The organism is Pseudomonas reactans, from assembly GCF_013387025.1.
GTDB classification, from domain to species: domain Bacteria; phylum Pseudomonadota; class Gammaproteobacteria; order Pseudomonadales; family Pseudomonadaceae; genus Aquipseudomonas; species Aquipseudomonas reactans.
Genome location: NZ_JACAQP010000001.1, coordinates 190,371 through 248,041, shown reverse-complemented (window position 1 = coordinate 248,041; position 57,671 = coordinate 190,371). Strand labels below are relative to the sequence as shown.

The 57,671-nt window shown below is 61.5% G+C and carries 46 protein-coding genes (2 of these 46 cut by a window edge); 22 read left to right on the top strand and 24 right to left on the bottom strand.

Features of this window, described 5'->3' with window-relative positions; translation table 11 throughout:
* Positions 1–1,430, bottom strand: the 5' portion of a protein-coding gene (gene aceE, locus HX793_RS01115) for a pyruvate dehydrogenase (acetyl-transferring), homodimeric type (protein WP_177094231.1). 1,231 nt of this gene lie to the left of the window's left edge; only the first 1,430 of its 2,661 coding nucleotides appear in the window; its start codon is at positions 1,428–1,430; the stop codon falls past the left edge of the window.
* Positions 1,431–1,576: 146 nt separating this feature from the next.
* Between aceE and HX793_RS01110 the strand changes: the two genes are divergently transcribed.
* Entirely contained in the window at positions 1,577–2,047 is a 471-nt protein-coding gene (locus HX793_RS01110; protein WP_016978026.1) for a MarR family winged helix-turn-helix transcriptional regulator, read from the top strand.
* Positions 2,048–2,076: 29 nt separating this feature from the next.
* Here the strand turns inward: HX793_RS01110 and HX793_RS01105 are convergent, their stop codons facing one another.
* The 3 genes from HX793_RS01105 to HX793_RS01095 form a co-directional block, all read right to left on the bottom strand.
* Entirely contained in the window at positions 2,077–3,093 is a 1,017-nt protein-coding gene (locus HX793_RS01105) for a transketolase-like TK C-terminal-containing protein (protein WP_177060609.1), read from the bottom strand.
* Positions 3,094–3,426: 333 nt separating this feature from the next.
* The gene (locus HX793_RS01100) at positions 3,427–4,455 is read right to left on the bottom strand and encodes an AraC family transcriptional regulator (protein WP_177050748.1); all 1,029 of its coding nucleotides are present in this window, start codon (positions 4,453–4,455) and stop codon (positions 3,427–3,429) included.
* Positions 4,452–5,582 carry a carbon-nitrogen hydrolase family protein gene (locus tag HX793_RS01095; RefSeq protein WP_016978029.1) on the bottom strand — a complete coding sequence of 377 codons (1,131 nt, stop codon included), beginning with the start codon at positions 5,580–5,582 and terminating at the stop codon, positions 4,452–4,454. The genes HX793_RS01100 and HX793_RS01095 overlap by 4 nt, the downstream gene beginning before the upstream one ends.
* Positions 5,583–5,793: 211 nt before the next feature.
* On the opposite strand from HX793_RS01095, the gene HX793_RS01090 reads away from it, so the two are divergent.
* Entirely contained in the window at positions 5,794–7,833 is a 2,040-nt protein-coding gene (locus HX793_RS01090) for an NADPH-dependent 2,4-dienoyl-CoA reductase (RefSeq protein WP_177050746.1), read from the top strand.
* 57 nt (positions 7,834–7,890) lie between these two features.
* Positions 7,891–8,775, top strand: coding sequence for a 1-aminocyclopropane-1-carboxylate deaminase/D-cysteine desulfhydrase (locus HX793_RS01085; protein WP_177050744.1), 885 nt, complete (start codon positions 7,891–7,893; stop codon positions 8,773–8,775).
* Positions 8,776–8,819: 44 nt separating this feature from the next.
* Here the strand turns inward: HX793_RS01085 and HX793_RS01080 are convergent, their stop codons facing one another.
* The 3 genes from HX793_RS01080 to HX793_RS01070 all read right to left on the bottom strand — a co-directional run bounded on the left by HX793_RS01080 (position 8,820) and on the right by HX793_RS01070 (position 11,473).
* Positions 8,820–9,413 (bottom strand): cytochrome b, encoded by a 594-nt coding sequence (locus tag HX793_RS01080; RefSeq protein ID WP_177050743.1) that lies wholly within the window; start codon positions 9,411–9,413, stop codon positions 8,820–8,822.
* Positions 9,414–9,527: 114 nt separating this feature from the next.
* Complete coding sequence (phnX, locus tag HX793_RS01075) at positions 9,528–10,355, bottom strand: phosphonoacetaldehyde hydrolase (RefSeq protein WP_177060606.1); 828 nt, start codon at positions 10,353–10,355, stop codon at positions 9,528–9,530.
* Positions 10,352–11,473, bottom strand: coding sequence for a 2-aminoethylphosphonate--pyruvate transaminase (locus HX793_RS01070; RefSeq protein WP_177050741.1), 1,122 nt, complete (start codon positions 11,471–11,473; stop codon positions 10,352–10,354). Before HX793_RS01070 ends, phnX begins: the two co-directional genes overlap by 4 nt.
* A gap of 110 nt (positions 11,474–11,583) precedes the next feature.
* On the opposite strand from HX793_RS01070, the gene HX793_RS01065 reads away from it, so the two are divergent.
* Both HX793_RS01065 and HX793_RS01060 read left to right on the top strand, forming a co-directional pair.
* Positions 11,584–12,441 (top strand): LysR substrate-binding domain-containing protein, encoded by an 858-nt coding sequence (locus HX793_RS01065; protein ID WP_177004389.1) that lies wholly within the window; start codon positions 11,584–11,586, stop codon positions 12,439–12,441.
* 99 nt (positions 12,442–12,540) lie between these two features.
* A complete protein-coding gene (locus HX793_RS01060) occupies positions 12,541–13,248 on the top strand; it encodes a YebC/PmpR family DNA-binding transcriptional regulator (RefSeq protein ID WP_016976136.1) in 708 nt (235 codons plus the stop codon).
* Between the two features lie 115 nt (positions 13,249–13,363).
* Here the strand turns inward: HX793_RS01060 and HX793_RS01055 are convergent, their stop codons facing one another.
* Together HX793_RS01055 and zapE are read right to left on the bottom strand one after the other, a co-directional pair.
* Positions 13,364–14,653: a protein kinase gene (locus HX793_RS01055; RefSeq protein WP_177094263.1), complete on the bottom strand. Its 1,290-nt coding sequence runs from the start codon at positions 14,651–14,653 to the stop codon at positions 13,364–13,366.
* Positions 14,654–14,692: 39 nt separating this feature from the next.
* Complete coding sequence (gene zapE / locus HX793_RS01050) at positions 14,693–15,787, bottom strand: cell division protein ZapE (protein ID WP_177060603.1); 1,095 nt, start codon at positions 15,785–15,787, stop codon at positions 14,693–14,695.
* Positions 15,788–16,001: 214 nt separating this feature from the next.
* Here zapE and HX793_RS01045 point away from each other — a divergent pair, with 214 nt between their 5' ends.
* From HX793_RS01045 to HX793_RS01015, 7 genes are all read left to right on the top strand, one after another.
* Positions 16,002–16,499, top strand: a complete 498-nt coding sequence (locus tag HX793_RS01045) for a Csu type fimbrial protein (protein ID WP_438810831.1) — start codon at positions 16,002–16,004, stop codon at positions 16,497–16,499.
* Positions 16,493–17,035, top strand: coding sequence for a Csu type fimbrial protein (locus tag HX793_RS01040; RefSeq protein WP_016976140.1), 543 nt, complete (start codon positions 16,493–16,495; stop codon positions 17,033–17,035). Before HX793_RS01045 ends, HX793_RS01040 begins: the two co-directional genes overlap by 7 nt.
* Before the next feature lie 18 nt (positions 17,036–17,053).
* Positions 17,054–17,596, top strand: a complete 543-nt coding sequence (locus HX793_RS01035; RefSeq protein ID WP_025999725.1) for a Csu type fimbrial protein — start codon at positions 17,054–17,056, stop codon at positions 17,594–17,596.
* Between the two features lie 2 nt (positions 17,597–17,598).
* A complete protein-coding gene (locus HX793_RS01030; protein WP_177060598.1) occupies positions 17,599–18,087 on the top strand; it encodes a Csu type fimbrial protein in 489 nt (162 codons plus the stop codon).
* 25 nt (positions 18,088–18,112) lie between these two features.
* Positions 18,113–18,901 (top strand): fimbrial biogenesis chaperone, encoded by a 789-nt coding sequence (locus HX793_RS01025; protein ID WP_177050737.1) that lies wholly within the window; start codon positions 18,113–18,115, stop codon positions 18,899–18,901.
* Positions 18,902–19,040: 139 nt separating this feature from the next.
* The gene (locus HX793_RS01020) at positions 19,041–21,335 is read left to right on the top strand and encodes a fimbria/pilus outer membrane usher protein (protein ID WP_177094233.1); all 2,295 of its coding nucleotides are present in this window, start codon (positions 19,041–19,043) and stop codon (positions 21,333–21,335) included.
* Positions 21,332–22,309, top strand: coding sequence for a Csu type fimbrial protein (locus HX793_RS01015; protein WP_177050734.1), 978 nt, complete (start codon positions 21,332–21,334; stop codon positions 22,307–22,309). Before HX793_RS01020 ends, HX793_RS01015 begins: the two co-directional genes overlap by 4 nt.
* Here HX793_RS01015 and HX793_RS01010 read toward each other — a convergent pair.
* Both HX793_RS01010 and HX793_RS01005 read right to left on the bottom strand, forming a co-directional pair.
* The gene (locus HX793_RS01010; protein WP_177094235.1) at positions 22,306–23,043 is read right to left on the bottom strand and encodes an anti-sigma factor family protein; all 738 of its coding nucleotides are present in this window, start codon (positions 23,041–23,043) and stop codon (positions 22,306–22,308) included. The two genes, HX793_RS01015 and HX793_RS01010, sit on opposite strands and share 4 nt — an antisense overlap.
* On the bottom strand, positions 23,040–23,546 hold the full coding sequence (locus HX793_RS01005) for an RNA polymerase sigma factor (protein WP_122729159.1): 507 nt from the start codon (positions 23,544–23,546) through the stop codon (positions 23,040–23,042). Before HX793_RS01005 ends, HX793_RS01010 begins: the two co-directional genes overlap by 4 nt.
* A gap of 167 nt (positions 23,547–23,713) precedes the next feature.
* Here HX793_RS01005 and HX793_RS01000 point away from each other — a divergent pair, with 167 nt between their 5' ends.
* Both HX793_RS01000 and HX793_RS00995 read left to right on the top strand, forming a co-directional pair.
* Positions 23,714–24,796 carry a catalase family peroxidase gene (locus HX793_RS01000; RefSeq protein ID WP_177094237.1) on the top strand — a complete coding sequence of 361 codons (1,083 nt, stop codon included), beginning with the start codon at positions 23,714–23,716 and terminating at the stop codon, positions 24,794–24,796.
* Entirely contained in the window at positions 24,793–25,332 is a 540-nt protein-coding gene (locus HX793_RS00995) for a cytochrome b (protein ID WP_177050731.1), read from the top strand. The genes HX793_RS01000 and HX793_RS00995 overlap by 4 nt, the downstream gene beginning before the upstream one ends.
* Here the strand turns inward: HX793_RS00995 and HX793_RS00990 are convergent.
* Positions 25,234–26,505 (bottom strand): MFS transporter, encoded by a 1,272-nt coding sequence (locus tag HX793_RS00990; RefSeq protein ID WP_177094239.1) that lies wholly within the window; start codon positions 26,503–26,505, stop codon positions 25,234–25,236. The two genes, HX793_RS00995 and HX793_RS00990, sit on opposite strands and share 99 nt — an antisense overlap.
* A gap of 99 nt (positions 26,506–26,604) precedes the next feature.
* Between HX793_RS00990 and HX793_RS00985 the strand changes: the two genes are divergently transcribed.
* Positions 26,605–27,066 (top strand): winged helix-turn-helix transcriptional regulator, encoded by a 462-nt coding sequence (locus tag HX793_RS00985; protein WP_177050729.1) that lies wholly within the window; start codon positions 26,605–26,607, stop codon positions 27,064–27,066.
* Between the two features lie 50 nt (positions 27,067–27,116).
* Here the strand turns inward: HX793_RS00985 and HX793_RS00980 are convergent, their stop codons facing one another.
* Complete coding sequence (locus HX793_RS00980) at positions 27,117–28,268, bottom strand: M14 family metallopeptidase (protein WP_177050728.1); 1,152 nt, start codon at positions 28,266–28,268, stop codon at positions 27,117–27,119.
* 466 nt (positions 28,269–28,734) lie between these two features.
* Positions 28,735–29,076 (bottom strand): DUF6124 family protein, encoded by a 342-nt coding sequence (locus HX793_RS00975; protein ID WP_016976153.1) that lies wholly within the window; start codon positions 29,074–29,076, stop codon positions 28,735–28,737.
* 132 nt (positions 29,077–29,208) lie between these two features.
* On the opposite strand from HX793_RS00975, the gene HX793_RS00970 reads away from it, so the two are divergent.
* The gene (locus tag HX793_RS00970; RefSeq protein ID WP_177094241.1) at positions 29,209–29,841 is read left to right on the top strand and encodes a LexA family protein; all 633 of its coding nucleotides are present in this window, start codon (positions 29,209–29,211) and stop codon (positions 29,839–29,841) included.
* On the opposite strand, the gene HX793_RS00965 is transcribed toward HX793_RS00970, so the two are convergent.
* From HX793_RS00965 to HX793_RS00950, 4 genes are all read right to left on the bottom strand, one after another.
* Positions 29,838–31,763 carry an acetyl/propionyl/methylcrotonyl-CoA carboxylase subunit alpha gene (locus tag HX793_RS00965; protein ID WP_177060587.1) on the bottom strand — a complete coding sequence of 642 codons (1,926 nt, stop codon included), beginning with the start codon at positions 31,761–31,763 and terminating at the stop codon, positions 29,838–29,840. The two genes, HX793_RS00970 and HX793_RS00965, sit on opposite strands and share 4 nt — an antisense overlap.
* Positions 31,760–32,566: a gamma-carboxygeranoyl-CoA hydratase gene (locus HX793_RS00960; protein WP_016976156.1), complete on the bottom strand. Its 807-nt coding sequence runs from the start codon at positions 32,564–32,566 to the stop codon at positions 31,760–31,762. The genes HX793_RS00965 and HX793_RS00960 overlap by 4 nt, the downstream gene beginning before the upstream one ends.
* Before the next feature lie 133 nt (positions 32,567–32,699).
* On the bottom strand, positions 32,700–34,307 hold the full coding sequence (locus HX793_RS00955; protein ID WP_177094243.1) for a carboxyl transferase domain-containing protein: 1,608 nt from the start codon (positions 34,305–34,307) through the stop codon (positions 32,700–32,702).
* Between the two features lie 11 nt (positions 34,308–34,318).
* Complete coding sequence (locus HX793_RS00950) at positions 34,319–35,482, bottom strand: isovaleryl-CoA dehydrogenase (protein WP_038844098.1); 1,164 nt, start codon at positions 35,480–35,482, stop codon at positions 34,319–34,321.
* Positions 35,483–35,632: 150 nt separating this feature from the next.
* Between HX793_RS00950 and HX793_RS00945 the strand changes: the two genes are divergently transcribed.
* Positions 35,633–37,267: an AMP-binding protein gene (locus tag HX793_RS00945; RefSeq protein ID WP_177094245.1), complete on the top strand. Its 1,635-nt coding sequence runs from the start codon at positions 35,633–35,635 to the stop codon at positions 37,265–37,267.
* 80 nt (positions 37,268–37,347) lie between these two features.
* On the top strand, positions 37,348–42,519 hold the full coding sequence (locus tag HX793_RS00940; protein WP_177094247.1) for an NEL-type E3 ubiquitin ligase domain-containing protein: 5,172 nt from the start codon (positions 37,348–37,350) through the stop codon (positions 42,517–42,519).
* A gap of 548 nt (positions 42,520–43,067) precedes the next feature.
* On the opposite strand, the gene HX793_RS00935 is transcribed toward HX793_RS00940, so the two are convergent.
* From HX793_RS00935 to HX793_RS00925, 3 genes are read right to left on the bottom strand one after another with little or no spacing between them, the layout of a single operon-like run.
* Positions 43,068–43,967 carry a hydroxymethylglutaryl-CoA lyase gene (locus HX793_RS00935; protein ID WP_177060577.1) on the bottom strand — a complete coding sequence of 300 codons (900 nt, stop codon included), beginning with the start codon at positions 43,965–43,967 and terminating at the stop codon, positions 43,068–43,070.
* Between the two features lie 16 nt (positions 43,968–43,983).
* Positions 43,984–44,376, bottom strand: coding sequence for a MerR family transcriptional regulator (locus HX793_RS00930; RefSeq protein ID WP_016977418.1), 393 nt, complete (start codon positions 44,374–44,376; stop codon positions 43,984–43,986).
* Between the two features lie 54 nt (positions 44,377–44,430).
* A complete protein-coding gene (locus HX793_RS00925; RefSeq protein WP_177050715.1) occupies positions 44,431–45,366 on the bottom strand; it encodes a LysR family transcriptional regulator in 936 nt (311 codons plus the stop codon).
* A gap of 151 nt (positions 45,367–45,517) precedes the next feature.
* Here HX793_RS00925 and HX793_RS00920 point away from each other — a divergent pair, with 151 nt between their 5' ends.
* Complete coding sequence (locus tag HX793_RS00920; protein ID WP_028616890.1) at positions 45,518–46,747, top strand: acyl-CoA dehydrogenase; 1,230 nt, start codon at positions 45,518–45,520, stop codon at positions 46,745–46,747.
* Positions 46,748–46,877: 130 nt separating this feature from the next.
* Here HX793_RS00920 and HX793_RS00915 read toward each other — a convergent pair whose 3' ends face one another.
* Positions 46,878–48,209: a substrate-binding domain-containing protein gene (locus tag HX793_RS00915; protein ID WP_177060575.1), complete on the bottom strand. Its 1,332-nt coding sequence runs from the start codon at positions 48,207–48,209 to the stop codon at positions 46,878–46,880.
* A 187-nt stretch (positions 48,210–48,396) separates the two neighbouring features.
* Positions 48,397–49,209 carry an exodeoxyribonuclease III gene (gene xthA, locus HX793_RS00910; protein ID WP_016977422.1) on the bottom strand — a complete coding sequence of 271 codons (813 nt, stop codon included), beginning with the start codon at positions 49,207–49,209 and terminating at the stop codon, positions 48,397–48,399.
* Between the two features lie 169 nt (positions 49,210–49,378).
* On the opposite strand from xthA, the gene HX793_RS00905 reads away from it, so the two are divergent.
* From HX793_RS00905 to HX793_RS00895, 3 genes are all read left to right on the top strand, one after another.
* On the top strand, positions 49,379–50,029 hold the full coding sequence (locus HX793_RS00905; RefSeq protein ID WP_177094248.1) for a GNAT family N-acetyltransferase: 651 nt from the start codon (positions 49,379–49,381) through the stop codon (positions 50,027–50,029).
* Between the two features lie 64 nt (positions 50,030–50,093).
* Complete coding sequence (locus HX793_RS00900) at positions 50,094–51,821, top strand: autotransporter assembly complex protein TamA (RefSeq protein WP_177050709.1); 1,728 nt, start codon at positions 50,094–50,096, stop codon at positions 51,819–51,821.
* Positions 51,821–55,492, top strand: a complete 3,672-nt coding sequence (locus tag HX793_RS00895) for a translocation/assembly module TamB domain-containing protein (protein WP_177094250.1) — start codon at positions 51,821–51,823, stop codon at positions 55,490–55,492. The genes HX793_RS00900 and HX793_RS00895 overlap by 1 nt, the downstream gene beginning before the upstream one ends.
* A gap of 309 nt (positions 55,493–55,801) precedes the next feature.
* On the opposite strand, the gene HX793_RS00890 is transcribed toward HX793_RS00895, so the two are convergent.
* Positions 55,802–57,671, bottom strand: partial view of a fimbria/pilus outer membrane usher protein gene (locus HX793_RS00890; RefSeq protein WP_177060573.1) — the 3' portion only. It continues 611 nt past the right edge of the window; only the last 1,870 of its 2,481 coding nucleotides appear in the window; the start codon falls outside the window, past its right edge — the gene reads right to left on this strand; its stop codon occupies positions 55,802–55,804.

Genomic DNA, 57,671 nt, shown 5'->3' with positions numbered 1-57,671 from the left:
TCAGGGATTTGCAACGATTCGACCGCACTGTGTCGTGCCGGTACATAGCCGCCCAAGGCCTGGCGGCGTGCAGCGAAGTAGCGGGCTTCCTCGCTGTCAGCCGCGGGTTTGATGTACGGAATGTCGGCAAGCTGGTCGTCGGCCACTTTCAGGCCGAAGCGGTCGCGGAAAGCTCTTACAGCCTCTGCGCCCATCTTCTTGAGCTGGTGGTTGATGTTCTGGCCTTCACCGGCTTCACCCATGCCAAAACCCTTGACGGTTTTTGCCAGGATTACCGTGGGCTGGCCAGTGTGGCGTACGGCAGCGGCGTAGGCGTTGTAGACCTTGTCCGGGTCGTGCCCGCCTCGTGAGAGTTTCCATATTTCGTCGTCGGACATATCTGCAACCAACGCGAGTAATTCCGGGTATTTGCCAAAGAAATGTTCGCGTACGTAAGCGCCGTTCTGTGATTTGTAGTTCTGATAGTCGCCATCCACGCATTCCATCATGCGTTGGCGCAGCAGCCCGGTCGTGTCTTTGTCCAAGAGCGCATCCCAACCACCGCCCCAGATCACTTTGATCACGTTCCAGCCGGCGGCGCGGTACAGGCTTTCAAACTCTTGGATCACCTTGGCATTGCCGCGCACGGGGCCGTCCAGGCGTTGCAGGTTGCAGTTGACCACGAAGATCAGGTTGTCGAGTTTCTCGCGTCCGGCCAGGGAGATGGCCGCCAGTGATTCCGGTTGGTCCATTTCGCCATCACCGAGAAAGGCCCAGACCTTGCGCCCCTGGTGTTGCTTGAGGCCACGCAATTCCAGGTAGCGCATAAAACGCGCCTGGTAAGCGGCGGTGATGGGCCCGAGCCCCATGGACACGGTGGGAAATTGCCAGAAGTCCGGCATCAGTCGTGGGTGCGGGTAGGATGAGATGCCCTCGCCACCGGACTCGCGACGGAAGTTGTCGAGTTGCGTTTCGCTGATGCGGCCTTCCAGGTAGGCGCGGCCATAGATGCCGGGGGAGGAGTGGCCCTGGATGTACACCAGGTCGCCGTCAAAGGTATCGGTACGCCCACGGAAGAAGTGATCGAAGCCTACGTCATACAGCACCGCGGCTGACGCATAGGTCGCAATATGCCCGCCGACACCAGAGTGTTTACCTGCGCGGAGCACCATCGCCATGGCATTCCAGCGGATATAGGCGTTGATGCGACGTTCTATTGCCAGGTTGCCGGGGTAGGGCAGTTGCCGGTCCACCGGGAGGGTGTTGACGTAAGGGGTGGTCACCCGCCCGTAGAAGTCGCCATGCCGCGCCACGTCGAAATCCAGCAACTGATCGATCAGGTAGTGCGCGCGCGGGCGGCCTTCGGTGGACAGCACCGATTCGATGGACTCGAGCCATTCGCGGGTTTCCTGTGGATCATCGTCGCGTCTGACTGCGTTGTTCGGGGTCATATGAGGCTCCAGGGTAGGCGGATTTCAAGTGGCGGGCTCCTTGTGGGAGTACCGGCTAAAGTAATTGCAATTGCAACTACATGACCGAATCTAGCGCGAGATGAGCTACTATTGCAACCTTCTTGAAATGTCCCGGATGGTGTTGCATGTCGTCGAAAGAGCCTGATGTATGGTTCCGTTTTGTCAGGGCCCACAGGACAGTCATCCGTGAAATCGAGCGTCGCCTGGCCGAGGCGGACCTGCCGCCGTATGCCTGGTATGACGCTCTGTGGGGCTTGGAAAGCGGCCCCGACGGCACTCGCCGCATGCACGAATTGGCTGATGTGCTGGCCATCGAACGCTACAACCTCACGCGCCTGGTCGATCGTCTGGAAAAAGACGGCCTGGTGGTACGTTCGCGCTCCGACGGCGACGGCCGGGCGGCGTTCGCCTCAATCACCGAGGCCGGTCGGGTGCTGCGTAAAAAGATGTGGAAGATCTACGAGAGCACGGTGGATGAGTTGTTCCTGTCACAGATCGAGCCCGAGCAGCGCCAGTGCTTTGCCGACGCACTGGAGCGCACCGCCGGGCTGGCGATGGACGCGGGCGTCCAGACCCGCAGCCGCCGCAAAACTTAAGAACCTTGTAGGAGCCGGCTTGCCGGCTCCTACAGTCCAGCTCGGTCCATTGCATAGCGATTCATCGCGGCCTGCACCTGCCGTGCGTCGATCCGCCCTTCATCCGCTAATGCCCTGAGCGCCGATACTACGATCCAATACCGACTCGGCGCCGCCGCCTGCACCGACCCCGCGCCCAGCGCCACAAAGCGTGCATCCACGTGCGCCGCTAACTGATCGACAATCGCTTGCGGATAGCCGGTCACTGCAATCACTGGCGCTGCATTCCCGGCCAGGCAATCGCGCAGGTGGCAGCTGCGCTTGGGCCCCCCGGGGTGCAGGCGATTCCAGCGTTCAGCCACTGCAGCCTCACGCGCCAGTCGTGTGTAGCTGGGGCAGCTCCACAGTTGCGCGGTGATGTCCCAGTCCTGTTCCAACAGCTGTTTGGCCTGCAGCACCTCTTCAAGCGCCCGGCCTGCGCCGAGCAGTCGCACATCCGCAGGGGTGTCAGGATGGAGTCGGTACATGCCCTTGAGCGCGGCTTTTCGGTCCGGTTCACTCAGGGGCGCCGCGCTTTCATGATCATGCAGGGCCAGGTAATAGAACCCGGGTTTGCCGTCGACATACAGGCTACGCAACGCCGCCAGCACAATCGCTCGGGCTTCCTCGCCGGAGGCCGGGTCATACGGCGTGCAGCGCGGGTGGGTGGCGAGCCATAACGGCAGGGAAGGCTGCGCGCCCTTGGGCCACCGGGAGGGTTGGTTTTCAATGTCGTTGCACAGGATGCCGCGCTGTTGTGTGGCGTCCGACAACGCACTCAACTGCGCCGACGAGTGCGCGCTGTGCAGGTACAGCAAGGGTTTTTCGGCAGTGTTGCGTGCAAACCAACTGGGCCAGTTACCCACACGCCGGGAAAGTGACTGGCCGCGAATCACCCAGGCCTGTCGGCTGAATTCCAGGGTGTTGGCCATGCTCATCACGGTATACAGCGGTGAGCTGTCGACGGTGGCGGTGGTGTTCAATGCATCGATACAGAGTTGCGCGGCGTGAGCAGTAGTGGCGGACATCGGGAGAGTCACCTGGCGACGAATGCCATTACCCTAAAGGAAATTTGTATTTGATTGCAATTGCAATCATTTCAATAGTTCCTCATAGCCCCGGTGCTAAATCCCGGTAACGCTGCTACGTTTAATCCCTAAGTGCAGGAACGTCATGACTCCGACATTTTTTCGTCATGACGGCACTTTAGGCTGGTGATGCAGGTCATTTATCTGCAGCCACACTTAACTCAAGAAGGAGTCCACCATGGACGATTACCAGGAAGAACTGCTGGAGTACCACGCGATCGAGTTGGACCCGCTGGAACCGGCTGACGACGCTACAGAGCTGTAACACCGACTTCAGGCGGAATGCCGCTGACTGCGGCGAAATTCCCCTGGGGTCTGGTTGTTCCACCGCCTGAAGGCCCGTTGAAACGCCTGGGCCGAGGCAAAACCGAGCAAGTAGGCGATCTCGCCGAACGCCAGTTCCGTATCGCGGATGTAGGTCATGGCCAGGTCGCGGCGGGTGTCGTTGAGAATTGCGCGGAACTGAGTGCCTTCGTCGGCCAGTTTGCGGCGCAGCGTCCAGGTAGGCAGCTTCAAGCGTGCCGCCACTTCTTCCAGGTCGGGTTCCCGGCCGCCATTGAGCATCGGCCCGAGCAACCGGGTAATGCGCTCGCGCAGGCTGCGGGTGCGGGTCAATTGCTCCAACTCTCGCTCACACAGTTGTAACAACAGGTTCCAGGTGCTGGGGCAATGCTGTGGATTGCGCAGGGCCAGGGTCTGCTGGTTGAGGCGTAATTGGTTGGCCTCGGCGCCGAAGTGGATGTCTCCCAGCACGCTGTACTGATCGCTGTATTCCGGCGCTTCAAATTCGATGTCGATGCGTTGTGCCTGCACCGGCTGCTGGGTCAGGCTCGACAGTTGATGCAGCCAGCCGGCGATGATCGAGTCCACCACAAAGCGGTTGTAGGCGTTGTAGGGGCTGATGGAATAGAAGCGCAGCCAGGCGCCTTCAGCATCTTCGACAAAGCTCGACTGCCCGCGATAATTGGAGCCGTACAGCGCTTCGAAGCGGGTGAGTACCCGCGCCGCTTCGCGCACGTTGGGGGCCTGGGCGGCGGTGACGCCCGCCAGTCCGCCTTGGCTCAGGCGGCTGAGCTGGCCCATGCGCAGACCCAAACCCGGGTCGCCGGTGAGTTGGATGGCCGCATGACCAAGACGCATATAGCGCGGGATCGACAACCGTGCACCGGCCTCAGCCAGGCGCGCCGGGTCGAGGCCGTATTGCAGCAACAGTGGCTGCGGGTCCAGGCCGTGACTGTGGACGGCGTCGGCCAGGGCGTGCACGAAGCCCACCGACAAATCCCCCAGCCGTACGGGCTTCACAGCCAGATATTCAACAGGCGCGCGCCACGGGCTTCGCCATCGGCGTTGATTTGCCCGTTGCTGCTGAGAAAGCTGTGCCCGGCAGTGCCCAGGTCCCAGAATTGCCCGCGCAGGAACACGCTCATGCCGGCGCTGGCCTGGCTGATGGGTTGCTGGCTGATCAGCGTAAGCCGACGCCAGGCTTCGCCCTCACTGAGTTCTTCGGGCTTGAGGCTGATTTCGGTCGGGGTCGACACGCTTTTGAAGCCGCGCCAAGGGCGGTCCCAGGTATCACGACCCAGCACAAAAGCCGGCACCGCGATCAATTGCGCGCCTTGTTCGTTGAGTTTGCGGTAGTTGTCCGGGTACCAGCTGTCGCTGCCCACCAGTACGCCCAAGCGGCCAGCCGGAGTGTCGACCACGCTGACGACATTTTCGTCACCCGGTTCGATAAAGCCGCGCTCATCGTAGATCGGGTAGAGCTGGCGCTGCGGATCGCCGATCGGCAAACCATCGGCGGCAAACACCACGCTGGCGTTGTACAAGGCGCCATGGCCGACGCGCAGTTGGCCCTGGCTGACACTCGGGTTGGGCAGGGTGATGGAACCGGCGACCAACGTCACGCCGAACTCCTTGGCCAGGCCGCCGAACAGCACTTGGTAGTCCCGTGCCATGCCGTCGGCTTTCATGCGCAGGTAGGCGTCATCGGTGCGGTTGTCGCCAGTGGCGCTGATCCAGGCGCGGGCGAACAGCAGTGGGTTGCTCACTGACATCCAATTCATCGCATCTTTGGCGTGTAGGGCCTGGTACACCTCGTTTTTCTCGCCGGTGAGCATCAGCCAGGTGCCGATATGCTCGGGCAGTACCACGATGGTCTTGTCGTTGATCAGCCCCTGGTCCCGCGCTTTTTGCAGGTAGGCCGCGAGCTTCAAGTGCAGGCGTTCAAGGCTCTGGTAGTCGGCCGGGAACAGCTCCGGCTGGATGCCCAGCAAGTTGCCACGGTCGGCTGGCAGGCCTTCATTGACGGCGAGGGTGATGCGCAGGTCCGACAGGTAATGCGCCACGGGGCGCTCCTGGGTCCAGACCAGATACGCGGCGACGGCGGCAACCAGGGCCATGGTGACAGTAAAAGCTAGAAGTTTACGCATGGGGGAACAGACAACAGACCGTGTGCAGGGTTCGCGACTAGGGTAGGGCCCATGGACGGGCTTGCCAAGGGCCGCTGCGCATTTGGATCAATAACTTGTCAGTTTCAGTCATTGAGCCGTCGTCCACCGCCTCTTAGTCTGTGGGACATAAACCGATGGCAGGCCATTCGAGCCTTCCACGTCCCGTGATGATCCGTTGTGGAGCTTGACCATGACCGCTGCTGCCTACCCGCACCTGCTGGCCCCGTTGGACCTGGGTTTTACCACCTTGCGCAACCGTACCCTGATGGGCTCGATGCACACCGGCCTGGAAGAAAAGCCCGGCGGTTTCGAGCGCATGGCGGCTTACTTTGCCGAGCGCGCCCGTGGCGGCGTGGGCTTGATGGTCACTGGCGGCATTGGGCCGAATGACGAGGGCGGTGTGTATGCCGGTGCGGCCAAGCTGACCACTGACGAAGAAGCGCAGAAACACAAGATCGTGACCCAGGCCGTGCACGAAGCCGGCGGCAAGATCTGCATGCAGATCCTCCACGCTGGCCGGTATGCCTACAGCCCCAAGCAGGTAGCACCGAGTGCGATCCAGGCGCCGATCAACCCGTTCAAACCCAAGGAACTGGACGAAGAGGGCATCGAAAAGCAGATCCAGGATTTCGTCACCTGCTCGCTGCTGGCCCAGGTCGCCGAGTACGACGGCGTGGAAATCATGGGCTCCGAAGGTTATTTCATTAACCAATTCCTCGCCGCTCACACCAACCACCGTACCGACCGCTGGGGCGGCAGCTACGAAAACCGTATGCGCCTGGCCGTGGAAATCGTGCGCCGTGTGCGCGAGGCCGTGGGTCCGAACTTCATCATCATCTTCCGCCTGTCGATGCTCGACTTGGTGGAAGGCGGCAGCACCTGGGAAGAAATCGTACAACTGGCCAAGGCCATCGAAGGTGCCGGCGCGACGATCATCAACACCGGGATCGGCTGGCATGAAGCGCGTATCCCGACCATTGCTACCAAGGTGCCCCGTGGCGCATTCAGCAAAGTCACCGCCAAGCTGCGCGGTGCGGTGCAGATTCCGCTGATCACCACCAACCGTATCAACACCCCGGAAATCGCCGAGCAAATCCTCGCCGAAGGCGATGCCGACATGGTCTCCATGGCGCGGCCATTCCTGGCCGACCCGGACTTCGTCAACAAGGCGGCCGCCGGGCGTGCCGATGAGATCAACACCTGCATCGGCTGCAACCAGGCGTGCCTGGACCACACCTTCGGCGGCAAGTTGACCACCTGCCTGGTCAACCCACGGGCGTGCTACGAGACTGAACTCAATTACCTGCCGGTCAAACAGATCAAGAAGATCGCTGTGGTGGGCGCCGGTCCTGCGGGCCTGGCGGCTGCCACGGTGGCGGCAGAGCGCGGGCATCAAGTGACCCTGTTCGATTCCGCCAGCGAAATCGGCGGCCAGTTCAACATTGCCAAGCGTGTGCCGGGCAAGGAAGAGTTCGTCGAAACCCTGCGCTACTTCAAACGCAAATTGCAGACCACCCACGTCGAGCTGTGCCTCGACACCCGCGTCGATGTGGCGCAACTCACGGCAGGCGGTTACGACGAGATCATCCTCGCCACCGGCATTGCGCCGCGTACTCCGGCGATTCCAGGCGTCGACAACGCCAAGGTGCTGAGCTACCTGGACGTGATCCTGGAACGTAAGCCCGTGGGCAAGCGCGTTGCGGTGATCGGCGCGGGCGGTATCGGTTTTGACGTGTCGGAATTCCTCGTGCACCAGGGCGTGTCCACCAGCCTTGACCGCGAAGCGTTCTGGAAGGAGTGGGGCATCGACACCCAGCTGCAAGCCCGTGGCGGTGTGGCTGGGATCAAGGCCCAGGTGCATGCCCCAGCGCGTGACGTGTTCCTGCTGCAGCGCAAGACCTCCAAGGTCGGCGATGGCCTGGGCAAGACCACCGGCTGGATCCACCGTACTGGCTTGAAGAACAAACAGGTGCAGATGCTCAACAGCGTCGAATACCTGAAGATCGACGATGAAGGCCTGCACATCCGCATAGGTGCCGAGGGCGAACCCCAGGTGCTGGCGGTGGACAACATCGTCATCTGCGCCGGCCAGGACCCGTTGCGCGAATTGCAGGATGGCCTGGTCGCGGCCGGCCAGAACGTGCACCTGATCGGCGGCGCCGATGTGGCGGCCGAGCTGGACGCCAAGCGCGCCATCAACCAGGGCTCGCGCCTCGCGGCCGAGCTGTAAGACCCGAAGCGGGGCGGTGTTAGACTACCGCCTCGTTTTTCATGCAGATGTCCTCCGATGGGTCCCTACGATTGGCTGCCCCACGCACCGCTTGAACCTTTGCGCCTGGATTGGCTGAAAGGTGTCGAGCTGGCCGTGTTGCGCCTGGACCGCATCGACCCGCTGATCAGCGGCAACAAGTGGTTCAAGCTCACCGGGCACTTGGCGCAGGCGCAGAACGCTCGCGGCATCATCAGCCTGGGCGGTGCGTATTCCAACCATTTGCACGCGTTGGCGGCGGCGGGGAAACGCTTCGGTTTTCCTACGGTTGGCCTGCTGCGTGGGCATCCTCAAGACAACCCCACAATCCAAGACCTGAAAGCCTTCGGCATGCAGCTGCACTGGCTGGGGTATGGTGGCTATCGTGCGCGGCATGAGCCGGATTTCTGGCTGCCGTGGCGCGAGCAATATCCCGATCTCCATCCCGTGCCCGAAGGCGGTGGCGGGCTTGCCGGTGCCATAGGCTGTGGTGTGCTGGTCGAGCAGGCTCGCGCGCAGTTACCCACGCTGGGCTGGGCGGATTACGACGCGTGGTGGTTGGCGGCGGGTACAGGGACGACCTTGGCCGGATTGGTGTTGGCAGAAGCGGGAGCGCACCCGGTGTATGGCGCAATGGCGGTGCCGGATGACCACGGCGTGGCACAGAACGTCGACGCCCTTGTGCAGGGCGGCTATAAACTGCTGGACGCCAGCCGAGGTGGCTTCGCCAAAGTCGACCCGGTGCTGCTCGACTTCATCGACGCCACGCAACAAGCCTGCGGCTTACCCTTGGAGCCGCTCTACACCGGCAAGGCCTTACTCGCATTGAAGCAACAGATCGAGGCCGGGCGCTTCACCCCCGGCACTCGCCTGATCTTCGTTCACACCGGCGGCCTTCAGGGCAGCCGAGGCTTTGCAGCCTAGCGCAAATCCACTGTGGGAGCGGGCTTGCTCGCGAATGCGATGTGTCAGTCGACATATTTATTGACTGATACGCCGCCTTCGCGAGCAAGCCCGCTCCCACCTGGCATCATGCGTAACGCCGTGTTGTCCCGCAGGATGTAATGGTGGGCAATCCCCGCCAGTGCATGCAGACCGATCAGCCAATAACCGACTTTGCCGAACCACACATGCCAGCCTTCGATCTCCTTGGCCAAGGCCTTGTTCTCGCCAATCAACGGCGGCAATTCCATGCCGTAGAACATCACCGAATGCCCCTCGGCACTGACGATCAGCCAACCGGCAATCGGCATGCCGATCATCAACGCGTAGAGCGCGACGTGCATCAGGGTCGCCAACAGGCTCTGCCATTGCGGCGGTGCCGGCACGATCTTCGGCGCCACCCCCAGGCTGCGTGCGAACAACCGCAGCCACACCAGTACAAACACGGTGAGGCCGAACATAAAGTGCATCTCGACGATCAACGTTCGCGCACCGCTGCCTTTGGGAAACTGGCCGCGTAATTCAATGCAGGCGTAGACCACCGCCAGCAGCACCACCATCAACCAGTGCAACGCGATCGACATGGTGCTGTAACGTGTATCGGAGTTTTTCCACGGCATCGCTGGTTTCCTCACTCATCAGGGCAAACCTCCATTCTTTGGTGATGGAGTCCTTTAACTGTATGCCGGTTTTGAGCGGTTTGCCTGGCGTAAGTGCCGTGGTTTTGACCTCGGTCAGTGGCTCTGCGGCATTTCCACGCGGGCCAGGCGTGCGTTGATGTCGCTGATGACCGCAGGCAGGTCATTGATCGTGTCGATCAGGTAGTGCGGGCGCGAGCCTTCGAACATTGCCTCGATGCGCTTGCGCTCGCTGGCCAGGGTCGCGGCATCCAAGCTGCGGAACTGTTCGTAGGTCAGGCCCAGCGCATTGCCGGAGCAGGTCAGGGCCACGGTCCACATGCCGGCGCGACGGCCTTCGAGGATACCCGGCACGGTGTCGTCGACCTTCACACACGCCGCCACATCATCGATACCCAGCGCGATCACGTTGGCCAGGGCCTGGGCCGGCCAGGGGCGACCGTTGGGCACTTCGTCGGTGGCGACCACGTGGTCGGCGATATAGCCGTTGGTGGCGGCCAGGGCGACGACTTTATCCATGACTTGCTTGGGGTAGCCGGAGCAGGAACCGATCTTGATGCCTTGCACACGCAACCGGGCGATGGTGTCGAGGGCGCCAGGAATCAGCGCCGAGTGTTCGGCGATCTTCTCGATCTGCAAGGGCATGAAGCGCTGGTAGATGGCAGTTACGTCGTCATCGGTGGGCGTGCGGCCAAAGGCCTTGCGGTAGCGCTCGGCGACCTGCGGTTGGTCGCAAAGGGTGCGGATGTGGTCCCACTTGCCCATGCCCATCGGGCCACGGGCTTCTTCGATGGAGACTTGCACGTCGAACTCGGCAAAGGCCTCGACAAAGATCTGCGTCGGTGCGAAGGAGCCGAAGTCGACCACGGTGCCGGCCCAGTCGAGGATCACCGCTTGCAGGGTGTTGGGGTTCTGATAGTTCATGCGTGTGCTCCGGAAGAAGTAAGGGTGATGCCCATGGCGTGCAGTACGTCGGCGATGGCGGTGACAGCGGCGTGCATGTCGGCTGCATCCACATGCCCGATGCAGCCCACGCGGAAGGTTTCAACCTGGGTCAACTTGCCCGGATACAGGATGAAGCCCTTGGCCTTGACCCGTTCGTAGAAGTCCTTGAACTGGTAGCGCGGGTCGTGTGGGGCGTGGAAGGTGACGATGATCGGCGCCTGGATTTGCGCCGGCAGGAAGCTGCGCAGGCCCAGTTCGGCCATGCCGTCGAGCAGTGCCTGGCAGTTGCGTGCATAGCGTTGATGACGGGCGGGCAAGCCGCCTTCCTCGGCGTATTGCAGCAGCGCTTCGTGCAGGGCCGCCACCACGTGGGTCGGCGGGGTGAAACGCCATTGGCCGGTCTTGGCCATGTAGGCGTGCTGGTCGAAGAGGTCCATCGCCAGGGAGTGGCAATTGCCTTGGGCCGCAGCCAGTGCCTGTTTATCGGTGAAGACAAAACCCATCCCCGGCACGCCTTCCAGGCACTTGCCTGACGCGGCGATCAACGCGTCGAAAGGCACTGCGCGGGCATCGATCGGCAACGCACCAAAGGAACTCATGGCATCGATGATCAGGCGCTTGCCGTGGGTTTTCACGACCTGGGCGATCTCGGCCAGCGGGTTGAGGATGCCGGTGCTGGTTTCGCAATGGATCAGCGCGACGTGCGTGATGGCCGGGTCGGCTTGCAGCAGACGGTCCACATCGGCAGGGGTAGTGGGTTGGTCTTCGGCGGTTTCAAAGGTGCTGAACTCGCGGCCCAACACTTCACAGATTTTCGCCAGGCGCTTGCCGTAGGCACCGTTGATCAGTACCAACACCTTGCCGTTGCGCGGCACCAGGGTGCCGATGGCAGCTTCGACGGCGAAGGTGCCGCTGCCTTGCAACGGTACGCAATGGTGGCTGGCCGCGCCGTCGATGATTGCCAGCAACTGCTCACAGACGCTGGCGGTGAGCTGGTTGAAGCGGTCGTCCCATGAACCCCAGTCCACCATCATGGCCTGGCGGGTGCGGGCGGAGGTGGTCAGCGGGCCGGGCGTGAGCAGGATGGGCGTCGTCATTACAAGTCCTCGCGAAGCATCGGATGAATCTACGGCGCCTAAATTGCAGTTTGGCTTGTCATCAATCAAATTGTTTGTTGTTATGCGAGCTATCAGTGAGGCCGATAGCTATGAACCTGTTTCAACTGCGTGCATTCGATGCCGTGGCCCGCGAGGGCAGTTTTACCCGTGCGGCGGCGCGGTTGTTCATCAGCCAGCCGGCGGTGACCGGGCATATCAAGGCACTGGAAGAGCACTACCAGATTCCGCTGCTGCGCCGCACCGCCAGGCGCGTGGAATTGACGGAGGAGGGCGCGCGGTTGGCGGCGATCACCCGGGCCATCTTCGGCCTGGTGGACGAAGCGCAGACGATGCTGGAGGCCAACCGCCAATTGCTCATCGGGCGCCTGGAAGTCGCAGCCGACGGCCCGCACCTAGTGATGCCGATGATCGCCAGCTTGCGTGCGCGCTACCCCGGCATCACCGTGAACCTGCGCCTGGGCAACGCCCAGGAAACCTTGGCGGCATTGTTGTCCGAGCATGCGGATGTCGCAGTGCTGACGGAGGTGGAGCCACGCAATGGCCTGCACCTGCAGCCTCTGAGCGAATCACGGATTTGCGCGCTGGTGCCGGCCAGTCACCCGTGGGCGGCGCTGCCCAAGGGGATCCGCCTGGAGCAACTCAATGAGGTGATCATGGTGCTGCGCGAGCCGAGTTCCATCACCCGGCGTACGTTCGATGACGCCTGCCAGGCTGCCGGTGTACAGCCCAAGGTGCTGCTGGAACTGGACAGCCGGGAGGCGGTGACCGAAGCCGTGGCCGCTGAGTTGGGCGTGGGCGTGGTCTCGTCGATGGAGGTCAGCCCGGACCCGCGCGTGCGTGCCGTACCGATCCAGGGCGATGGGCTGGTGAACCGGCACATGCTCGGCTGCATGGAGCGGCGCCGCTCGCTGCGCCTGATTCAGGCGTTTTTCGAGTTGGCGCCCTGACGGTTTTTTGGTGGAACGTTGCGTTTTTGCGCTATAAACTCTGCCCCCAAAGCGCCGGCCAGTAGACGTTTGGGCGCGATGGACAGAAGAGAGTGAGTCATGGGCGCACAGTGGAAAGTCAAACATAAAGAAGCGGCAGCCAATGCCAAGGGCAAGATTTTCGGCAAGCTGGTGAAAGAAATCACCATCGCCGCCCGCAACGGCGCCGACACCTCCACCAACGCCCACCTGCGTCTGGTGGTGGAACAGGCCAAAAAGGCCTCGATGCCCAAGGAAACCCTGGACCGCGCCATCAAGAAAGGCGCCGGTCTGCTCGGCGAAACCGTGCAATACCATCGCGTCACCTACGAAGGCTTCGCGCCGCACCAGGTGCCGCTGATCGTCGAGTGCGTGACCGACAACATCAATCGCACCGTGGCGGAAATCCGCGTGGCCTTCCGCAAGGGCCAACTGGGCGCTTCCGGTTCCGTGGCCTGGGACTTCAACCACGTCGGCCTGATCGAAGCCTCGCCGGACAGCCCGGACGCCGATCCGGAAATGGCCGCTATCGAAGCCGGCGCCCAGGATTTCGAAGAGGGTGAAGAAGAGGGAACCACCCTGTTCATCACCGAGACCACCGACCTCGATGCCGTACAGAAAGCCTTGCCGGAGCAGGGTTTCACCGTGCTGTCGGCCAAGCTGGGTTACCTCTCGAAGAACCCGGTGAGCGGTTTGAGCGACGAGCAGATGGCTGAGGTTGAAGCCTTCCTCGAAGGCTTGGACAACCATGATGACGTGCAGGATATGTTTGTCGGGTTGGCTGGCTAAAACGCGATAGAAAATGTGGGAGCTGGCTTGCCTGCGATGAGGTCGTGTCATTCACTTTTCAGTGACTGATATACCGCTATCGCAGGCAAGCCAGCTCCCACATTAAGATTGGGTTTCAGCCCTTTTTCAGCAGTGCTTCGATTTCCTTGAACCCCGGGCGTGCCAAGACATCAGGCTGACAGCACATTATCTGCAGCGCTTTCAATTCGTCCGTTTCCCCTTCAACCCGCTCCAACAACTCCCCCAGCAAAATCCCAAACGCCCGCACTTCAATCCGCTGCAACGCCCTGGTTTCCACGCTATCCGCTGTTGCATGGAACGATGCCGCGCCAAAATCCCCCAGCAAGCAGTCGCCGGCTGCATTCCACAGGATATTGTGGCCATACAGGTCACCGTGAGTGATGCCGTGCCGGTGCAGGTGCGCGGCGACCGAAGCGATGCCCCGCGCCATGCGCAGCGCCACTTCAAGGCTGAAGCGGGTATCCGGTTCATAGACGTCGCGGGTGCACGACGCCAGGCTCGGCAGGGCCGCGAGGTTGCGGTAGCTCGGATCGATCAGGTCCATGACCAGTGCGGCCTGGTCATCCGGGTGGCCGACCACGCGGCCCTCTACCTTGATCAGGTTGGGGTGCAGCCCGGCAGCGATGCAGGCCTGCATTTCGTGCAGCGGCGAGCCATCGCTGGTGATGGTGCCTTTGTAGAGTTTGACCGCGACGGGCTGGCCTGACGGTTTCCACAGGGCCTTGCGGATAATGCCGGAAGCGCCTTCGCCAAGGACTTCGGCCAGTTCCAGCTCTGGCCAGGGAATGTTTGGCGTAGCGTCATCACCCGCCACCTCCACCGCCATTTCCACCGGGTTACCGGCATAGGCCAGCCAAGTCAGGCTTGGCAGTGCCAGTAGCCATTCCGGCAGCTGGGTGAAGCGGTTGGAGGCGATGCGCAGCAATTCGAGGTTATGGCAGTTGGCTAGGCTTTCTGGCAGGTGCGCCAGTTGGTTGCCGGCCAGCATCAGCTTTTGCAGGAGCGATCGCTTGCCCAGTTCGTCGGGCAACTGGCTGATCCGGTTATCGGTCAGGATCAACCAGCGCAACAACGGCGGCAGCGCGGCGGCGGGCACGTGGCTGATCTGGTTGGCCTTGAAGCCGATCATGCTCAGTTTGGCGCATTGGCCCAAGCAAGCCGGCAGCTCGGTGAACCGGTTGTCCGAGCAGAACAGCACGCGCAGGTGGGGCAGCCGGTGCAGGTCGTCGGGCAGGCTGTTCAGGGCGTTGCCGCTGAGGTTGAGGATCTCCAGGGAGTCGGCCAGTTCGAAGATTTCCCGGGGGAATTCGGTCAGCCCGCAGGACAGGTCCAGGCGCGTGATACCGGCCAGTTGGCCGGCCTTGAGTTGGGCGAGGGTATGCATGAACGGGGTGGTCACTCGAAAAAGGGGCATCAATGGCGCTCATGATACCGGGTCGGGTGCCGGTTGCGGGTCAGCCTGTTGCAATTGTCCCAGACGGCTGGCGGTGCGGGCCAGGTCGATGGCCTGGCCGCCCAGGGCAATGGCGAGGGGCTGCGCGCCGATCAGGATCAGGTGCTTGTCCCGGTCGTAGAGCACGTCCACCAGGTTGATAAAACGTTGCTGCACGGCGATTGGGCAGTCCGCCAGTTGAGGCAGGCCGTCGATGACCCAGTGGTCGTAGTCCTGGCACAGCAGCAGGTAGTCCATGACTGCGGTCAACTGCTCGCAAAGATCGCTGAAGGTGAAGGCGATGGAGCGGCCTGCGCGGTGACGGCAGATCAACGTCCGATTGCCGACGGCCAGGGGCTGTGGCGGGCAGTCGGCAGCGGGAAGACCCAAGGCTTCGCGCTGGCGCGCAGTCCCCGGCCAAACGTACTGACCGCTGGTAAAGCGTTGTGCGCTTTGGGCCTGGGGCAGGCTGCGAAAATCCTGGGGCGAACTGACTTCCAGCACCTCCATGCGCGCATCGATCAGGTCGATCACCGGCTTGAAACGCTCGTGGTACAGCGGGTTGGGCAGCAGCCCCTGTGGCGCATAATTGGACGTCACCAGCACCAGCACACCGCGTTGGAACAGGGCTTTGAACAGCCGCGTGATCAGCATCGCGTCGCCGATGTCGTGGACGTGAAACTCGTCGAAACACAACACCCGGCAGTCCGTCAGCAGTTCGTCGAGGGTCACGGCCAGGGCATCGTCCTGTTCACGATGCGTGAACATGCCGCGATGCAGGCGCGCGAAAAAGTCATGGAAATGCACGCGCTGCTTCTCGGTAATCGGCAACGCTTGGAAAAAACCGTCCAGCAACCAGCTTTTGCCGCGCCCCACTGGCCCGTACAGGTACAGGCTGCGAGTGGGCTGGCCGGCGAGCAGGTGCTGGGTTTCTCGGGCCAACGCCGCGATGGCGCGGGTTTGGCCGGCGCTGAGGGTATATCCCTGTTGCTCGGCTTTTTGCTGGAAGAACGCGGGTATAGGCGAGGCGTCAGGGGCGTCGGTTTTCTTGCCGAGCAGGCGACGGATCAGGGAAAGCGCGGCCAATGCGAGTCACTCTGTATTTCAGTGGTCGCTCACTTTAGGGCGACGGCTGCGTTTTGACCAATAGAGAAGGGCGCTGCCGCTATCTCGAAACGGCATGTCACGCTTGCAAAGCTGCCCAGACTGGCAGTTTCTCGTTGAGTGACTAACCTCCTACAGAGCAGTCACCCCTGTACAAGGATTTGGGGCAGTGAAGGGACGAGCAGTATTGGCAGTCATGGGCGCGATGCTCGGCAGCACGGCTTTCGGTGCACAACTCCAGGTTGAGGTGCGTATCGACGTGCAGCGGGGCTGCCAGTTGGTGGGCACCACCCGCAGTGCTGGCATCGAGCAACTTGGCGTACTGGATTTTGGCAGCGGCGCGCGTCTGGATGACCCGGCCGGGCCCCTGAGTGCGGCACTGATCAGCCAACGCCAGCCGCGCCTGGAGTGCAACCCCGACACGCCGTATCAGGTGCGCGTGGATGGCGGGCTGCATGGCGGCACCGGTGAAGTGCGCTACCTCAGCGCCACCCCTTCGATCAAACCCATTCCCTATCGCATTTATGCCGACGCCGCGCGGCGCGTGCCGTTGCCGGTGGATGTGCCGATCAGTGGTCGCGTGCCGGACGCAGGCTTCGTTGATCTGCCGCTGTATGGCCGCATCGAGCCGCTCAAGGACATCCCCGCCGTCGGCCGCTACACAGACCTGCTGAAGGTCACGGTCACATGGTAAGCCGCTATCTGGCCGTTGTGGCCATGGGCGGCCTGCTGGTGCTGGCGGATGACGTGCAGGCGGCTGTCGCCACCGGGTTTATCCAGGCGCGACTGGTGATCACCGCCAGTTGTGAAGTGAGCAAAGGCGTCGAGAGCGCGCCGGTCAACCCCACGGGCGGCACGGCGCTGCTCGACTTCGGCAGCCAGGGCCCGACCTGGAACAACACGCTGGGCGCAGGCGTCACCGACGGCGAAAAGGCGCCGCTGGCGGTGTCGTGCAACCCTTCGGTGTCGAGTTTTACCGTGACCATCGACGGCGGCGCCAATGGTGATGGCACTACGCGGCGCTTGAGCAACGGGCGTCAGATGATTCCGTATCGGCTGTCCGCCGACCCGCAAGGCCGCAGCACCTACAGTATCGGCCAGCAACGCAATTTTGTCGTAGCCAAGGGCACCCAGATACCGATCCCGGTGTTTGGCTCCGTGGTGGCAAATACCAGTGCCTTACCGGCAGGGATCTACACCGACACGTTGACGGTGACACTGGACTGGTAACTCAAGAGGATGAACATCATGCATGTACTTGTTTCGCGATTAGGCGCTTGTGCGCTGGGGCTGGCGATGGCCTCCAACCTCAATGCGGCAACCACGGTCACCGGGCAGATCACCTCCAGCCTGATATTGATCGCCAGTTGCCAGGTCAACGGTTCCGGCGCGGCGACCGGGCTGAACTTCGGTAGCTTGAACTTCGGCACCACCAACAGCCTGTTCACCAACGCCGATGCCCAGTTGCTCGGCGGTACTGGCACCGGTGGCGCGTTATCGATCCTGTGTTCCAGCGGCACTACGCCAGCGGTCAAGGTGCGCGCCGGTGCCCATGATGGCGCGTCCCCGGGTGGCAGCCGTGCATTGGCCGACGGTGCGGGCAACTTCGTGCCCTACGACTTCTACACCGACAGCGGTCACTCCGCGCTGCTGGCAATCGACGGCGTGATCACCCTCGCCACCAGTACCGGCGTTGCGCAGACCGTCAACCTCTACGGTCGGGCGGTGGGCAAGGCGGGGCTGCCAGCCGGCACCTACACCGACACCGTGGCCGTGGAACTGACGTTCTAGCGATGTGGCTCAGAGCGTTGCTGGCCTGTGGGTTGGCGGTGCCGCTGCCGTTGTCGGCGGTGACCAGCCAGAGCTTCCAGGTGAGCGCGACCATCACACCGGGTTGCCTGATTGTGGGCGGGGGCTCCAATTACGGCGCGCTGACCTACGGCAGTTATTCGGCCCTGGCCACCAGCACGGTCACGGCGGCGCTGACCGGGGGCGTCACCTTGCAATGCACGCCGGGGGTGACGCTGAGCATGAGCGTCGACGGCGGCCTGCATAGCGGCACCGGGCGCAATCTGCAGCTCAACAGCGGCAGCGCGCGGGTGGCTTACCAACTGTTTCGGGATGCGGCATTCAGCCAAAGCCTGGGGATTGGCCAGAGCGTCAATGTGGTTTACAGCGATGCCAATAACATCAACCTGCCCATTTACGGGCGGGTGCAATTGCCGGGCAATCAGCCTGGGGGGACATACAGCGACACGCTGCAGGTGCAGCTGACGTGGTAAGGCTATCGGTATAAGGAGTGGGGTTATGCGTTTACCTTCCCGGCGGCTGTGGGCCGCGGGTATTGCCTTGAGTGCGGTGTGCACGGCGGGGTTTGTGCAGGCGGCCAGTTCGGTGCTGATCTGGCCTATCGACCCGGTGCTGGAGGCTGATCAACAGGCCAGCGCACTGTGGTTGGAAAACCGTGGGAGCGAAACCGCAAGCCTGCAGATTCGTGTGTTCGCGTGGAGCCAGAGCGGCTTTGACGAGCAATACCAGAACCAGCGCGATGTGATCGGCAGCCCGCCGGTGGCGCGAATCGAGCCAGGGCAAAAACAACTGGTACGCCTGACCCGCACCCGCGAAGTGCCACCAGGGCAAGAGTTGGCCTACCGCATCATCATCGATGAAATCCCTTCGCCCTTGCAGGTGCCGACGCCGCCGGAAGGCAAGAACACCGCAGCGGCGATTCGCTTCCAGATGCGCTACTCGGTGCCGCTGTTTGCCTATGGCGCGGGCCTGTGGAGCAAGGAAGACAGCACGCGCCAGCGCGACCCCAAGGGCGCCGGCAAGCCGGACTTGAGTTGGCACAAGGTCACGGTGGCGGGGCGCAACTATATCGAGGTGCGTAACCAGGGTGCCGTGCATGCGCGCCTCACCGATGCTTCATTCAAACAGGGCGGGCAGACCAAACCGCTGGTGGACGGCCTGTTGGGCTACGTGTTGCCGGGCGCGACCATGCGCTGGCCGGTGCCGGATGGGCTGTCGGCTGACCAGCCCCTGCAAGTCAGGGTCAACGGTGCGCAACAGTTGGAGAACCTGGCGCCGCAGCGGTAACCGAGTGTAGCGGGGCGGGACGCTCCGGGATTTAAACGGATGGAGATGTCCATTGAAGGACACAACGCCATGTGTGAGTCGTGGTCGGGCTCGTCGTCTATGGCCGTCGGTGGCAGTGGTAAGCGGGCTATGGGCTGCAATGGTTGCGCCCCAGGGCGTGGCTGGCGACCTGCCGCCGCCGCCAAGCAGTATGGAGGCTGTCGCCGATGCACAGTTGTTTCTGGAACTGGTGGTCAACCAGATGGACACCGGGCGCGTCATCGCGGTCGATCAACGGGCCGGGCAACTCTATGTCCCCGCCAGTGCGTTGCAGGATGTGGGCATGAAGCTGCCCGGTGAACTGAGTGGCAGCGTGGCGTTGGACACCATCCCAGGCCTGCACAGTGACTACGACAGCAATGGCCAACGCCTGTTGCTGGATGTGCCGCCCACATGGCTGAAGGAACAGTTCATCGGCAATCGCAACACCTACCCGCGCACCCAGGCGATGAGCAGTTTCGGCGCTTTGCTCAACTATGACCTGTACTTCAACGACACCGACGAAGGCGGCAGCTACCTCGCCGCCTGGAACGAAGTGCGGCTGTTTGACAACTGGGGCACCCTGTCCAATACCGGGCAATACCGCCAGACCCTGGCCGATGGCGTCAGCAGCAGTACCTTCAACAACGGCTACCGGCGCTATGACACCACCTGGCGTTTCTCCGATGACGAACGACTGCTGACCTACGAGGCCGGTGACGTGATCAGCGGCGCCTTGCCCTGGAGCAGCTCGGTGCGTCTGGGCGGGGTGCAGTTTTCACGGGACTTCGCCGTGCGCCCGGACCTGGTGACCTACCCCTTGCCGCAATTTGCCGGTGAGGCCGCGGTGCCGTCGTCGGTGGACCTGTTTATCAACGGCTACAAATCCGACAGTGCGCTACTGCAACCGGGGCCTTACACCCTGACCAACGTCCCATTTATCAATGGCGCCGGTGAGGCGGTGGTGGTGACCACCGACGCTCTGGGTCGCCAAGTGTCAACCACGGTGCCGTTTTATGTGACGAGTTCGCTGCTGCAAAAAGGCCTGACGGATTTCTCGGTGGCCGCCGGTTCCTTGCGCCGTGAATACACCTTGAAGGATTTCGCCTACGGGCCTGGCGTGGCCAGCGGCACCTTCCGTTATGGTGTTTCCGACAACCTGACCCTGGAGAGTCACGCCGAAGCCTCCAGTGACCTGACCCTCGGCGGCCTGGGTGGCAACCTGCGGCTGGGCAACTTCGGCGTGCTCAACACCGCCGTCAGCCAAAGCCAGTTCGAAGGGCGCGGCGGCCAGCAACTGAGCCTGGGGTATTCTTACAACAGCACGCGCTACAGCCTGTCGTACCAGCGGGTCGAACGGCGCGACGAGTACGCCGACCTGACCCTGGTTGACACCCCCTATGCCAGCCTCAGCAAACGCAGCGAGCAAGTGACCTTGAGCCTCAACCTTGAGCGCTTCGGCAGCCTGGGCGTGGGTTACTTTGATGTGCAGGCAGCGGACGATTCGCGCACGCGCTTGCTCAACCTGAGCTGGAGCAAGCCGCTGTGGCGCAATACCAGTTTCTACCTGTCGGCCAACCGTGAGATCGGCGACAGCAACTGGGCGATGCAGGCGCAACTGGTCATCCCGTTCGACCTCAACGGCAGCCTGGCCGTGAGCACCGAGCGCAGCAAGGATGGCGCCAGCCGCCAGCGTCTCAACTACAGCCGCGCAGTGCCCAGTGAAGGTGGGGTGGGTTACAACCTCGGTTACGCCCAGGGTGATGGTCCGGCGTACCGGCAGGCCGACCTGACCTGGCGTTTGCAGTCGGTGCAGTTGCAGGCCGGTGTGTACGGCAGCAGCGACGCCGAGACGCGTTGGGCGGATGCCAGTGGTTCGCTGGTGTGGATGGGCGGCGATATGTTTGCCGCCAACCGTATCAATGATGCGTTTGTGGTGGTGAGTACTCAGGGCTTCGCCGGGATTCCGGTGCGCTATGAAAACCAATTGGTCGGCGAGACCGATCGCAACGGCCACTTGCTGGTGCCCTGGAGCAGTGCGTATTACCGCGGCAAATATGAAATCGATCCGCTGAACCTCCCGCTCAACGTGCAGAGCCCGAATGTGGAGCAGCGTGTGTCGGTGCGCCGTGGAAGCGGTTACCTGCTGGAGTTTCCATTGCGTCGAGTGCTCGCGGCCAGTGTCACGCTGGTGGACACCCAGCATCAGGAATTGCCCCTCGGCAGCCTGGTGGTGCATGAGCAAAGCGGCCAACAGGCGGTGGTGGGCTGGGATGGCCTGGTGTACCTGGAAAACCTCTCGGCCCATAACACGTTGCAGGTCACGTTGGGTGAAGGGCGTACGTGCCAGGCGCGGTTCGAGATGGACGAGCAGCAACAGGGCGTGCCGTTGATCGGGCCGTTGGTGTGCCAATGAGAGGGCGCTGCATTGCGTTGATAGGCAGTGTGCTGCTCTGCGGTAGTGCGTCGGCCGCTTGCTCGGTGGTGGCGACCGCGCCGGTCAGTTTTGGCTCCGTCAGCTCAATGACGGTGAACACGACGGTGCAAGGCAGTTCCACTGCCAATGCCGGGCTGCGCTGCACGCCGACCCTGATCGCACTGGTGCCGGGCAGCGATCACTTCATTGCCACTATTACCTCGGCCACGTCAGGTATGGTGGGACCGACCGGAGACGTGATCGGTTACACGATCTATGGCAATAACAGCGCCAGTTTCCCTATCAGCCGCGGGGTGGCTTTCGATTTTGGTACCAATGGCATTGCCTCGTCCTTTGGCTTGGTCGCCGGGCCCGGTGCCAAAACCCTGCCGTTGTATGTCGGGAGCATTACCGGCAGCAACGTGGCGGCGGGGGTCTATACCGAGACCTTGAACATTGTCTGGAGTTGGGACTATTGCTCACTCCTGAGCCTGGGCAATGTATGCCTCGCGCGCGACAAGAGTTCCAACCCGCCGGTGGCGACCCTGACAGTGAGCATGACGGTCACCAACGACTGCCAGATCACCGCGCCCAACATCAGCTTTGGCAGCGCCCCGGTCATCAGCGGATTTACCGCCGTGACCGGGCAGACCATCAATATTGCCTGCACCAAGGGCAGTGCCTACAGCGTAGGGTTGAGCGACGGCCAGAACGCCGTCAGCGTGGGCGGTCGGCGGCGGATGATCTCGGGCAGCAACTACCTGGCGTATGACATCTTCAAAAGCGCCGGCACTACGCGCTGGGGCAGCGTCGGTGCTGCACGGCGCGCCAGCTCCACCGCCGAGATCAATCCCGGCAATGGCCTGGGCACCGGTAGCCAGGTGTTCAATTACAACGCCCGGATCTACACCGACCAGAGCACGCCCCCCGGCGGCACCTATGTGGACAACGTGGTACTCGATGTGGGTTTCTAGAACGTCAGCAGCGGCGGGGCAGGCTGATCCACCGGGCTGACCACCGCGTAGTTGTAGCCTGCGCCGGACCAGTACTGCGCCTGCAGACCATCGGCACTGCGGCTGCCCCTTGGCAGGAAACCGTTTTCCGGTCCTGGTGGGCGGATGTAGAAACTGATGCGCCGGCCTTGCGGGTCTTCATACAGCACCATGGCAGCAGCGCCTTGCTCGGTGGTGAGCAAACGCCCACTGACCGGTGTGAATCCGGAAGCGCTCAAGTCGGGTAGGCGATGGGCCTGGTTGAAGTAGCGGTCGAGCCAGGCCTGCATCGTGCCACTGCCCTGCACTTTGTAGTCGGCGGGCATGATGCCGTCTTGGGCAAACAAGCGGAACGCCTGCATCGCATCGGCCATCGGCAGTTGGGCCGGCTGGGTGGCTTCACGGGCGTGCCAGCCACCGACACCGCCGAGGCTGATGGCGATCAGCAGTACGGCGGCTGTAGCCAAGTGGCGTCGTGATTGACGCTTGATGCGCTGGCGGATCAGTGCCGGATCCAGGTCTGGGTTGGCCGGCTGTTGCAGGGCGCCGCCCAGCGCGGCACGCAGCAACTGCGCATCGTGTTGCCAGGCGTGGACCTGGGCGGCGACATCCGGGTGGGCGGCCAAGTAGGTTTCAAGCACGCGGCGATCACTCTCCAGCAGTTGGTGATCGACGTAGGCATGCAAATCGTGTTCGCTGGGGGGCAGGCTGATCATTTGAGTATCCGCAGGGAAGGGCTGGCAATTTCGCCATCACTGAGTTGACGCAGGGCTTGGCGCGCCCGGGACAGGCGCGACATCACGGTGCCGATGGGCACCTCAAGGATCTCGGCGATTTCCTTGTAGCTCAGGCCTTCGACCGAAACCCACAGCAGCAACGCGCGCTGCTCGGTGTTGAGTTGATCGAAGGCTTGCAGGGTCGCTTGGGCGATCACCGTGCGTTCCACCGACGGCTGTGCATCGTCGCGTCCGGTGAAGAATTCCAGCATGCGCGCATAACGCCGGGTGCGGCGGTGGGCATCGAGGAACTGCCGGTAGAGGATCGAAAACAGCCAGGCGCGCAAGTCGCCTTCGACGCGTTTGTCGGCCCAACTGATGATCGCCCGCTCCAGGGTCGACTGCACCAGGTCGTCGGCGCTGCTGGCGTTACGGGTCAGGGACACGGCAAAACGCCGCAGCCTGGGGATGAGTTCACGTAACTGTTCGTCGAGTTCATGCATGGGAATCTGGCTGGTCACTACGCTGGGACTAGAGAGACGTGCGGCGTGAACGGTTATTCCCGATCCTGGGAAATAAATCAAAGGCCAGGGAATAGAGCCGATCGGCATTCGTCTTAATGCTCCGACCTTATATTTACCCCTAAGGCCTTTGGCCCTGGAGTTCCTTCATGGTAGATCACTCATCACCGCCCCGTCCTCCGCTGAGCACTGCGAGCCTGATCGCGCGCCTGGCAGGTATCGGTGCCGTGGTTGCGGTTATGGCGGGGGCTTTTGCCTACGTCAACGGCACCCTAGACCCACAGCGCCTGCGCCCGAAAACCCTGGTCAATGCCTTGGAAACCAACAACGGCGTGCACCCTGGCTTCCGGCGTAACCACGCCAAGGGTGTGTGCGTGGCCGGGTATTTCGAGAGCAGTGCCGAAGCCCGTGCCTACTCCAGCGCCCAGGTGTTCAGCGAGGCCAAGACGCCGTTGATCGGACGGTTCGCCTTGCCGAGCGGGAACCCCTACGCGCCGGACAACAGTGTGCCGATCCGCAGTTTTGCCGTGCAGTTCAGCCAGGTCAATGGCCAGCAGTGGCGCACCGGCATGAACAGCATGCCAGTGTTCCCGGTCGGCACGCCCGAGGCGTTCTACCAAATGCTCAAGGCCGGTGCGCCGCAGCCTGCCACTGGCAAGCCGGACCCGGCGAGCATGCCGGCATTTTTTGCCGCTCATCCCGAGACTGCGCCGTTCCTGGCGTGGGTCAAGACCGCCAAGCCTTCGGCCAGTTATGCGACCGAAACTTACAACGGTATCAACGCGTTCTTCCTGGTAGGGGCCGATGGCAAGCGCCAGGCCGTGCGTTGGGGCGTGGTGCCGCAGAGCCAGGATGCGGCGGGCGATACCGCACCTGCCGGCAGTGATTTCCTGGAAAAGGACCTGATACAGCGCCTGGCGACCGGGCCGTTGCGCTGGCAGTTGAACATGACGCTGGCCAACCCCGGCGACCCGGTGGACGATGCGAGCAAGGCCTGGACCGGCGAGCATAAAGTCATCAACGCCGGCACCCTGGTGCTGCAAAGCAGCCAGCCGCAGGCGGATGGGGATTGCCGCGATATCAACTTCGATCCACTGATTCTGCCCAGTGGCATCCAAGCCTCCAACGACCCGTTGCTGGCAGCTCGCTCGGCGGCGTACGCCAGTTCGTACCTGCGTCGCGCCGGTGAAGTCAGCCCGTTGCACAGCGCCCTTCAGGAGTCGAAACCATGAATGCCCAACCGCGGTTTTTCGCACCCCTGGCGCGCCTGCTGCACTGGCTGATGGCGCTGATGGTCATCGCCATGCTGTTTATCGGCGCGGGCCTGGCGGCTTCTGTTTCAGAGCGCCATGAATGGTTGATCCACCTGCACAAGCCGTTGGGTATCGCGATCCTGGCCTTGGTGATCGTGCGTTTGGTCGTGCGCTTTTCCACGCGCCAACCGCCGTTGCCTGCCGACTTGCCGCTGTGGCAAGCGCTGGCGGCCAAAGCTTCCCACCTGGTGTTGTATGCCCTGATGCTGGTCTTGCCGTTGCTGGGCTGGGCGATGATTTCGGCGGCGGGCGACCCGGTGATGCTCAGCAGTTCGGTGCAGTTGCCGGCGCTGGTGGGGGCGAACGCGCCGTTGTTCGCGGTGTTGCGCAGGGCGCATGGGTTCCTGGCCTATCTGCTATTCCTGACAGTGCTGTTGCACCTGGCGGCGGCATTGTTCCATGGGTTGATCCGCCGTGACGGCGTGCTGCAAAGCATGACCGGCAGCAAGAACTGAAACAGGTTTGGGGGGGAGTGTGGCCAGCCAGTAGACCAGCGCCAGCAGGTTGATGGCGGCACCGAGGCCGCACACCCCGATCCAACCGGCCCTGGCATACAGGGCGGTTGCGCTGATGGAGCCCAGCGCACTGCCCACTGAGTAAAACAGCATGTAGCCGGCTACCAGCCGGCTCTGGGCGTCGGGGCGCACGGCGTAGATCAGGCTCTGGCTGGTGACATGCACGGCTTGCAGGCCCAGATCGAACACAATCACGCCGAGCACTAATGCCCACAACGATGATTGGGTAAAGCCGATGGCGACCCAGGACAGCAACATCAGCAGCAGGGCCGTGCCGCTGGTCCACTGGGCAAAGCCTTTGTCGGCCAAGCGCCCGGCGTGGGCAGCGCCAAGTGCTCCGGCGGCGCCGGCGAGTCCGAACAAGCCGATTTCTGTGTGGGAAAGCGACAGCGGCGGGGCGCTCAAGGGCAGCACCAGCGGTGTCCACAAGACAGTGCCTGCGGCGAAAATCAACATCGCCAGCACGGCGCGGTCACGTAGGACTTTTTCCTCCTTGAACAAGCTGAAGACCGAGCGGATCAACGCGCCATAAGTGCCGGTGGCGCGCGGTTGTTCGGTGTTTGGCAGCACGCGCCACAGCAAGATGGCCATCAATAGCGTCAAGCCCGCTGATAGCAGGTAAACCGAGCGCCACCCCGCCAGGTCTGCCATCGCGCCGGACACCGAGCGGGCCAGCAGCAAACCGACCACGATACCGCTGGTGACCAACCCCACCACATGCCCGCGCTGTTCCGGCGACGCCAAGTGAGCCGCCAATGCCACCAGCACCTGGGCTACCACCGCCAGCAGCCCGGTCAGCAACATGCCAGCCAACAGCCAGAAACCGCTTGAGGACAATCCCACCATCAGCACGGCCAGGGTGGAGAGCAGCAGTTGGCTGACAATCAGGCTGCGCCGGTTGAGCAAGTCCCCGAGTGGCACCAGCAACAGCAGGCCCACGCCATAGCCGACCTGAGTGAGGGCGATGATGATGCCGACGGTGGCGTGGTCCATGGCGAAGGTTTGTGCCATGGCGTCAAGCAACGGCTGGGCGTAGTAGACATTGGCCACCGACAGGCCGCAGGCGATGGCGAACAGCACCACCACTTTGTTACTCAAGGGGGCGGAAGGCATGGGGATATCCTTTGTGGTTTTAAAATGAAACCAGTTGTACGGTAAGGATTCTGGTTTTATATTGCAACTACATTATTGGTCGACGACAGGCAGCCCTCAATGGTCAAGCTCACCCGCTTTGAAAGCGCCGAATGCCCGGTGGCGCGCTCGCTGGATGCGATTGGCGATGGCTGGTCGCTGCTGATCATTCGCGACGCGTTTGATGGGATTCGCCGGTTTGGTGAGTTCCAACGCAGCCTGGGCATGGCCAAAAACATCTTGTCCACGCGCTTGCGCAGCCTGGTGGCCCATGGCGTGCTGGAGATCGTGCCGGCGTCGGATGGCAGCGCTTATCAGGAATACGCCCTGACGGAAAAGGGCCAGGGCCTGTTCAACGTGATCGTCGGGTTGCGGCAGTGGGGCGAGGGTTTTTTCTACGGGGAAGGCGAGGCGCATTCGGTGATGGTGGACAGCGCACACGGCGCGCCGCTGCGAGCGCTGGAGCTGCGCTCGGCTGATGGCAGGTTGCTGGGGCCCGAGGATTGTCGGCGGGTGCCGGCGGGGGAGCTACTCAAGGTTTGAAGGGTGTGGTGAGTGAGCTTTTGTGGCGAGCGAGCTTGCTCGCCACAGTTTTAGCGCAACACGTCGACGATATCGGCCACGCTGCTCAACACATCCTTACCCAGTTGCATCGAACGTTTACCTGACCAACCGGTGAGCGCGTTGGGGGCATCGTCGTTGTCCTTGAAGGGCATTTCCAGGGTCAGGGACAGGCAGTCGTACTGCTGGCCGACGGCATTGCACGCCAGTGTCATGTTGGCTTCGCCTGGCAGGTCGCGGGTGTAGCCGTAGGTGGTCTGGAAGTCGCGGGTCAGGGCGCTCAAGTGGCTGCGGAAGTGTTTTTCCAGCATCTCGATGCGCGGTGTGTAGCCGGGGTTGCCTTCGCAGCCGGCGGTGAAAACATAGGGTATTTCCTCGTCGCCGTGGATATCGAGGAACAGGTCGACGCCGTACTTTTCCATCTGCTGTTGCACGAACAGCACTTCCGGGCTGATCTCCTGGCTGGCGTTCTGCCAGGCGCGGTTGAGGTCCTGACCCATGGCGTTGGTGCGCAGGTGGCCATGGAACGCGCCGTCCGGGTTCATGTTGGGCACCAAGTACAGGTCGGCGACTTTCAGCAGTTTTTTCAACTCGGCGTCACCGTCTTGTTGCAGGCGTTCGATGATGCCTTCCATAAACCATTCGGCCATGTGTTCGCCGGGATGCTGTTGGGCGATGATCCAGACTTTGCGGCGGCCTTCGCCACCTTTGCCGCGACGCAGCAGTGGGATATCACGGCCTTCGACACTTTTACCGGTGGCCAACAACTGGGTGTCGGCGCGGCTCAAGGCCTGCTCGATCAGCCAGTCATGACGCTCACGGCTGTAGGGTTCGAAATAGGCAATCCAGGCTTGCTTCTCGCGGGTCTCAAGGCTGATATGCAGGATTTCCCCATCAAAGCGCGAGGGTACCCGAAACCAATTGATATGGTCGTAGGACGCTACGGCGTTGTAGCCGCTCCACGCGTGCGGGTAAGAGGACTGGCTCGCATTGCTCAGGCGAAACGTGTGGGTGTGGCCCACGTGCATGCCTTCGGCCTTGAAGTGGAACCATTGGAAATGTTGGCTACGGGTGTCGGGTTTGATCGCCAGCAGCAGTTGATAGGAGTCACTGGCATCCAGTACCTGAATATTGCCACTGTCAAAGTCGGTGCTGATCCTGATGGAGGTCAAGGCCACGGTCATAGTCTGCTTGCCTGAATATGAGTGTTGTGGCGGCTATATTACACAGGAGTCTGGTAAAGACTGGATGCAAAATTGTTGCACGGGGGAAGGGGGCGTCATCCTTGACGCCGCAGCAGCTTAGAATCTATGAGATTGATTCTCAAGCGCTATTTCGCAAAGGTTTGGACTAGAGCGTTCGACTGACTTTCTTTTGGCGATGGTCTTTTGCTACCATGCGCGCCATTGAGCAACACACAGTCTTCATTAGCCTGAAGCCATGCCAGGGAAACTGGCAAAAAAAAGACCCGGCCAAAGAGCCGGGTCAAAAACCGTGATTAGCCTGATGAGGAGATAATCCAAGAGTCCGACCTAAGGTCCCTTGGTCTATCGACTGATCTCGCGATCAGCTAGGTCCAATAATAATCATTATCATTTGCAAGTCAAATGTTTTTATCCGTGAGATAGAAATATTTTTCTTCTGCGCCTGTTATCCGTTCGCTTGAGCCGCTGGCACCTGCAACGACCGCTCCACCATCGCCTTCGCCATATCAATCAAATACACCACCGAAAACGCCAGGTCACGATGATTGCCCTGATGGCTGCTCGCTGACTCATAGGCCGTAGCGGCGGCGCTGCGCAACAGGTCCGAGGCGTGCACCAGGGCTTCTTCCGGGCTGATGCCTGGCTTGATGGCGAAGAGGACGTCGTCGGGGGCTGCGGCCGACATCTCTTCTTTCAAGTAAAAGTCCAGTGCGCGCTGGGCGGCGCCACTGCTGCGCAGGTCGTGATCTTCAGGGATTTCGGGCAGGAGGTACGGGCTGGTGGTCATAAGGGGCGGTACTCTGTTATGGGTGTCGAAAACCTTATCTCTGATGATAGTACGTATCGTATTTATGTCGTTTTATGGATTACTACAAACTGTTTATTGCCCTGGAAACTGCGTGACGTATTGTCAGCGTCCATGGATAACTGGATAGCGTTGGTCAAGGCCAACATGGAAGACCGCAAGGTCACGCAGGGTGAATTGGCTGAGCGTCTGGGCATGTCTCAAGGCGGCGTTGGCCATTGGCTCAACAAGCGCCGTGCGCCGAGTGTGGTGGACATGAACCGGGTGTTGGCGGCGTTGGGGCTGGGGTACCTGGAAGTCGCGCTGGACATTCGTGAGCGGGCGGAGGACGCACCTGCGCAGAAGAATTACAGCCCGTATTTTCGCTACCCGGTCAGCGGTTGGAAAGGGCTGTGCGAGGTCCGCGAAGAGCGTGCGGCCTATGGCGCTGACCGCTTCGAACTCACCGATTACCCTGCCCAGGGCGATGCGTTCTGGCTGCCGGTCAGCGGCGACGCCATGACCGCGCCCAGCGGCTTGAGCATCAGCGCAGGCATGCTCATCCTGGTCGACCCGGTCATCAAGGCCGAACCCGGCAAACTGGTGGTTGCCCAATGGGCCGCCACGCCTCAGGCGACCTTCCGCCAGTTGCGGGAAGAAAGCGGCCAGCTCTACCTGGTGCCGCTCAATCCCACCTACCCAAAGCAGCCATTCACTGATGACTGCCACATTCTGGGTGTCGTTGTTCAAGCCATTGCGAAGTTCTAGCCGTTCGCTTCGAGTTCCACCAACGCGCAACCTTCTGCAACCATTTCGCCTTCCTGGCAGAACAACGCCTTGACCACCCCGGCTTGAGGCGCGCGGATGCTGTGTTCCATCTTCATGGCCTCCAGCACCACCAGTTGCGTGCCGGCCTCAACGTTTTGACCCACCTCCACCAGCACCCGCACGATACTGCCGTTCATCGGCGCGGTCAGGCCGCCTTGATGGGACTGGTTGGCCTCAACCGCCGCAATCGGGTCGAACAGTGTCACGCCCTGCATCTCGCCGCCCCAGCGCAAAAATACAGTGCCTTCGCTGCGAACTGCCAGATGGCTGCGACGCACGCCCTGTTGCTCAACCAGCAACTGTTCGCCTCGCAGCTGTGGCGCCTCAGCCGCCAGCGTCACCAATCGATCCTGGCCATTGCAGCTCAAGTGCAGTGAAACCTCGGCAGGTAGCCCGGCGCGAAATCCGCGCTTGTCTGCCCAAGGTCCATTTTCCGCCGGCAAGCTCTGGATGAATGCTGAGGCGGCCGTCTGCCAGAACTCGTCACTCAGTTCTCCAGGCACCGGCAGCAACTCATTCTGATAACGCGGAATAAACCCGGTATCCAACTCAGCCGCTGCAAACGCCGGGTGGCCGATAATGCGCCGCAAAAAGCCCAGGTTGGTCTTCAGCCCGCCGATGGCACACTCATCCAGCATGGCCAGCAATCGCAACCGCGCCTGTTCACGGTCTTCACCCCAGGCAATCAGCTTGCCGAGCATGGGGTCGTAGAACGGCGACACGCTGTCGCCTTGCTCCACGCCGCTGTCCACGCGGCGCCCGGGGCCCGGTGCTGATTCGCGGTACAGCGCCAAGTGCCCGGTGGCGGGCAGGAAGTCATTGGCCGGGTCTTCGGCATACAGCCGCACTTCGATGGCATGGCCGATCAGCGGCACCTGCTCCTGGGTGATCGGCAGCGCCTCGCCCTGGGCGACACGAATCTGCCAGGCCACCAGGTCCAGGCCGGTGATTGCCTCGGTCACCGGGTGCTCCACTTGCAGCCGCGTGTTCATCTCCATGAAGAAGAATTCGCCACGCGCGTCCAGCAGGAACTCCACGGTGCCTGCACCGACATAGCCGATGGCCTGCGCCGCACGCACGGCGGCTTCGCCCATGGCCTTGCGCTGTTCAACACTCAGTCCCGGTGCTGGCGCCTCTTCGACGACCTTCTGGTGACGACGCTGGATCGAGCAGTCACGTTCATTGAGGTACAGACAATGTCCATGCTGATCGGCAAACACCTGGATCTCCACATGGCGTGGCTTGAGCAGGTACTTTTCCACCAACATCTGCCCATTGCCGAAGGACGACAGTGCCTCGCGCTGTGCCGAGGCCAGGGCTTCGGCCAACTGGCTGACCTCCTCGACCACCTTCATGCCCTTGCCGCCGCCGCCCGCCGTAGCCTTGAGCAGCACGGGATAGCCGATGCGCTCGCAGGCTGCGCGGAAGGTCTCCAGGTCCTGGGCTTCGCCGTGGTAACCCGGCACCAGCGGCACGCCAGCGGTTTCCATCAAGGCCTTGGCGGCCGACTTGCTGCCCATGGCATCGATGGCCGAGGCGGGCGGGCCGAGGAAGATCAACCCGGCCGCTTCAATCGCACGGGCAAAACCGGCGTTCTCCGACAAAAAGCCGTAACCCGGATGGATCGCCTGGGCGCCGCTGGCCTGGGCTGCAGCGATCAGTTTGTCGATTTGCAGGTAGCTGTCAGTGGCCTTGCTGCCGCCCAGGTCGACGCGGATATCCGCCTCACGGCTGTGGCGCGCATCGCGGTCAGTGGCGCTGTGCACCGCCACGGTGGTCAGGCCCATGGCCTTGGCGGTGCGCATCACTCGGCAAGCAATCTCGCCCCGGTTGGCCACCAGTAGGGTCGTCAACGTGCTCATGAACGCGGCTCCTGCGATTGCCAGCTGGGTGGACGTTTTTGCAGGAAGGCGCGCAGGCCTTCCTGGCCTTCGGCGCTGACACGGATGCGCGCGATGGCATTTTCGCAATAGCGGCGCAGGGCCGGGGTGAGGGCGCCGTGGCCCACTTCGCGCAGCAAGTCCTTGCTGGCGCGCATGGCCGCCGGGCTGTTTTGCAACAGGTTGGCAATCCACTGTTCGACCTGTTGATCCAGCTCGCCGACGGGATAGCTTTCCGCCAACAAACCGATCTCCCGTGCCCGCTGGCCACCAAAGCGCTCAGCGGTCAGCGCATAGCGCCGTGCTGCGCGCTCGCCGATGGCCTGCACCACGAACGGGCTGATCACCGCAGGCGCCAGGCCGATACGTACTTCCGACAGGCAGAACTGCGCATCGTCCGCGCCAATCGCCATGTCGCAGCAACTGATCAAGCCGAGCGCGCCGCCGTAGGCCGCGCCTTGCACCACCGCCAGGGTCGGGATTTTCAGTTTGGCCAGGTTGTACATCAACTCGGCCAACTCACGGGCATCATCCAGGTTGGTGTGGTAGTCCAGCTCAGCCGATTGCTGCATCCAGGCCAGGTCGGCCCCGGCGCTGAAATGCTTGCCGCGCCCACGCAGCACCAGAAAGCGCAGGGACGGATCACCTTGCACCTGGTCGAGGGCGATGATCAGTTCGCGGATCATCTCGGCGTTGAACGCGTTGTTCTTGGCTTCACGACTGAGCCACAGCGTGGCAAAGCCACGGCGGTCGGTGATCAGTTCGAGGGTGTTGAAATCGCTCATGCAAGGAGCTCCATGATGATAAGAGGTCTCCTGTAGGAGCGAGCTTGCTCGCGAAAAACGTCCAATCAACGCGCTCATCCAGAATTCCCGCGTCATCGTTGACGATCTTCGCGAGCAAGCTCGCTCCTACAGGTTACATGCGGAACACGCCGAAGCGGCTCGGCTCGATGGGGGCATTCAGCGAGGCGGACAACGCCAGGGCCAGTACGTCTCGGGTCTGCAACGGGTCAATCACACCGTCGTCCCACAGGCGCGCGCTGGAGTAGTAGGGGTGGCCCTGGGTTTCGTACTGGTCGAGGATCGGCTGCTTGATGGCGGCCTCTTCTTCGGCGCTGAACCCAGTGCCTGCGCGTTCAGCCTGCTCGCGCTTGACCTGCACCAGCACGCCGGCCGCCTGTTCGGCGCCCATCACGCCGATGCGTGCATTCGGCCACATCCACAGGAAACGCGGGTCATAGGCGCGACCGCACATGCCATAGTTCCCGGCGCCAAAGCTGCCGCCGATGATCACTGTGAACTTCGGTACCTTGGCGCAGGCCACTGCGGTGACCAGCTTGGCGCCGTGCTTGGCGATGCCACCGGCTTCGTATTTCTGGCCGACCATGAACCCGGTGATGTTCTGCAGGAACAGCAGCGGAATGCCACGCTGGCAGGCCAGTTCGATAAAGTGCGCGCCTTTTTGCGCGGCTTCGGCAAACAGGATGCCGTTGTTGGCCAGGATCGCAATCGGGTAGCCATGCAGATGCCCAAAGCCACATACCAAGGTGGTGCCGAACAGCGCCTTGAACTCATCGAACACCGAGCCGTCCACCAGCCTTGCGATCACTTCGCGCACATCAAAGGGCTGCTTGGCATCGGCCGGGATCACGCCATACAACTCTTCGCTGCTGTACAGCGGCGCGACCGGTGTGCGTTGCAGCAGTTCGCCTTGTTTGCGCCAATTGAGGTTGGCCACGCTGCGCCGAGCCAGCGCCAGCGCGTGTTCATCGCTGTCGGCATAGTGGTCGGCCACGCCGGAGATCTTGCAGTGCACATCGGCCCCGCCCAGATCTTCAGCACTCACCACTTCACCGGTTGCAGCCTTCACCAGCGGCGGACCGGCGAGGAAGATGGTGGCTTGCTGGCGCACCATGATTGCTTCGTCGGCCATGGCCGGCACGTAGGCGCCACCGGCGGTGCACGAGCCCATCACCACCGCGATCTGCGGGATGCCTTGGGCGCTCATGTTGGCCTGGTTGAAGAAGATCCGCCCGAAGTGTTCGCGGTCGGGGAACACTTCATCCTGACGCGGCAGGTTGGCGCCGCCGGAGTCCACCAGGTAGATGCACGGCAGGCGGTTCTGCTCGGCGATCGTCTGGGCGCGCAGGTGTTTTTTCACGGTGAGCGGGTAGTAGGAGCCGCCTTTCACCGTCGCGTCGTTGGCGACGATCATGCACTCGACGCCTTCCACCCGACCGATCCCGGCAATCATCCCGGCGGCAGGCACGTCTTCGCCATACACCTGATGGGCGGCCAGTTGGCTGAGTTCAAGGAACGGCGAGCCGGGGTCGAGCAAACGGTTGATGCGCTCGCGGGGCAACAGTTTGCCGCGTGAGGTGTGCCGCTCCTGGGCCTTGGCGCCGCCGCCTTGCTGCACGTGGGCGAGCAGGTTGTGCAGGGCGTCGACCTGTTGGCGCATCGCCGCGCTGTTGGCGGCAAACTCCGCCGAACGTGGGTTGAGTTGGGTATGCAAGGTGGCCATGGTGCGCTCCTTCAGCGGGTTTCGTTGAAGAGTTCGCGACCGATCAGCATCCGGCGGATCTCACTGGTGCCGGCGCCGATTTCATACAGCTTGGCGTCGCGCAGCAGGCGGCCGGCAGGGAATTCATTGATATAGCCGTTACCGCCCAGGATCTGGATCGCGTCGAGGGCCATCTGTGTGGCGCGTTCGGCGCTGTAGAGGATCACCCCGGCCGCGTCCTTGCGTGTGGTTTCGCCACGCTCGCAAGCCTGGGCCACAGCGTACAGATAGGCGCGACTGGCGTTGAGCTGGGTGTACATGTCGGCGACCTTACCCTGGATCAGCTGGAATTCGCCGATGCTCTGGCCGAACTGCTTGCGGTCGTGGATATAAGGCACGATCAGGTCCATGCAGGCTTGCATGATCCCGGTGGGGCCGCCGGACAGCACCACGCGTTCGTAGTCCAGGCCGCTCATCAGCACTTTCACGCCACCGTTGAGCACGCCGAGGATGTTTTCTTCGGGGACTTCAACGTCATCGAAAAACAGCTCGCAGGTGTTGGAGCCGCGCATGCCCAGCTTGTCGAACTTGTTGCTGCGGCTGAAGCCTTTCCAGTCACGCTCGACGATGAAGGCGGTGATGCCGTGAGGGCCTTTCTCCAGGTCAGTCTTGGCGTAGATCACGTAGGTGCTGGCGTCGGGGCCATTGGTGATCCAGGTCTTGCTGCCGTTGAGCACGTAGTGATCGCCGCGTTTGTCCGCGCGCAGTTTCATCGAGACCACATCGGAACCGGCATTCGGCTCGCTCATGGCCAGGGCGCCGACGTGTTCGCCGCTGAGGAGTTTGGGAAGGTACTTGAGTTTCTGTGCGTGGTTACCGTTGCGGTTGATCTGGTTCACACACAGGTTGGAGTGCGCGCCGTAGGACAACGCCACCGAGGCCGAGCCACGGCTGATCTCTTCCATCGCCACCACGTGGGCCAGGTAGCCCAGGCCGGCGCCGCCGTACTCTTCAGGGACGGTGATGCCCAGCAGGCCCATGTCGCCGAATTTCTGCCACAGATCGGCGGGGAACAGGTTGTCACTGTCGATCTGTGCCGCACGCGGTGCGATTTCCTTGCTCACGAAGGACTGCACCTGGTCGCGCAGCATGTCGATGGTTTCACCGAGGGCGAAGTTCAGGGACGGGTAACTCATGGACAGGCACCTTAATGTGAGCGTTGTTTTTGTGTGGAGGGTGCGCCAGGGGAGGGCGCTCACCTTTACGTTAACGTAAGCTTGCGTTGCGGTGCTGTCAATCGTAGTTTACGTTTACGTCAACCTACAAAAAAGACAACAGGGGTCGTTATGGATCAACCGAACCAGAGCTACAGCCGTGGCTCCCAGGACAAGACCTTGCTGGCCATGACCATTGGCCAAGCCTTTGACCGCACCGTCGCGCAGTTCCCCCATGGCGAGGCCTTGGTGGTGCGCCATCAGCAGCGCCGCTACACCTGGCGGCAACTGGCCGAAGCGGTCGATGTGCACGCCCGTGCGTTTCTCGCCCTGGGCATGCAGACCGGCGATCGTCTGGGCATCTGGGCACCCAATTGCGCCGAGTGGTGCATCAGCCAGATCGCCAGTGCCAAGCTCGGCGTGATCCTGGTGAACATCAACCCGGCCTACCGCAGCAGTGAATTGGACTACGTGCTCAAGCAATCCGGCTGTCAGTGGCTGGTGTGCGCCGGGTCGTTCAAGACCTCCGATTACCATGCGATGTTGCAGGCATTGAAGCCCGACGTGCGCGGCATGATCAGCCTCGACCCCAGTCCCCCTCCAGGATTCATGCCTTGGTCGCAGCTGTCGGCCCTCGGTGCAGGCGTCCCACCCGAACAGTTGCACAGCCGCCAGGCCAGCCTGCATTTCGACCAACCCGTGAATATCCAGTACACCTCCGGCACCACCGGCTTCCCCAAGGGCGCCACCCTCAGTCACCACAACATCCTCAATAACGGCTACATGGTCGGCGAAAGCCTGGGCCTGACCGAGCAGGATCGCCTGGTGATCCCGGTGCCGCTGTACCATTGCTTCGGCATGGTCATGGGCAACCTGGGTTGCATTACCCACGGCACCACCATGATCTACCCGAATGATGGCTTCGACCCGCTGCTGACCCTCACTGCCGTCGCTGAAGAACGCGCCACCGGCCTGTACGGCGTGCCCACTATGTTCATCGCCATGCTCGATCACCCGCGCCTCAGCGAGTTCGACCTGTCTACCCTGCGCACCGGCATCATGGCTGGCGCCACATGCCCGATTGAGGTGATGCGCCGGGTGATCAGCGAGATGCACATGAGCGAGGTGCAGATTGCCTACGGCATGACGGAAACCAGCCCGGTGTCCTTGCAGACCGGCGCGGATGACGACCTGGAGCGGCGCGTCACCACCGTCGGCCGCACTCAGCCGCAACTTGAAAACAAGATCATCGACGCCGACGGCAACACCGTTGCTCGCGGCGAGATCGGCGAACTCTGCACCCGTGGCTACAGTGTGATGCTCGGTTACTGGAACAACCCCGACGCCACCCGCGAGGCCATCGACGACGCTGGCTGGATGCACACCGGCGACCTGGCGAGCATGGATGAGCACGGCTATGTGTCCATCGCCGGGCGCAACAAGGACATGATCATTCGTGGCGGCGAGAACGTGTACCCGCGTGAGTTGGAGGAATTCTTTTTCACTCACCCGGCAGTGGCGGATGTGCAGGTGATCGGCATTCCCGATGAGCGCTACGGCGAAGAAATCGTCGCCTGGATTAAATTCCATCCGGGCCATGTGGCCAACGAACTGGAGCTGCAAGCCTGGTGCAAGGACCGCATCGCGCACTTCAAGACGCCCAGGCACTTCAAGTTTGTGGATGACTTTCCGATGACGGTGACGGGCAAGATCCAGAAGTTTCGCATGCGCGAGATCAGCATTCAGGAATTGCGCCGCGATCGCTGAGGCCCGGTGCATGTCTACCGCTTCCCGATGAAGCGCGCTGCCTAAAGTGGCGGACTATTTCGCCACTTTAGGCCGTAACGATGACAACAAACACGATTGACCGTCTCGAGCTCCCGGCTCTAGACGAGCAGGGCCCACATGTTCATGTGATAAAAGACAACACGCCTGACTGGTACAGCGAAGCGCTGGACACGCGCAAAACCGAGTTGGCGTCGTTGGACCTTGCTATTCCCGACTGGTACAAAAAAGCCTCGGCGAGCGCAAGGGATCGCATGAGAGAGGTCCATGCGCGCAGCAGGAGGTCGTTGAACCAACTGGATCGAGTGTTCAGTGAACTGAAACAACCGGCGGAGTATGCCGAGCCGTTGTTGGTGGCAGCGATCGAGAAAAAGTTCGGGCAACGGCTGGATGTCAATGCGGTGTTCTATGCCCGCAAGATGGAACAGAAAGAATGCAACCCAGGCGCCAGTGAAGTCTCGGCCACCCACGTCAGCACGTTGGCCTCAGAGTACTACTTCTACAGGGGGATCAGCCTGCTGGAGGCAGCGCTGAATAACTTCATCCCGGAGGAGGCGATTGAGCCGGTTTGCGAAGACTGCCACCTGATCACGCGTTACAACTTTTATCGCTCTTCGGCCGCAAGGCTTCATCCAGCGGGCAATGTCCGCTCGGCAAAACTGGATATCAAGGCTCATGAGTTTGCCCAACTGTGCAGGGAGCTGAATCTGGGGCAGTCGTATTACGAACATGTACGGACCGTGATCAATCAGCAGATTCAGACGAACAAGACGGAGGTGGGAATTGGCAAGCTGTACAGCAGCTTGATTACCAGCCACCGGAATCAATTGGAACTGGCCGCCGAAATTGCCTTGATGAAAGGTGATATCCAGCCTGATGATCATCGGTTGATCAACGACATCTTGATTGACCAGTTGGGGGCTAAGCGAGCAGGGGAGACGGTGAAAATTTCGCCGTTGCGGCTGTGCAGCTTCGTGCTCGAAAACATCCTGATCATCGGCCCGGTCGTGTGGCGGGCCAACTTGAGAAATGCCGAGCTGTTGCCTAGGGCCTGCATGGTGTGCATCCCAGGCGACCCACTTCATTCGCTTAAGGCCTATGACAACATCGCAGCCTTTACCGACCATCTGACGACTCGCCTGTGTTGCGTCGAATACCGGAAGTTCTTCAGCCAATTCGTACCGCTGGCCAATCAGGATGGTTTTTTCACGCAGCTCAAGGGCTTGCTCGACCCTGACGCGGCGTACACCGACGAACAGGATTTTGCCCCGGCCCAAAAAGGTCGGATCCACCACCAGGGTACTTACGCGGCGTCATGGCGAGATGTGTGGATGGACTGTGCGATGCAGCGCATCCGGCTGATCATGAATAACGCCAGTACCCGTGTGGTGTCTACCCAGGATGTCACGGATCGGGCCTATAAAGCCTGGCTCTGGTCGTGGGGTAGTACGGCGCTGGATATTCTCAATCTTGTCGCTTTTGTGGTACCGCCCTTGGGGGAAGTGATGTTGGTCGTCGCGGCGGTGCAGATGGCCTATGAGATAGGCGAAGGGATTGAAGCGTGGTCTGAATACGATGCCAAAGCGGCTTGGGCACACCTTTCGGCAGTGGGCCTCAACCTGGCGATGTTGGCGGTGCCCAAGGTGCTGATGGCGGCGAAAGACACGGCATTTGTCAGGCGATTGGTGCATGTGGAGTTCGGTGGACGTACGCGCTTGTATGATTTCAATCCGGCACAGTACCTGCACCGGGTCACGTTGCCTGAAGGGCTCAAGGCCAATGCACACGGGCTGTATGCCCATGAAAGCAGCCTGTACCTGCCGGCAACGGACGGGGGGCATTACAAGGTAGAAGCCAGCGGAGACGAACATGAATTCAGGCTCCTGCACCCCGATGGCGCCTCACGTTACACGCCACGGATTCGGCATAACGGCGAGGGGGCCTGGGTGCATGAGTTTGAACAGCCCTTGACCTGGGATCGCAAGACGCTGTTGCGCCGCATTGGGCATAGCGTCGATCACCTGAGCGATACCCAGCTGGAGCAGGCCAGGGCAATCAGTGGTGTGTCGGATGACGAGTTGCGTCAGGTATTCACCGAGCAACGGCCACCTGCGCCCCTGTTCAAGGACATGCTCCGACGGTTTGAATTCACTGACCAGCAACAGTACCACATCGACCAATTGAGCCACCCTGATCACAGGGTTCGTGGCCAAGTCCACTGGTCCTTGCAAGTAAAGTTGTTGACCGAAAGCGGGAGCTGGCCAGCGTCGCGCGTGCTGGTCGCGGTGGATGGCGAAGGAAACCGCCTGTGGAGTTCAGGCCGCGAGGAAAATCTCGCGCAGGTAGTGACGTTAAAGCCTGAGCAGCTCGACAGCGGCCACTTCTTTGCTGCATTTTCAGAGCAGTTGAGCGAGTCTGAAATGCGTCACTTATTGGGCGAGGAATTAATCGAGCGCCGGATTCGTCGAAATATTTTGTCATGGGGTAGAAAAATCACCCCTATACCACCTGCCACCGAATCCAGTGTACTCAACGCTATGGTAGAGGAGGAGATGGAGGAAGAGCGCATACCCGCCACAAGAGCACGCAGGTACCGGGACCGTCTGGTGGATGCGGCCATCAGCACGAGAGGCGAGCTGTTCAATCGCGAGATGGCGGCAGGTGATGTTTCCAGCGATGCCCACGTACAACTGATCCAGCGTAGCTTCCCAGGGGTGCCAAAGCTCGCCGCCGAGGAAATCGTGACACATGCCAGCGGCAAGGAGTTGGCAAGCATGACGTCCACCTCGCACGTGCCGTTGCGTTTGGCCGAGGAAGCGCGCCACTTTGCGCAGAGGGCGCGTGTCATGCGCGCGCATGCGGATCTTCTGTTCGAGAATCAACTCACGATGGACGGTGTGCACCTGGCTCTGCACAAGATGGCCTCTGTGCCGGAGCTTTTAGGTGATGTGTGCATTGAGCTGCGTGCGGATACTTATGACGGCCCCCTCCTGGACCGGGTGGGAGAGACGACTGCGCTCAGGCAATGTCGCCTTATCCGTACCGACTTGAAGGAATGGAAGTTATACAGCGGGCCGGAAAAGAAAGTGGAGTACTGGCGCAGTGACAAGGACGCCTTTTTCAGCGCGCTTTGGATGGCAGGCGGCGGCAAGTTCACCCGTTGGTCAGAGTTCAACGTGTTCACCCAAACGTTGAAAAAGCGGCTTGGGCAACAGCCTCTGAACGAACTGGCAAGCCGGCGCGCACTGGGTTTGCAAGCGATCAAGCCGGGCTTTAAATCGCCGATGCGCCTGGCGGATGGACGCATCGGTTATCCGCTAAGCCCGGTGGGCAGCGCAGACGTTCGCCCGTTGGTTTGCAGAATGAAAGCGATGGCGCTTTATCCGTCCAAATCCATGGAGGAGGTCGAGGTGATGCTTGGCCTTCAAGGCGCGGCAGATGCCACGCTGACAGCCAGATTGACCCACCTGGAAGGCGAGCTTGCAGAACTGGACAGGGCGCTGGTCAGTTGGCAGGAGGAGGGATCAGGTTACTCAAGGGCCCGGCGCAGGGTCTCGGGTACCATCAAGCACGCTTGGCGGCGAGGCTCCGCACAAGCCGTTGCAGGGGATCAAACGCCTATCGGTCACGTGCTTGACCTGTCGGATGAAGACGTCGGCGAGCTGCCTGCGATCAGCGCAAATATGGATCATGTGGGCAGTCTGGTGCTGCGTCGAATGGCGCTTTCGAACACCTCCTTGCCTTTTCTGAAGGCATTTGGCGGCTTGCGCTGGCTGAACCTCAGCGAGAACAATCTCACCGAACTACCGGAGTTTGCACAGGGTGGGGTCGGGTTGACCAAGCTCAATCTGAGTAGAAATGATATCCAGCTGACCGAACAAAGCCGCCTACGCCTGCAGGGTATGCAGGGCTTGAAGATTCTGAAACTGGGCGACAATCCTCGCTTGGGATGGCACGCCGATCTGCGTGGCTTGCGCAATTTGAACCAGGTTTACCTACCGAATACGGGCACCACCCGGTTCCCGGACGGTGCCGAACAATTGCCCCACCTGGCCCGTATCGACCTGCATACCAACCGGATCACAACCCTGCCTGAATACGCTTACCAGCATCTGGAGCGCATCAACCTGCACGACAATCCACTGTCGGCGGCCACGCTTGAACGCCTTCAGTTGGACAGGCCATTAAGCCCGGAGCAATGGGGCGAACATGTTTCCGTGGGCGAGGCGCGTGGTGTGTGGCTGGGTCAGTCGCCGACGTTAGAGCAGGCACGACGGGGTGGCCGCTGGGACGAACTCAAGGCCAGTGCTGAATCGGCTGCTTTTTTTACGGTATTGGCCGACACCACTCGCAGTGCCGAATACGCCAGCCCGGTAACCCGACCGGCGCTGGCTGAGCGGGTATGGGACATGCTGGAGGCGGCGAGTGAAAACCAGGGTATTCGCGAGACGTTGTTCGCGGTCGCCGACGACAGAGTCACCTGTGGCGATGGCAGTTTGGTCGAGTTCATGAACCTTGAAAGTGAGCTGCTGGCAGCCAGGGCACTCGAGTCTGTAGGGGCGCAGAGCGCTGAAGGGCCGCTGATATCCACGGCGCGCAAGTTGTTCCGGTTATCCCTGGTGGATGCCATTGCTCACCTGGATGTCGAGGCTAGAGGGCCTGGGTTCACGGAGCAGGTCGAAGTGATTCTGGCGTATCGCATCCGGCTGGCAGACAGGTTGGAACTGCCGGTCAAATCCCGCGACATGTTGTTTTCCGAGCAGGCCAGGGTGAGTCCGGCGGCGATTGATGAGGCCTACGCAAAGGTACTGAGGGATGAGCGCATTGCCGGTGACGAGGAGGCTTTTTTTGTCGGGCGCATGTTTTGGGAAACCCATCTACGCACCCGATACCCGCAAGAGATCAAGGCGCTGATGGTGCCGGCCATTGACCTGATCGACGAGAAAAGCAGTGCGTTGTTTGATCTCGCGGATTTGCAAGACGAGCCGGTCAGTGACGCGGCCACCCAAAACCACTGGCAAACAAAGCATGACGAGGCCACCGACCGATTGGCCGGCCTGCTGGGCAAGCGCCGGAATGAAATACTGGTGAATGGCTCGATGCAAAGTGCATTTTACGAGCGTGAACTCAAACAGTTAGGGGCTGAGCGAGAGGCATTGGAACAGCAGGCGCTGAAAACCTTGACGCGCAAGGTGCTCAACAATTTTGCGGCCAGCGAAGGGACGTCGCTCTGAGGGGCGGGTGCAGAAAGCACAAAGGGGACCCGAGGGTCCCCATTAATTTGTCGTTGCGTGCTCTTTTTTTATTATTGAGGGGCGGTCTATTGTTGTTTTTGGCAACCGTTACCCTTTACCGCTGTTTTTGGCGACCCCCATCCGGGGTCAAGAGCAAACGTATTTTTTTGAGCGCTGATCTGCTTCTTCGTTAACGATCCAACCAGTGGGTAGCTACCTGAGGTAGTTTTATTTTTCTCTAACCGGTTGCGGGTTTCGGCATGCCGTACCCTGCGAAGCACATCTTCTCCAAAAAAATCTGTTAGCTGCGTCTCTGCCGTGTTGTTTTTGTTATGTCAGAGTCGTTTCGTCTTATTTTTATTAGGTTTGGCGCTTTTTATTCTTGTTATGCCATAGAGATAGCAGAAGCCGTGCCAACTTTTAAAAGTCCTTTAAAATCAATGATTTGATTTTTATGTAGGATCCAGCCTGCAGAAAATACGACAAATTATGTTCCCGTGTTACTCGATGTGTAGGCGTGCGGTAACACATTGTCACGGCTAAGCGACTCAACCGGCGTTACGCGCCTTGGCCACGCGCGACCCGGTTGGTCGACCCAGCACGCTGCTGATTTGCTGACCCGCGCCAATCAACGCCTGCAGGTCGATACCCGTGTCGATACCCAGGCCATCGAGCAGGTACACCACATCTTCGGTGGCAACGTTACCGCTGGCGCCCTTAGCATAAGGGCAGCCGCCGAGGCCCGCGATAGAGCTGTCGAACACGTTGATCCCTTCCAGCAAACTGGCGTAGATGTTTGCGATGGCCTGGCCATAGGTGTCATGGAAGTGGCCGGCCAATTTCTCCCGAGGCACTTGTGCCCCGACCACGTCGAACAGTCGCCGCGTGGCGCCCGCCGTGCCGGTGCCGATGGTGTCGCCGAGGGATACCTCATAGCAGCCCATGGCATACAACTCGCGCGCCACCGCCGCGACCTGTTCCGGCGCGATCTGCCCTTCATACGGGCAGCCCAGCACGCAAGACACATACCCCCGCACGCTGATGCCGTGCTGCTTGGCCGCCGCCATGATCGGCGCAAAGCGCTCCAGGCTTTCGCTGATGGAGCAGTTGATGTTGCGCTGGGAAAACGCCTCGGACGCGGCCGCAAACACCGCCACTTCCTTCACGCCAGCCGCCAGCGCGTCCTCGAAACCGCGCAGGTTCGGCGCCAGCGCGCCATAGGTCACGCCGGGTTTGCGCTGGATCTGCGCAAACACCTCGGCGGAGCCGGCCATCTGTGGCACCCACTTGGGCGATACAAAACTGCCGACTTCGATATAGCTCAAGCCGGCAGCGCTGAGGGCGTCCACCAACCGGACCTTGTCTGCCACGCTGATGGGCTGGGCTTCGTTCTGCAAACCGTCGCGCGGGCCGACTTCCACCAGGCGCACGTGTGTGGGGAGGGACATGGCAGTTACCTTCTGATCAATGGCCAACCTGGCGCAGGGTGTGGGCCAGGGCCTGGGTGCAGCGCTCTTCGGCGGTGTCCAGTTCCAGCTTCATCTGTTCGATATCCAGCAGTTGTTGCTCCAACTGCTCACGGCGCTCGGCGATTTTCGCCAGCATGCTGTTGAGTTGCACGTGGTTGCCGCTGGTGGGGTCGTAGAGCTCGATGAGTTCGCGGCACTCGGCCAGGGAAAAGCCGATGCGTTTGCCGCGCAGGATCAGCTTGAGGCTGACCTTGTCCCGGGCCGAGTAGATGCGCTCCTGGCCCCGACGTTCCGGGGCCAACAGGCCTTGTTCTTCATAGAAGCGAATGGCACGGGTGGTGATGTCGAGCTCGCGGGCGAGGTCGGAGATGCTGTAGGTGGTGCTCATGGACGGCGCTCAAGAAGGTCTTGGCGTTAAGCTAATGGCAGGTTGACGTTAACGTCAAGCCTGCTTGCCATCCAACTTCTTCTCATGGGCCGTCACCTGCTGGCACAACTCGATCATCTGCTCGCGCATCCAGCGGTTCGCCGGATCCTGGTCGGTGCTTTCATGCCAATAAAGATGTGTTTCCACCGGCGGCACATCGTTGACCGGCAGGTTGAACCAGTGCAATTCGTGGCGACGGGCGAAGCGCTCGGGCACGGTCATGACCATGTCGGTCTGCTGCAACACTTGCGACGCCATCAGGTAGTGCTGGGAGCGCAGGGCGATCTTGCGTTGCAGGCCCATCTTGCCCAGTGCCAGGTCCACATGGCCCAGGCCGTTGCGCCGGCTGGAGATATGGATGTGGGTCAGCCCCAGGTAATCATCCAGGCTCAGCTTGTCCTTGCCTGCCAGCGGATGGCCTTTGCGCATGGCGCACACATAGCGATCTTCCATCAGCTTGACGTGGCGCACTTGTGGGTCGGTGTTGAGCGGCGCGTCCACGGCAAAGTCCAGGCGCCCGGCGGCCAGTTCCTTGGTGGTTTCGCGGCGTTTGGACAGGAAACTCTCGATCACCACCGTGGGCGCCAGGCGGCGCAGGCGCTGGAACAGCAGCGGCAGGATCACCGCTTCGGTGAGGTCGGTCATGCTGATGCGATAAGTCTTGGCCGCCTGTTGCGGGTTGAAGATGCGGCTCTCTTGCACCGACACCCGCAGCAACGACAACGCGTTGCGCACCGGCCCGATGATGTTCTGCGCCATGGGCGTAGGCACCATGCCTTGGGCGGTGCGCACGAACAGTGGGTCGTTGAAGGTTTCCCGAAGACGCGCCAGAGCGTTGGACACCGCCGGCTGGGTAATGCCGACAATCTGCCCGGCGCGGGTCAGGTTGGCTTCGGTGTAGATCGCGTCAAAGACGATAAACAGGTTGAGGTCGACCTTGCTCAGATTCATTTCGTAGCGCTCTTATTGTTAGGTGGCCATACGTCGATCATATATCGGTGATGAATGTTAATACACGCCGAGAATAGGTTAGGTAAATTTTCGTAGCTCATCTAGCATCGACTTCATGACCTAAACAACCTCTCAGAGAAGGGAGCTGCTCATGGATTTCGCCTATTCGCCCAAGGTTCAGGAACTGCGTGAACGCGTCACTGCGTTCATGGACGCTTACGTTTACCCGGCCGAGCCGGTGTTCGAACGCCAGGTCAGCGAAGGCGACCGCTGGCAGCCCACCGCAATCATGGAAGAGCTGAAGGCCAAGGCTAAAGCCGAAGGTTTGTGGAACCTGTTCCTGCCGGAATCCGAGCTGGGCGCGGGCCTAACCAACCTTGAATACGCACCGTTGGCTGAAATCATGGGCCGCTCGCTGTTGGGCCCAGAGCCGTTCAACTGCTCCGCGCCTGACACCGGCAATATGGAAGTGTTGGTACGCTATGCCAACGAAGAGCAGAAACAACGCTGGCTGGAGCCGCTGCTGCGCGGCGAGATTCGTTCCGCATTCGCCATGACCGAACCCGACGTCGCCTCATCCGACGCCACCAACATGGCCGCCCGCGCCGAACGCCAGGGCGACGAGTGGGTGATCAATGGCAAGAAATGGTGGACCTCCGGCGCCTGCGACCCGCGCTGCAAGATCCTGATCTTCATGGGCCTGAGCAACCCGGACGCGCCGCGCCATCAGCAACACTCGATGATCCTGGTACCGGTGGACACCCCCGGCGTGAAGATCGTGCGCCCGCTGCCGGTGTTCGGCTACGACGACGCACCCCACGGCCATGCCGAAGTGCTGTTCGACAATGTGCGCGTACCCTACGAAAACGTGTTGCTGGGTGAGGGCCGTGGCTTTGAAATCGCCCAGGGTCGCCTTGGCCCAGGCCGTATCCACCACTGCATGCGTTCCATCGGCATGGCCGAGCGCGCGCTGGAATTGATGTGCAAACGTTCCGTCAGCCGGACTGCATTCGGCAAGCCGTTGGCGCGCCTGGGCGGCAATATCGACAAGATCGCCGACTCGCGCATGGAAATCGACATGGCGCGCCTACTGACCTTGAAGGCGGCGTACATGATGGACACCGTGGGTAACAAAGTCGCGAAAAGCGAAATCGCCCAGATCAAGGTGGTCGCACCGAATGTGGCCTTGAAGGTGATCGACCGTGCGATCCAGATTCATGGCGGTGCCGGTGTCTCCAATGACTTCCCGTTGGCCTATATGTACGCCATGCAACGTACCTTGCGCCTCGCCGATGGCCCGGATGAAGTGCACCGGGCGGCGATCGGCAAGTTCGAGATTGGCAAGTATGTGCCTAAAGAACTGATGCGCAGCGGGCAGTAAGACCGCGTCGCCTGCATCGCGGGCAAGCCCGGCTCCCACATTAGACGGTGTTCATCTGAACGACTCGGTCAACTGTGGGAGCCGGGCTTGCCCGCGATGAGGCCGGTCCGAACAACACAAAGCTCAGGGCTCAGTAAACCCAGACCTCCACCCGCCGATTCTTGATCCGCCCTTCATCCGCCGTATTCGCCGCCACCGGCATCTGCGCGCCAAACCCGCGGATATCGCGCAATACCACACCGTTCTTGACCAATTCCCGGCGCACCGCCATTGCCCGCAACTTTGACAGCAACGCTGCCCGCTGCGGATCGTTCTTGGCATCGCCAAAGCCCACCAGCGTCACCTGCTTGTCCAGCTTGTTGTGGCTTTTGAGGTACGCCACCACCCGCTGCAAATCCTGGCGGGCCTTGTTGTCCAGGCTCGCGCTGCCTTCCTCGAAACGAAAATTCACCGTCAGGCGTTGGGCATCCCGCGCAATCGCTTGATAGTCCCCGGGCATCGACGCGCGTGGCTCTACGGCCATCGCCTGTACCTGCTGCGCGATAAAGCCATTGGCTGCCACGATCGCCTGGCCCTTGCTGCTCTGGCTGAAGTCCACCAGCGCCTTGGCCCATGGGTTGCGACTCGAGGGCGGCCAGTAAAAGAACAGCCGACGTGACAGCGGATAATCTTCGGTCGCAATCAGGCTGTTCAGCGGCAACATGGGTTGCGAGTCGCCGTCCACAATCGCCACCGCCTTGGCCTGGCGGACGTAGGGCAGGCCGATAAAGCCAATGCCTTGGGGATCCTGGCTGACCGCGTCGGACAATTGCTCGCTGGACTCGAAACGCTTGGCGCCCGGCGCGAGCGGTTTGCCACGCAGGCGCAGTACCAGGTCCTTGAAGGTGTCATAGGTGCCGGACTGATCGTCCCGCGCATACAGATGAATCGGCCCTCCGACGCCACCCAGGGCCTCCCAGGTACTGACCTCGCCATTGAAGACCTGCGCCAGTTGCTCGGTATTCAAGGTATTCAGCGGATTTTGCGGGTGGAGGATGATGGCCAGGCCATCGATGGCGATCACCTGTTCGGCTTCGGGGCTTTTCAGGTCGCCCAGCGGTTCAAGGTCGACCAACTCGCCGTCCTTGATCGGGCGAGACGAGGCCGCGAGGTCGGCGCTGGATTTCTTCAACGCAGTGAAACCGGTGCTGGAACCGTGAGCGGCAACTTCAATCGTCACTGTCTTGCCCTGGCGCGTCTTGCCAATCACGCGCTGTTCATTGGCACCTTCCGCCGGCTCGCTGTGCACCGCCTGCAAACCCTGATGTTCCATCAAGCCCTTGACCAATGCCGGGCCCAACGCTGCACCAATGGTATTGGAGCCCTGGATGCGCAAGGCAGCACCTTGATCAGGAACGGGGAGGGGAGCGGACACAGCGAAGAGGGGGGAAAGCACCAGCAGGAACAGAACGCGCAGCCTCATGCCGGCACCTTCTCAAGCCAAAGGGAGTGCCGCGAGAATAAGTCAGGCAGGTTGCAATAATGTGACTGATGCGCCATCGATCCCATTGTGGGAGCTGGCTTGCCTGCGATGGCAGAGTGTCAGCAGCCAATTCTTCACTGATGTACCGCTATCGCAGGCAAGCCAGCTCCCACATTGGACGGTGTTGTCAGCTCAGTTCCAGCCAGATCGGCGCATGGTCCGACGGCTTTTCCAGGCCGCGCAATTCGTAGTCCACCCCGGCATCCTTGACCCGCGACAGCAGGCCATTGGAGGCCAGGATCACGTCGATGCGCAGGCCGCGCTTGGGTTCATCCTCAAAGCCACGGCTGCGGTAGTCGAACCAGCTGAAGCGGTCTGCAACCTCTGGGTTGAGGTGACGGAAGCTGTCCACCAGGCCCCAGTTCTTCAGACGGGCCATCCACTCGCGCTCTTCCGGCAGGAAGCTGCACTTGCCAGTCTTGAGCCAGCGCTTGGCGTTGTCGGCGCCAATACCGATGTCGATGTCTTCCGGGGAAATGTTGATGTCGCCCATCACCACCAGCGCCTGGTCATTGCTGAACTGGCTCTCCAGCAACTGTTGCAGGTCTTCATAGAAGCGCTGCTTGGCCGGGAACTTGGTGGGGTGGTCGCGGCTTTCGCCCTGGGGGAAGTAACCGTTCATGATGGTGACCGGTTGGCCGTTCTCATCGGCGAAGGTGCCCCAGATAAACCGGCGCTGGGCGTCTTCTTCGTCGCTGGCGAAGCCTTTGTGCAGGCTCAACGCCGGCTGGCGCGAGAGCAGGGCCACACCGTAGTGACCTTTTTGGCCGTGGTAGTACACGTGATAGCCAAGGGCCTGTACTTCGGCCAATGGGAATTGGTCATCGTGGACCTTGGTTTCCTGCAGGCCGATCACGTCGGGCTGGTGCTTTTCAATCAGCGCCGCCAGCTGATGGGGGCGGGCGCGCAGCCCGTTGATATTGAAGGAGACGATTTTCATGGTCGGCAGTCCAGTCCTGGCAAAAGGGCGATGCTAGCGGACAAGTCGGACGGGGGCCAGCGTGGCGGTAGGGCACTTGCACTGCTAAGGTCTGGGAACGACTGGTGCTGTGTAGGTTCGTACCCATAAGAACGCGGCCTTTTGAGCCGCGCCCAGGGAGATTGACGGTATGCCGGACACTTCAACTGCAACTGCTGAAATTCGCCTGCTCAACAGCGGCTATTCCCGCGAAGCCCGTTCCTTGCTGTACCAGGCTTATCGGCATGAGCCGACGTTCGCCTACATCTTCGAAGCCGAGCGTCCTGGCTATGAACAGCGGGTACGCGCCACCGTGCGTGAGCTGGTCAAGCAGCACTTTTTTCAGAAACTGCCGGCCATTGGTCTGTTCGTCAACGATCGGCTGATCGGCATAGCCCTGATCGCACCACCGCAGCGGCGCCTGGGGATTACCGAAAGCTGGGCCTGGCAACTGCGCATGTGGTTGAGCACGGGCGTGCGCGGTACGCGACGTTACCTCGACTACCATCACGCGGTGCTGGCGTGCCTGCCCAGTGAGTCGGTGCATGTGTTGCCGTTGTTGGGTATTCACCCGCAATTCCAGGGCAAACATTACGGCGAGCAGTTGCTGGAGGCCGTGCACAATTGGTGTGCCGAAGACCCGCATTCGTCTGGCGTGGTACTGGACACGGGCAACTCACGCTATCTGGAGTTCTATAAGCGTCAGGGCTATCAGGAAATTGGTGAAGTCGCTGTAGGACCGATCCTGGAGCACGTGTTTTTTCACCCCAATCCCCAGTCGTTACATGCTGCAACGGCTTAATAAAGAATTATTCAGAAATTTCCGAGTTCAAACAGTCTCCCCAGGTCGTGTAGCATCCGCGTCTATGAAGTTTCCAGGAAGATTTACCAGCGGCTTGATTCTGCTGTTCACAAGCTGCGGCGCCTTGGCGCAAAGCGAACTGGACGTGCGGATCAAACCCTCAAACGACGCGTTGAAAGCCAACATCGAAGGCTATATCGGCGGGGTGGGCGATCGTGATGAAGAAGCCTTGCTGCGGTTCAGCCGTGGCGCCGAGGAGCAGGCGCGCAAAGCTGCCCAGGCTCTGGGCTTCTATCAGCCACAGATCGAGAGTGACGTGAAGGGCGGCAAGAATCCGCGCCTGACCCTCACCATCGACCCCGGCGAACCGGTGCATTTGCGTAACGTGACCATTCGGGTCGACGGCCCTGCCGCTGACCTCAAGGCCTTTCGCGTGCCCGTCAGCAACGACCTCAAATCCGGCGCCGTGCTTAACCACGGCCATTACGAAGACGCCAAGCGTCTGATCCAGAACCAGGCCTCGCGCTACGGCTTTTTCGGCGGGCGCTTCACTAGCCAGAAACTCGCGGTCGACCCCCAGGCCGGCGTCGCCGATATCGAACTCATCTATGACAGCGGTCCGCGCTACACCCTCGGCAAAGTCAGCTTTGCTGGCGATACGCCATTTGACGAAGACCTGCTGCAACGCATGGTGCCGTTCAAAAGCGGCACGCCCTACGACTCCGAACTGATCGCCGAACTCAACCAGAACCTGCAAGGCAGCGGTTTTTTTGAAGGCGTGCGCGTGGACGCCGCCCCGGCCGCTTCAACCAATGACATCATCCCGGTGGCCGTACGCCTGGAAACCCGTAAGCCGCGTACCATGGGGCTGGGCCTCGGGTTTTCCACCGACGTCGGTCCGCGCGGCAAAGCCAACTGGACCCGCCACTGGGTCAACCCGCAGGGCCACAGTTATGGCTGGGAGGCCGAGCTGTCGGCGCCTCGGCAGAACGTTGGCCTGTGGTACGACATCCCGCTCGATCCGCCACTGACCGACAAGCTGCGTTTTGCGGGCGGCTACCAGAACGAAGAAATCGCCAACACTGATACGGTCAGTAAATTGCTGACCCTCGGCCCTGAATGGCACAGCAAGTTGCCCAGCGGCTGGACCCGTGTGATTTCGCTCAAATATCAGCGTGAGGAGTATCGGCTGGGCAATGACTCCGGCCTGAGTAACCTGGTGATGCCGGGCGTCAGCTATTCCTACCTGCGCAGCGATAACCGCATCGACCCGCACAATGGCTACCGCCTGCAGTTCGACACCAAGGTCGCCAAAGAAGGGCTGGGTTCCGACACCAACCTGCTTTACGGCACGGCCATGGTCAAAGGCCTGACCACGTTGTGGGACAACCACCGCTTCCTCGCCCGCGCCCAAGTGGGCGGCAGTGCCACCAACGGCTACAAATCGGTGCCGCCGTCGCTGCGCTTCTTTGCCGGTGGTGACCAAAGTGTGCGCGGTTACGAGTACCAGACGTTATCACCCGAGAACGACCGGGGCGATCGCATCGGTGGTCGCTACATGGTGGCCCTGAGCGCTGAGTATCAATATTCCATTGCCGAGAAGTGGCGGATTGCAACCTTCATCGACCAGGGCAACTCCTTCAACAACCTGGACCTGCCCAGCCTGAAAACCGGCGTCGGTGTCGGCATCCGCTGGGTCTCGCCGGTCGGTCCGATCCGTCTTGACCTGGCCCATGCCCTGGAAGATCCGGGCGGCATTCGATTGCACTTTTCCATGGGGCCTGAGCTGTGATGCGTGGTGTGAAAATAGCGGGATTGGCCGTGGTGGCCATCCTTGCCGTGCTGTTGTTGGCACTGTGGACGGTGCTCGGCACCCAGACGGGCAGCCGCTGGGCGTTGGGCCGTGTTCCGGGTTTGACGGTAGAAAATTTCCAGGGGCATCTGGGGGGCCGGTGGAGCGCTGACCATTTACTGTGGCAGCAGGACAGCAGCCGCGTCGAACTCAAGGCGCCGACATTTGATTGGTCGCCGGCGTGCTTGCTGCGCATGACGCTGTGCATCAATCAACTGGACGTGGAGCAGGTCAGCCTGCAATTTCCGCCGAGCACAGAGGAGAGCAGCGGGCCGATTCAACTGCCCGACTTGAAGCTGCCGGTTGCCGTCCAGTTGGGCGACGTTCGCGTCGGTAGCCTGCTATTCAACGGCAGCGAAGAACTCAAGGGCCTGCAATTGGCGGCGCACTGGACGGCCGCCGGCATGCAGATCGACTCGGTACACCTGCAACGGGACGACCTGGTACTGGACCTCGCCGGTCTGCTGCAACCCACTGGCGACTGGCCATTGAGTGCCACCGGTAACCTGAGCCTGCCCTACGCACCGGGCGGTGCACCGTGGAAGGTGGCGCTCAAGGTCGACGGCGACCTGCTCAAGACCCTCAAGCTCGACGCCGACAGCAGCGGCTATCTGCCCGCAAAACTGACCGGAGAACTGCAGCCCCTGGCGGAAAACCTTCCGGCCCAGGTGCACATCACCGCCGACGGCTTCAAACCCAGCGCCGACTTGCCTGACACTCTACAACTCAATCAACTGGACCTCACCGCCAAAGGTGACTTGAGCCGCGGCTACCAACTGCTCGGCAAGGCCGTGTTGCCAGCGGAAAAAGGCCCGGTGGACTTGCTGCTGCAAGGCCGGGTCGACGCCAAGGGCGCGCAGATTGCCGGCCTGGACCTGAATGCCGGTGACAAACAGAGCCTAAAGCTGACGGCCCAATTGGATTGGCAGCAGGGCTTCAGCGCCGACGCCAAGATCGACTGGCTGGACTTCCCCTGGCATCGCCTCTACCCGGTGATCGACGAGCCACAAGTCGCGCTGCGTACTTTCAATGGTGAGATTTCCTACAAGGACGGCAACTACCTGGGTAACCTCAAGGCCGACCTCGACGGCCCGGCGGGCAAGTTCAATGTGGTCACGCCGTTCAGTGGGGACCTCAAGCAGATCTTCCTGCCCGAGCTGAAACTCACCGCTGGCCAAGGCAAAGCCGAAGGCCATCTCAATGTTCAATTCGCTGAGGGCATTGCCTGGGACACCGCGCTGGACCTGTCCGCGCTTAACCCGGCGTATTGGGTCGCAGAATTGCCAGGCACCCTGGCCGGGCCGCTGCGCAGCAAGGGCGAGTTCAAGAGCGAGCAACTCAAGCTGAACGCTGACCTCGACCTCAAGGGCCGCCTGCGTGGCCAAACCGCCGTGCTGGCGGCCAAGGCTGAAGGCGCGGGCGAGCAGTGGACCTTGGCCAACCTGGATATCCGCCTGGGTGACAACCGCATCAATGGCAGCGGCAGCCTGCAACAACGGCTGGCCGGGCAGATCGATATCAAGTTGGCGCGCCTGGCCCAGCTCTGGCCGCAATTGCGCGGGCAGGTCAACGGCCGACTCGACGTGGCCGGCAGCCTCAACGCCCCCCAGGGCAAGCTCGCTCTCAAGGGCCAGCAACTGGCATTTGCCGACAACCGCCTGCAAAACCTCACCCTCGACGCCAACCTGGACAGTGCCCAGCGCGCCAAGATCGACCTGAAAGGCAGCGGCATCCAATCCGGCGACACCCAGGTCGGCACCCTGACCGCCAGCGCCCAGGGTGATATCAAGAACCAGAAAGTCCAACTGGACCTGGCTGGGCCACTGGTCAAGCTCGCACTGGCGTTGGATGGCAATCTCGACAAAGGCAACTGGCGCGGGCGCCTGGCCAGCGGCGATGTCCAGGCTGGCGGCCAGGACTGGAGGCTGCAAGCCCCGGCGAAGATCGAACACATGGCCGATGGCAAACTGACGTTTGCCGCGCATTGCTGGGTATCCGGCCCCGCTAGTTTGTGCGGCGAAGACCAGCGCCTGATGCCCGAGCCGAAGCTGCGCTACCACCTCAAGCAATTCCCCATCGACAGCCTAGCGGCGTTCCTGCCCAAGGATTTCGCCTGGCAAGGCAAGCTGAATGCCGACCTGCAACTGGACCTGCCCGACAGCGGCCCTAAAGGCGTGGTCGCGGTGGACGCCAGCGGCGGCACCTTGCGCGTCAAGGACAAGGACCAGTGGCTGGATTTCCCCTACGACACGCTCAAGCTGGAAACCACCCTCAACCCCAAGCGCATCGACACCCAGCTGAATTTCCGTGGCGGCAAGCTTGGAGAATTGATGTTGCAGGCGCAGATCAATCCGCTGCCGAAGAACAAGCCGATCACCGGCAACTTCAGCCTGGTCGGCCTCGATCTCGCGGTCGCGCGGCCGTTTGTGCCGATGGTGGAAACCCTCAGCGGCAAGCTCAATGGCAACGGACGTATTTCCGGTGGTCTGTTGGCGCCCCAGGTCAACGGCAACGTGAACCTGGTGGGCGGCGAGATTTCCGGTCCGGAACTGCCCATCAGCCTGGAAGGCCTGAACGTGCAGGCGCTGATTGCCGGTGAAAGCGTGCAGCTCAACGGTGGCTGGCGCAGTGGCAAGGCCGGGCAGGGCAGCCTTAAAGGCCAGATTGATTGGGGCCAAGCCCTGGTGGTGGACCTCAGCCTGCAAGGCTCGCAACTGCCGGTCACGGTGGAGCCCTACGCGGTGCTGGAAGTGGCGCCCGACCTGAAAATCAGCCTGAAGAACGACAAGCTGGCCGTCGCCGGCAAAGTGCACATCCCGCGGGGCGATATCACCGTACGCGAACTGCCGCCGTCCACCGTCAAGGTCTCGGATGACACCGTGATCATCGGCAGCCAGACCGAAGAGGGCAAGCCGCCAATGGCGATGGCCATGGACATCGACGTGGTGGTGGGCGAAGACAAGCTCAACTTCTCGGGCTTCGGCCTTACTGCCAAGGTGCAGGGCCAGGTGCATATCGGCGACAACATGGACACCCGTGGTGAGCTGTGGCTCAACGATGGCCGATATCGCGCCTACGGGCAGAAGCTGGATGTGCGCCGTGCGCGGTTGCTGTTTGCCGGGCCGTTGGACCAGCCGTATCTGGACATCGAGGCGATCCGCAAGACCGACGATGTGATCGCCGGCATTCGCTTGAGCGGCAGCGCCGAACAGCCCACTACGCAGATCTTCTCGGAGCCGGCGATGGCTCAGGAGCAAGCCTTGTCTTACCTCGTGCTGGGGCGTCCGCTGAGCTCCACGGGTGAAGACAACAACATGCTGGCCCAGGCCGCATTGGGCCTGGGGTTGATGGGCAGCGCCGGGGTGACGTCGGATCTGGCGAAGAACTTGGGGATCCAGGACTTTGAGCTTGATACGCAGGGCAGCGGGAATAACACTGCCGTGGTGGCGAGTGGCAAGATTACTGAGAAACTCAGCTTGCGGTATGGGGTGGGGGTGTTTGAGCCGGCCAGTACGATTGCACTGCGGTATTTGTTGAGCAAGAAGGTGTATCTGGAGGTGGCCAGTGGTGTGGCCAGTTCGTTGGATATCTTCTACAAGCGGGATTTTTGAGCCCAGCCTCGCTTAAAACGGTAGGCGCTGGCTTGCTGGCGATGGTCGTTAACGATGACGCGGGAAACCAGGCAGAGCGCGGCGCCCTCGCGTTTTTCGCCGGCAAGCCGGCTCCTACAGGACCGCGTCGCAACACGGTGCCTTGTAGGAGCTGGCTTGCCAGCGATGGTCGTTAACGATGACGCGGGAAACCAGGCAAAACGCGGCGCCCTCGTATTTTTCGCCGGCAAGCCGGCTCCTACAGGCGCTGGTTTGCCGGCGATGGTTGTTATTGTGTAGATACCTATAGCTACATCGGTGTGATCACAGCTACGGCGCGCAGGTCAGGGCTACCCGCTCATAGTTCAACGCCTTGTTGGGTTCGCCCAGCGCATAGGGCGCCTGGCAGTGCTGGTCGCCCCAGTTGATCACCAGCGTCCCCGTGTCTTCTTCCACCAAGGCCAAGGCCTTGCCACTCGGGTCGGCGATTGCAATCTGTTTGCCCGCCATGTTTTCCAGCGATGCGCCAAACGGGATCGGTCGGTGCTGGGCGTCGAACAAGGCGAACTGTACGCGGCGTCCGGTCTTGCTGGCGTAGCGGGCCAAAACCACGGCGCCGCGTCGAGGCACGACTTGCTGGGTGGCGTTATCGATTTCGATATCAGCGCCCAGGTCGCGGGTGTCCAGGCTGATCCAGTTGACCCGGTAAGGCTGGGCATTGGGGATCACGGCATAGCCGTTGCTGCCGGTTTTTGCGCCGGAGAAACTGCCGATCTTCACGCCGGGAATGCCTTCGACTTGCGCCAGCGCAAAGGTCTCGCCCACGGTCTGTCCCAGGTTGATACCACCCGCATGGGCCACCACTGACCCGGCCACGTTGAGGTTCTGCGCGCTGTAGCCACGGCCCTGGCTGTAACCGCCGCTGATGTCCATCAGCGAGGTGCGCGTGCTGAGGTTGGCCGAGCCGGTGCTGCCGCCCGTGCTGCTGTTGCCAGCTTGCAGTGAGTAATAGGTGTCGCTGTCGTCCGTCAGGTAACCGTTAACGCCCATTTGCGTGGTGTCGCTGTCTTTTTGCGTGCTGGCGGAGACAAATGCCCTTGGTGCACGTGGCTTCGAACCCAGCGGAAACGACAGGGACAGGTTGATCAGCGTGTCATTGTTCGTCGGCCCGTAGTTGCCGACATCCTTGGTATGGGTAGCACTGACGTTGTAGCTCACGTCGCCCCAGTAATTGCTGTAGCCCGCTGACAGGCTTTGCGCGCCGCCGCGTCCCCAGTAGCGTTGATCGCTGGCGTTTACGTACACACTGCCGAACTGCTGGTTGCGCCCCAGGCTCTGGTTGACGGTCAGGTCGGTGCGGGTTTTCGAGCTGCCCAGGCGTGTGCGGCCGTCGCTGCTCAGTTCCTCGACATGCTCGGTGAGGGTGCGATAACCCTCGGTCGAATACCGATACGCCGCCAAGGTGAAGTTGGTGTCGGTGCCGGTAAAGGTCTTGGCATACAGCGCGCGCAGGCTGTTGCCCGTGACCTGCCGGCCGAAGGTGCGGCTGGCGGAGTGGGTCAGGTCCAGTGACACTGCGCCGATCGATGTGTTGCGTCCGGCCCCGACCGACAGCGCCTGGAAGTCCTGCGTGGCCTGTACCCCGACGATTCCCGACAGGTTGCTGCTGATGCCATACGCCAGGGTGCTGCTGACAAACTGCGGGGTCTTCTGCGCGTCACTGTTGCTGTTGTACTTGCCCGCCGAGACGCTGTATTTCAGTTGGCCTTCACGCACCATGATCGGCAGGCTGGAAAACGCCTGCACCGTGACCCGGCGACGGCCGTCCGCTTCGATCACCGTCACTTCAAGGTCGCCGTTGGAGCCGCTGGGGTAAATGTCGCTGATCTCGAACGGGCCCGGCGGCACGTTGGCGGTATAGAGGATGTAGTTGTTCTGGCGGATCTCGACGGTGGCGCTGGACTGCGCAATGCCGCGGATGATCGGCGCGTAGCCGCGCTCGCTGTCGGCGCGCATGCCGTCGTCGGAGGCCAGTTTCAAGCCGCGATAGCGCACGCTGTCGAACAGGTCGGCATCCGAGAAAATGTCCCCGGCGCTGAACTGGCCTTTCAAGGCGGTTACGTCATGTTGCAGGTAGCTGCGGTTGCTCTTGAACGTGCTGGGGCGGCCGGTGCTACTGCTGAAGTTTGACTCGTTGCGC

What these genes read in the sequence shown, in the direction of transcription:
- HX793_RS01110 (WP_016978026.1), top strand. Translation starts at nt 1,577, where the DNA reads ATGTCGTCGAAAGAGCCTGATGTATGGTTCCGTTTTGTCAGGGCCCAC.
- HX793_RS01105 (WP_177060609.1), bottom strand. Translation starts at nt 3,093, where the DNA reads ATGTCCGCCACTACTGCTCACGCCGCGCAACTCTGTATCGATGCATTG.
- HX793_RS01095 (WP_016978029.1), bottom strand. Translation starts at nt 5,582, where the DNA reads ATGCGTAAACTTCTAGCTTTTACTGTCACCATGGCCCTGGTTGCCGCC.
- HX793_RS01090 (WP_177050746.1), top strand. Translation starts at nt 5,794, where the DNA reads ATGACCGCTGCTGCCTACCCGCACCTGCTGGCCCCGTTGGACCTGGGT.
- HX793_RS01085 (WP_177050744.1), top strand. Translation starts at nt 7,891, where the DNA reads ATGGGTCCCTACGATTGGCTGCCCCACGCACCGCTTGAACCTTTGCGC.
- HX793_RS01080 (WP_177050743.1), bottom strand. Translation starts at nt 9,413, where the DNA reads ATGCCGTGGAAAAACTCCGATACACGTTACAGCACCATGTCGATCGCG.
- phnX (WP_177060606.1), bottom strand. Translation starts at nt 10,355, where the DNA reads ATGAACTATCAGAACCCCAACACCCTGCAAGCGGTGATCCTCGACTGG.
- HX793_RS01070 (WP_177050741.1), bottom strand. Translation starts at nt 11,473, where the DNA reads ATGACGACGCCCATCCTGCTCACGCCCGGCCCGCTGACCACCTCCGCC.
- HX793_RS01065 (WP_177004389.1), top strand. Translation starts at nt 11,584, where the DNA reads ATGAACCTGTTTCAACTGCGTGCATTCGATGCCGTGGCCCGCGAGGGC.
- HX793_RS01060 (WP_016976136.1), top strand. Translation starts at nt 12,541, where the DNA reads ATGGGCGCACAGTGGAAAGTCAAACATAAAGAAGCGGCAGCCAATGCC.
- HX793_RS01055 (WP_177094263.1), bottom strand. Translation starts at nt 14,653, where the DNA reads ATGCATACCCTCGCCCAACTCAAGGCCGGCCAACTGGCCGGTATCACG.
- HX793_RS01045 (WP_438810831.1), top strand. Translation starts at nt 16,002, where the DNA reads ATGGGCGCGATGCTCGGCAGCACGGCTTTCGGTGCACAACTCCAGGTT.
- HX793_RS01040 (WP_016976140.1), top strand. Translation starts at nt 16,493, where the DNA reads ATGGTAAGCCGCTATCTGGCCGTTGTGGCCATGGGCGGCCTGCTGGTG.
- HX793_RS01035 (WP_025999725.1), top strand. Translation starts at nt 17,054, where the DNA reads ATGCATGTACTTGTTTCGCGATTAGGCGCTTGTGCGCTGGGGCTGGCG.
- HX793_RS01030 (WP_177060598.1), top strand. Translation starts at nt 17,599, where the DNA reads ATGTGGCTCAGAGCGTTGCTGGCCTGTGGGTTGGCGGTGCCGCTGCCG.
- HX793_RS01025 (WP_177050737.1), top strand. Translation starts at nt 18,113, where the DNA reads ATGCGTTTACCTTCCCGGCGGCTGTGGGCCGCGGGTATTGCCTTGAGT.
- HX793_RS01020 (WP_177094233.1), top strand. Translation starts at nt 19,041, where the DNA reads ATGGTTGCGCCCCAGGGCGTGGCTGGCGACCTGCCGCCGCCGCCAAGC.
- HX793_RS01015 (WP_177050734.1), top strand. Translation starts at nt 21,332, where the DNA reads ATGAGAGGGCGCTGCATTGCGTTGATAGGCAGTGTGCTGCTCTGCGGT.
- HX793_RS01010 (WP_177094235.1), bottom strand. Translation starts at nt 23,043, where the DNA reads ATGATCAGCCTGCCCCCCAGCGAACACGATTTGCATGCCTACGTCGAT.
- HX793_RS01005 (WP_122729159.1), bottom strand. Translation starts at nt 23,546, where the DNA reads ATGCATGAACTCGACGAACAGTTACGTGAACTCATCCCCAGGCTGCGG.
- HX793_RS01000 (WP_177094237.1), top strand. Translation starts at nt 23,714, where the DNA reads ATGGTAGATCACTCATCACCGCCCCGTCCTCCGCTGAGCACTGCGAGC.
- HX793_RS00995 (WP_177050731.1), top strand. Translation starts at nt 24,793, where the DNA reads ATGAATGCCCAACCGCGGTTTTTCGCACCCCTGGCGCGCCTGCTGCAC.
- HX793_RS00990 (WP_177094239.1), bottom strand. Translation starts at nt 26,505, where the DNA reads ATGCCTTCCGCCCCCTTGAGTAACAAAGTGGTGGTGCTGTTCGCCATC.
- HX793_RS00985 (WP_177050729.1), top strand. Translation starts at nt 26,605, where the DNA reads ATGGTCAAGCTCACCCGCTTTGAAAGCGCCGAATGCCCGGTGGCGCGC.
- HX793_RS00980 (WP_177050728.1), bottom strand. Translation starts at nt 28,268, where the DNA reads ATGACCGTGGCCTTGACCTCCATCAGGATCAGCACCGACTTTGACAGT.
- HX793_RS00975 (WP_016976153.1), bottom strand. Translation starts at nt 29,076, where the DNA reads ATGACCACCAGCCCGTACCTCCTGCCCGAAATCCCTGAAGATCACGAC.
- HX793_RS00970 (WP_177094241.1), top strand. Translation starts at nt 29,209, where the DNA reads ATGGATAACTGGATAGCGTTGGTCAAGGCCAACATGGAAGACCGCAAG.
- HX793_RS00965 (WP_177060587.1), bottom strand. Translation starts at nt 31,763, where the DNA reads ATGAGCACGTTGACGACCCTACTGGTGGCCAACCGGGGCGAGATTGCT.
- HX793_RS00960 (WP_016976156.1), bottom strand. Translation starts at nt 32,566, where the DNA reads ATGAGCGATTTCAACACCCTCGAACTGATCACCGACCGCCGTGGCTTT.
- HX793_RS00955 (WP_177094243.1), bottom strand. Translation starts at nt 34,307, where the DNA reads ATGGCCACCTTGCATACCCAACTCAACCCACGTTCGGCGGAGTTTGCC.
- HX793_RS00950 (WP_038844098.1), bottom strand. Translation starts at nt 35,482, where the DNA reads ATGAGTTACCCGTCCCTGAACTTCGCCCTCGGTGAAACCATCGACATG.
- HX793_RS00945 (WP_177094245.1), top strand. Translation starts at nt 35,633, where the DNA reads ATGGATCAACCGAACCAGAGCTACAGCCGTGGCTCCCAGGACAAGACC.
- HX793_RS00940 (WP_177094247.1), top strand. Translation starts at nt 37,348, where the DNA reads ATGACAACAAACACGATTGACCGTCTCGAGCTCCCGGCTCTAGACGAG.
- HX793_RS00935 (WP_177060577.1), bottom strand. Translation starts at nt 43,967, where the DNA reads ATGTCCCTCCCCACACACGTGCGCCTGGTGGAAGTCGGCCCGCGCGAC.
- HX793_RS00930 (WP_016977418.1), bottom strand. Translation starts at nt 44,376, where the DNA reads ATGAGCACCACCTACAGCATCTCCGACCTCGCCCGCGAGCTCGACATC.
- HX793_RS00925 (WP_177050715.1), bottom strand. Translation starts at nt 45,366, where the DNA reads ATGAATCTGAGCAAGGTCGACCTCAACCTGTTTATCGTCTTTGACGCG.
- HX793_RS00920 (WP_028616890.1), top strand. Translation starts at nt 45,518, where the DNA reads ATGGATTTCGCCTATTCGCCCAAGGTTCAGGAACTGCGTGAACGCGTC.
- HX793_RS00915 (WP_177060575.1), bottom strand. Translation starts at nt 48,209, where the DNA reads ATGAGGCTGCGCGTTCTGTTCCTGCTGGTGCTTTCCCCCCTCTTCGCT.
- xthA (WP_016977422.1), bottom strand. Translation starts at nt 49,209, where the DNA reads ATGAAAATCGTCTCCTTCAATATCAACGGGCTGCGCGCCCGCCCCCAT.
- HX793_RS00905 (WP_177094248.1), top strand. Translation starts at nt 49,379, where the DNA reads ATGCCGGACACTTCAACTGCAACTGCTGAAATTCGCCTGCTCAACAGC.
- HX793_RS00900 (WP_177050709.1), top strand. Translation starts at nt 50,094, where the DNA reads ATGAAGTTTCCAGGAAGATTTACCAGCGGCTTGATTCTGCTGTTCACA.
- HX793_RS00895 (WP_177094250.1), top strand. Translation starts at nt 51,821, where the DNA reads ATGCGTGGTGTGAAAATAGCGGGATTGGCCGTGGTGGCCATCCTTGCC.